The 56751-nt window shown below is 70.7% G+C and carries 48 protein-coding genes, 1 tRNA gene and 1 other RNA gene; 30 read left to right on the top strand and 20 right to left on the bottom strand.

Features of this window, described 5'->3' with window-relative positions; all coding sequences use genetic code 11:
* Window positions 1-19 precede the first annotated feature (19 nt).
* Window positions 20-1477, top strand: coding sequence for an NADP-dependent phosphogluconate dehydrogenase (gene gndA / locus B3G12_RS03190; RefSeq protein ID WP_290499073.1), 1458 nt, complete (start codon window positions 20-22; stop codon window positions 1475-1477).
* Between the two features lie 83 nt (window positions 1478-1560).
* Here gndA and epsC read toward each other — a convergent pair whose 3' ends face one another.
* The 3 genes from epsC to msrA form a co-directional block, all read right to left on the bottom strand.
* A complete protein-coding gene (gene epsC, locus B3G12_RS03185; RefSeq protein ID WP_055085744.1) occupies window positions 1561-2145 on the bottom strand; it encodes a serine O-acetyltransferase EpsC in 585 nt (194 codons plus the stop codon).
* Window positions 2146-2329: 184 nt separating this feature from the next.
* Window positions 2330-3265, bottom strand: a complete 936-nt coding sequence (cysK, locus tag B3G12_RS03180; protein WP_290499070.1) for a cysteine synthase A — start codon at window positions 3263-3265, stop codon at window positions 2330-2332.
* A 105-nt stretch (window positions 3266-3370) separates the two neighbouring features.
* A complete protein-coding gene (gene msrA, locus B3G12_RS03175) occupies window positions 3371-3910 on the bottom strand; it encodes a peptide-methionine (S)-S-oxide reductase MsrA (RefSeq protein WP_290499068.1) in 540 nt (179 codons plus the stop codon).
* Between the two features lie 70 nt (window positions 3911-3980).
* Between msrA and B3G12_RS03170 the strand changes: the two genes are divergently transcribed.
* From B3G12_RS03170 to B3G12_RS03155, 4 genes are all read left to right on the top strand, one after another.
* Complete coding sequence (locus B3G12_RS03170; RefSeq protein WP_290499066.1) at window positions 3981-4874, top strand: Nif3-like dinuclear metal center hexameric protein; 894 nt, start codon at window positions 3981-3983, stop codon at window positions 4872-4874.
* Between the two features lie 81 nt (window positions 4875-4955).
* Window positions 4956-5684 (top strand): zinc ribbon domain-containing protein, encoded by a 729-nt coding sequence (locus tag B3G12_RS03165; RefSeq protein WP_290499064.1) that lies wholly within the window; start codon window positions 4956-4958, stop codon window positions 5682-5684.
* Between the two features lie 61 nt (window positions 5685-5745).
* Window positions 5746-6124, top strand: an RNA gene (rnpB, locus tag B3G12_RS03160) — RNase P RNA component class A.
* A 441-nt stretch (window positions 6125-6565) separates the two neighbouring features.
* Window positions 6566-7342, top strand: coding sequence for a YaaA family protein (locus B3G12_RS03155; protein WP_144942798.1), 777 nt, complete (start codon window positions 6566-6568; stop codon window positions 7340-7342).
* A gap of 52 nt (window positions 7343-7394) precedes the next feature.
* Here B3G12_RS03155 and def read toward each other — a convergent pair whose 3' ends face one another.
* Entirely contained in the window at window positions 7395-7964 is a 570-nt protein-coding gene (def, locus tag B3G12_RS03150; protein WP_290499062.1) for a peptide deformylase, read from the bottom strand.
* Between the two features lie 330 nt (window positions 7965-8294).
* Here def and B3G12_RS03145 point away from each other — a divergent pair, with 330 nt between their 5' ends.
* The 7 genes from B3G12_RS03145 (at window position 8295) to B3G12_RS03115 (ending at window position 15349) form a co-directional block, all read left to right on the top strand.
* On the top strand, window positions 8295-9374 hold the full coding sequence (locus B3G12_RS03145; protein WP_290499061.1) for a glycosyltransferase family 1 protein: 1080 nt from the start codon (window positions 8295-8297) through the stop codon (window positions 9372-9374).
* On the top strand, window positions 9371-10432 hold the full coding sequence (locus B3G12_RS03140; RefSeq protein ID WP_290499059.1) for a glycosyltransferase: 1062 nt from the start codon (window positions 9371-9373) through the stop codon (window positions 10430-10432). Before B3G12_RS03145 ends, B3G12_RS03140 begins: the two co-directional genes overlap by 4 nt.
* The gene (locus tag B3G12_RS03135) at window positions 10429-11538 is read left to right on the top strand and encodes a glycosyltransferase (RefSeq protein ID WP_290499056.1); all 1110 of its coding nucleotides are present in this window, start codon (window positions 10429-10431) and stop codon (window positions 11536-11538) included. The genes B3G12_RS03140 and B3G12_RS03135 overlap by 4 nt, the downstream gene beginning before the upstream one ends.
* The gene (locus B3G12_RS03130; protein WP_290499054.1) at window positions 11535-12380 is read left to right on the top strand and encodes a glycosyltransferase family 2 protein; all 846 of its coding nucleotides are present in this window, start codon (window positions 11535-11537) and stop codon (window positions 12378-12380) included. The genes B3G12_RS03135 and B3G12_RS03130 overlap by 4 nt, the downstream gene beginning before the upstream one ends.
* Window positions 12381-12401: 21 nt before the next feature.
* Window positions 12402-13055 (top strand): response regulator transcription factor, encoded by a 654-nt coding sequence (locus B3G12_RS03125; RefSeq protein WP_144942804.1) that lies wholly within the window; start codon window positions 12402-12404, stop codon window positions 13053-13055.
* 112 nt (window positions 13056-13167) lie between these two features.
* On the top strand, window positions 13168-14076 hold the full coding sequence (locus B3G12_RS03120; RefSeq protein WP_144942805.1) for an SDR family oxidoreductase: 909 nt from the start codon (window positions 13168-13170) through the stop codon (window positions 14074-14076).
* Between the two features lie 88 nt (window positions 14077-14164).
* Window positions 14165-15349: a zinc-dependent alcohol dehydrogenase gene (locus tag B3G12_RS03115; RefSeq protein WP_144942806.1), complete on the top strand. Its 1185-nt coding sequence runs from the start codon at window positions 14165-14167 to the stop codon at window positions 15347-15349.
* A 96-nt stretch (window positions 15350-15445) separates the two neighbouring features.
* On the opposite strand, the gene B3G12_RS03110 is transcribed toward B3G12_RS03115, so the two are convergent.
* Together B3G12_RS03110 and orn are read right to left on the bottom strand one after the other, a co-directional pair.
* A tRNA-His gene (locus B3G12_RS03110) sits at window positions 15446-15521 on the bottom strand.
* Between the two features lie 109 nt (window positions 15522-15630).
* Window positions 15631-16260 carry an oligoribonuclease gene (orn, locus tag B3G12_RS03105; protein WP_290499050.1) on the bottom strand — a complete coding sequence of 210 codons (630 nt, stop codon included), beginning with the start codon at window positions 16258-16260 and terminating at the stop codon, window positions 15631-15633.
* 185 nt (window positions 16261-16445) lie between these two features.
* On the opposite strand from orn, the gene mptB reads away from it, so the two are divergent.
* Window positions 16446-18020, top strand: coding sequence for a polyprenol phosphomannose-dependent alpha 1,6 mannosyltransferase MptB (gene mptB, locus B3G12_RS03100; protein ID WP_244944805.1), 1575 nt, complete (start codon window positions 16446-16448; stop codon window positions 18018-18020).
* Between the two features lie 189 nt (window positions 18021-18209).
* Here the strand turns inward: mptB and glnA are convergent, their stop codons facing one another.
* Window positions 18210-19634, bottom strand: coding sequence for a type I glutamate--ammonia ligase (glnA, locus tag B3G12_RS03095; RefSeq protein WP_144942807.1), 1425 nt, complete (start codon window positions 19632-19634; stop codon window positions 18210-18212).
* A gap of 235 nt (window positions 19635-19869) precedes the next feature.
* Here glnA and B3G12_RS03090 point away from each other — a divergent pair, with 235 nt between their 5' ends.
* The gene (locus B3G12_RS03090) at window positions 19870-20316 is read left to right on the top strand and encodes an RDD family protein (protein ID WP_144942808.1); all 447 of its coding nucleotides are present in this window, start codon (window positions 19870-19872) and stop codon (window positions 20314-20316) included.
* A gap of 164 nt (window positions 20317-20480) precedes the next feature.
* On the opposite strand, the gene B3G12_RS03085 is transcribed toward B3G12_RS03090, so the two are convergent.
* The 3 genes from B3G12_RS03085 to lipB all read right to left on the bottom strand — a co-directional run bounded on the left by B3G12_RS03085 (window position 20481) and on the right by lipB (window position 23203).
* A complete protein-coding gene (locus B3G12_RS03085; RefSeq protein WP_144942809.1) occupies window positions 20481-21230 on the bottom strand; it encodes a DUF4191 domain-containing protein in 750 nt (249 codons plus the stop codon).
* A 120-nt stretch (window positions 21231-21350) separates the two neighbouring features.
* Window positions 21351-22358, bottom strand: coding sequence for a lipoyl synthase (gene lipA / locus B3G12_RS03080; protein WP_144942810.1), 1008 nt, complete (start codon window positions 22356-22358; stop codon window positions 21351-21353).
* A 92-nt stretch (window positions 22359-22450) separates the two neighbouring features.
* The gene (gene lipB, locus B3G12_RS03075) at window positions 22451-23203 is read right to left on the bottom strand and encodes a lipoyl(octanoyl) transferase LipB (protein WP_290499045.1); all 753 of its coding nucleotides are present in this window, start codon (window positions 23201-23203) and stop codon (window positions 22451-22453) included.
* 438 nt (window positions 23204-23641) lie between these two features.
* On the opposite strand from lipB, the gene B3G12_RS03070 reads away from it, so the two are divergent.
* Window positions 23642-25528, top strand: a complete 1887-nt coding sequence (locus tag B3G12_RS03070; RefSeq protein ID WP_290499043.1) for a hypothetical protein — start codon at window positions 23642-23644, stop codon at window positions 25526-25528.
* Window positions 25529-25767: 239 nt separating this feature from the next.
* Here B3G12_RS03070 and B3G12_RS03065 read toward each other — a convergent pair whose 3' ends face one another.
* From B3G12_RS03065 to B3G12_RS03050, 4 genes are all read right to left on the bottom strand, one after another.
* Entirely contained in the window at window positions 25768-26121 is a 354-nt protein-coding gene (locus tag B3G12_RS03065; RefSeq protein ID WP_144942813.1) for a hypothetical protein, read from the bottom strand.
* A gap of 187 nt (window positions 26122-26308) precedes the next feature.
* Window positions 26309-28114 carry a 2-oxoglutarate dehydrogenase, E2 component, dihydrolipoamide succinyltransferase gene (gene sucB / locus B3G12_RS03060; protein WP_290499041.1) on the bottom strand — a complete coding sequence of 602 codons (1806 nt, stop codon included), beginning with the start codon at window positions 28112-28114 and terminating at the stop codon, window positions 26309-26311.
* Between the two features lie 115 nt (window positions 28115-28229).
* Window positions 28230-29597, bottom strand: coding sequence for a dihydrolipoyl dehydrogenase (gene lpdA / locus B3G12_RS03055; protein WP_144942815.1), 1368 nt, complete (start codon window positions 29595-29597; stop codon window positions 28230-28232).
* A 172-nt stretch (window positions 29598-29769) separates the two neighbouring features.
* The gene (locus B3G12_RS03050; protein WP_290499038.1) at window positions 29770-31296 is read right to left on the bottom strand and encodes a leucyl aminopeptidase; all 1527 of its coding nucleotides are present in this window, start codon (window positions 31294-31296) and stop codon (window positions 29770-29772) included.
* A 215-nt stretch (window positions 31297-31511) separates the two neighbouring features.
* Here B3G12_RS03050 and B3G12_RS03045 point away from each other — a divergent pair, with 215 nt between their 5' ends.
* The 5 genes from B3G12_RS03045 to B3G12_RS03025 all read left to right on the top strand — a co-directional run bounded on the left by B3G12_RS03045 (window position 31512) and on the right by B3G12_RS03025 (window position 37862).
* Complete coding sequence (locus tag B3G12_RS03045; RefSeq protein ID WP_144942817.1) at window positions 31512-32441, top strand: proteasome assembly chaperone family protein; 930 nt, start codon at window positions 31512-31514, stop codon at window positions 32439-32441.
* A gap of 59 nt (window positions 32442-32500) precedes the next feature.
* The gene (locus B3G12_RS03040) at window positions 32501-33796 is read left to right on the top strand and encodes an MFS transporter (RefSeq protein ID WP_144942818.1); all 1296 of its coding nucleotides are present in this window, start codon (window positions 32501-32503) and stop codon (window positions 33794-33796) included.
* 126 nt (window positions 33797-33922) lie between these two features.
* A complete protein-coding gene (locus tag B3G12_RS03035) occupies window positions 33923-35314 on the top strand; it encodes a DUF4192 family protein (RefSeq protein WP_290499035.1) in 1392 nt (463 codons plus the stop codon).
* Between the two features lie 182 nt (window positions 35315-35496).
* On the top strand, window positions 35497-37137 hold the full coding sequence (locus tag B3G12_RS03030) for an RNA polymerase sigma factor (protein ID WP_290499034.1): 1641 nt from the start codon (window positions 35497-35499) through the stop codon (window positions 37135-37137).
* Window positions 37138-37169: 32 nt separating this feature from the next.
* Window positions 37170-37862 (top strand): ubiquinone/menaquinone biosynthesis methyltransferase, encoded by a 693-nt coding sequence (locus B3G12_RS03025; RefSeq protein WP_094393791.1) that lies wholly within the window; start codon window positions 37170-37172, stop codon window positions 37860-37862.
* A gap of 107 nt (window positions 37863-37969) precedes the next feature.
* Here the strand turns inward: B3G12_RS03025 and B3G12_RS03020 are convergent, their stop codons facing one another.
* Window positions 37970-38170, bottom strand: a complete 201-nt coding sequence (locus B3G12_RS03020) for a DUF7455 domain-containing protein (RefSeq protein ID WP_094393794.1) — start codon at window positions 38168-38170, stop codon at window positions 37970-37972.
* A gap of 230 nt (window positions 38171-38400) precedes the next feature.
* On the opposite strand from B3G12_RS03020, the gene B3G12_RS03015 reads away from it, so the two are divergent.
* Entirely contained in the window at window positions 38401-40509 is a 2109-nt protein-coding gene (locus B3G12_RS03015) for a DNA gyrase/topoisomerase IV subunit B (RefSeq protein WP_290499028.1), read from the top strand.
* 86 nt (window positions 40510-40595) lie between these two features.
* Here B3G12_RS03015 and B3G12_RS03010 read toward each other — a convergent pair whose 3' ends face one another.
* A complete protein-coding gene (locus B3G12_RS03010; RefSeq protein ID WP_290499027.1) occupies window positions 40596-43169 on the bottom strand; it encodes a DNA gyrase/topoisomerase IV subunit A in 2574 nt (857 codons plus the stop codon).
* A gap of 70 nt (window positions 43170-43239) precedes the next feature.
* On the opposite strand from B3G12_RS03010, the gene B3G12_RS03005 reads away from it, so the two are divergent.
* The 4 genes from B3G12_RS03005 to B3G12_RS02990 all read left to right on the top strand — a co-directional run bounded on the left by B3G12_RS03005 (window position 43240) and on the right by B3G12_RS02990 (window position 49570).
* The gene (locus B3G12_RS03005) at window positions 43240-45930 is read left to right on the top strand and encodes a GNAT family N-acetyltransferase (RefSeq protein WP_145010842.1); all 2691 of its coding nucleotides are present in this window, start codon (window positions 43240-43242) and stop codon (window positions 45928-45930) included.
* Between the two features lie 13 nt (window positions 45931-45943).
* Window positions 45944-47662: a serine/threonine protein kinase gene (locus B3G12_RS03000; protein ID WP_290499023.1), complete on the top strand. Its 1719-nt coding sequence runs from the start codon at window positions 45944-45946 to the stop codon at window positions 47660-47662.
* Between the two features lie 58 nt (window positions 47663-47720).
* On the top strand, window positions 47721-48428 hold the full coding sequence (locus B3G12_RS02995) for a DUF5998 family protein (protein WP_144942825.1): 708 nt from the start codon (window positions 47721-47723) through the stop codon (window positions 48426-48428).
* 71 nt (window positions 48429-48499) lie between these two features.
* Window positions 48500-49570, top strand: a complete 1071-nt coding sequence (locus tag B3G12_RS02990; protein ID WP_290499154.1) for an alkaline phosphatase family protein — start codon at window positions 48500-48502, stop codon at window positions 49568-49570.
* Window positions 49571-49710: 140 nt separating this feature from the next.
* Here the strand turns inward: B3G12_RS02990 and B3G12_RS02985 are convergent, their stop codons facing one another.
* Together B3G12_RS02985 and sepH are read right to left on the bottom strand one after the other, a co-directional pair.
* Window positions 49711-50385, bottom strand: coding sequence for a hypothetical protein (locus B3G12_RS02985; protein ID WP_290499021.1), 675 nt, complete (start codon window positions 50383-50385; stop codon window positions 49711-49713).
* Window positions 50386-50519: 134 nt separating this feature from the next.
* Entirely contained in the window at window positions 50520-51875 is a 1356-nt protein-coding gene (gene sepH / locus B3G12_RS02980; protein ID WP_290499019.1) for a septation protein SepH, read from the bottom strand.
* A gap of 357 nt (window positions 51876-52232) precedes the next feature.
* Between sepH and B3G12_RS02975 the strand changes: the two genes are divergently transcribed.
* The gene (locus B3G12_RS02975) at window positions 52233-52532 is read left to right on the top strand and encodes a DUF4193 domain-containing protein (RefSeq protein WP_144942828.1); all 300 of its coding nucleotides are present in this window, start codon (window positions 52233-52235) and stop codon (window positions 52530-52532) included.
* Window positions 52533-52741: 209 nt separating this feature from the next.
* Here the strand turns inward: B3G12_RS02975 and B3G12_RS02970 are convergent, their stop codons facing one another.
* On the bottom strand, window positions 52742-53290 hold the full coding sequence (locus B3G12_RS02970; RefSeq protein WP_144942829.1) for a DUF3093 domain-containing protein: 549 nt from the start codon (window positions 53288-53290) through the stop codon (window positions 52742-52744).
* A gap of 207 nt (window positions 53291-53497) precedes the next feature.
* Between B3G12_RS02970 and dut the strand changes: the two genes are divergently transcribed.
* The 4 genes from dut (at window position 53498) to B3G12_RS02950 (ending at window position 56064) form a co-directional block, all read left to right on the top strand.
* A complete protein-coding gene (gene dut / locus B3G12_RS02965; RefSeq protein ID WP_244944804.1) occupies window positions 53498-53959 on the top strand; it encodes a dUTP diphosphatase in 462 nt (153 codons plus the stop codon).
* 178 nt (window positions 53960-54137) lie between these two features.
* The gene (locus tag B3G12_RS02960) at window positions 54138-54938 is read left to right on the top strand and encodes a DUF3710 domain-containing protein (protein ID WP_290499016.1); all 801 of its coding nucleotides are present in this window, start codon (window positions 54138-54140) and stop codon (window positions 54936-54938) included.
* Complete coding sequence (locus B3G12_RS02955) at window positions 54938-55309, top strand: OB-fold nucleic acid binding domain-containing protein (protein ID WP_144942832.1); 372 nt, start codon at window positions 54938-54940, stop codon at window positions 55307-55309. The genes B3G12_RS02960 and B3G12_RS02955 overlap by 1 nt, the downstream gene beginning before the upstream one ends.
* Window positions 55306-56064 carry a DUF3159 domain-containing protein gene (locus tag B3G12_RS02950; protein ID WP_290499013.1) on the top strand — a complete coding sequence of 253 codons (759 nt, stop codon included), beginning with the start codon at window positions 55306-55308 and terminating at the stop codon, window positions 56062-56064. The genes B3G12_RS02955 and B3G12_RS02950 overlap by 4 nt, the downstream gene beginning before the upstream one ends.
* Here the strand turns inward: B3G12_RS02950 and B3G12_RS02945 are convergent.
* Window positions 55970-56728, bottom strand: coding sequence for a potassium channel family protein (locus tag B3G12_RS02945; protein WP_083482442.1), 759 nt, complete (start codon window positions 56726-56728; stop codon window positions 55970-55972). The genes B3G12_RS02950 and B3G12_RS02945 overlap by 95 nt on opposite strands.
* Between the last annotated feature and the right edge of the window lie 23 nt (window positions 56729-56751).

Raw genomic sequence — 56751 nt, 5'->3', positions numbered from 1 at the left:
GGTGGATAGGCTAGGACGCATGGCAGCAGACAAGAAAGCAGACATCGGTGTCACCGGCCTGGCCGTGATGGGCGCCAACCTGGCTCGCAACTTCGCACACCACGGCTACACCGTGGCGCTGCACAACCGCTCCGTGGGCAAGACGGACGCGTTGCTCGCCGAGCACGGCTCCGAGGGGGACTTCGTCCGCACGGAGACCATGCAGGAGCTCGTGGACTCGCTGGCGACGCCGCGGCGCGTGATGATCATGGTCAAGGCGGGTGCGCCCGTGGACGCCGTGATCGAGCAGCTCACGCCGCTGCTGGACGAGGGCGACATCATCATCGACGGCGGCAACTCCTACTTCCAGGACACGCGCCGCCGCGAGCGTGAGCTCGCCGAGAAGGGCCTGCACTTCGTGGGCGTGGGCGTCTCCGGCGGCGAGGAGGGCGCGCTCAACGGCCCGTCCATCATGCCGGGCGGCTCCGAGGAGTCCTACAAGACGCTCGGGCCCATGCTCGAGGACATCTCCGCGAAGGCGAAGGACGGCGCTCCGTGCTGCGCGTGGATCAGCACCGACGGTGCAGGTCACTTCGTGAAGATGGTGCACAACGGCATCGAGTACGCGGACATGCAGGTCATCGGCGAGGCGCACGAGCTGCTGCGCTCCGTGGCGGGTCTGGAGCCCGCCGAGCAGGCGGACGTGTTCGACGAGTGGAACAAGACTGAGCTGTCCTCCTACCTGATCGAGATCACCGCGCAGGTGCTGCGCCAGGTGGACCCCAAGACGGGCAAGCCGTTCATCGACATCGTGGCGGACGCCGCGGGGCAGAAGGGCACCGGCCGCTGGACCGTGCAGGAGGCGCTCGAGCTGGGCTCGCCGGTCACGGCGATCGCCGAGTCCGTGTTCGCCCGCGCACTGTCCTCCTCCGAGCCCGCCATGCGCAAGGAGGCCCAGGAGGTGCTGCCGGCGGGCATCGGCGAGACCACCGAGGACGTCGTGCGTGACCCCGGGTTCGTGGAGGACGTCCGCAAGGCGCTCTACGCGTCCAAGCTCGTGGCCTACGCGCAGGGCCTGGACATGCTCACCATGGCCGGGCGCGAGTACGGCTGGACCCTGGACCTGGCCACGATCGCGAGCCTGTGGCGCAACGGCTGCATCATTCGCGCCGAGCTGCTCAACGTGATCATGAAGGCCTACGAGGGCGACAAGGCCCCGCTGAACCTGCTCTTCGCGCCCGAGTTCGTGGAGTCCATCGAGGACGCCCTGCCGGCATGGCGTCGCGTGGTGGCCCGCGCGGTGGAGCGCGGCATCCCCGCCCCGGTGTTCTCCTCGGCGCTCGCGTACTACGACGGTCTGCGCCGCCCGCGCCTGAACGCCGCGCTGACCCAGGGTCTGCGCGACTACTTCGGCGCGCACACCTACAAGCGCATCGACGACCCCGAGTCCAGCTTCCACGTGCTGTGGAGCGGGGACCGTTCCGAGGTCGTCTCCTGATCCCAGGACCGACGTCCTGACAGAAGCAGAGCGGGCCGGTTCCCTTCGGGGAACCGGCCCGCTCTGCCTCGTGGGTGGGGGTCTCAGATCCACATGGCGGGGTCGATGTAGGTGGCCGGGTCCACGAGCGGCTCCTGCTTCTCCGGGGTCCTGCGGCGGACCTTGCCGGGGATGCCCGTGACGATGGAGTCCTCCGGGACGTCCTTGACCACCACGGCGTTGGCGCCCACGGAGGAGTCGTGGCCCACGGTGAGGGGACCCAGGATCTTGGCCCCCGCGCCGATGGTGACGCGGTCCCCGATGGTGGGGTGGCGCTTGACCGGTTCCAGCGAGCGGCCGCCCAGTGTGACGCCGTGGTAGATCATGACGTCCTCGCCGATCTCCGCGGTCTCCCCGATCACCACGCCCATGCCGTGGTCGATGAAGAAGCGGCGGCCGATCGTGGCCCCCGGGTGGATCTCCACCCCGGTGGCGAAGCGCGCGAACTGGGACACGGTGCGGGCCAGCAGCCGGCGCTCGGGGTCCTGCCACAGCCGGTGGGAGAGCCGGTGCGCCCAGATGGCGTGCAGCCCGGAGTAGTTCAGCACGATCTCCACGGCGGAGCGCGCCGCGGGGTCGTGGGTGCGGGCCGTGTCGATGTCCTCGCGGAGTCGGCGCCAGAAGCTCACGTGGAATTCCCCTTCGGTGGTGGACCGGCAGACCGGTCCATTGTCCCAGGTCGGCGGGCTGAGGAGGTCACGTCCGCGCGCTGGGCGCCGGGCCGGGAGGCGGCGGAAGCGACGAACGGGTGCCCGGGGCGCGCCGGTGAGGGCGCAGGCCCCGGGCACCCGCGGCGCCCGTTGGTGGGGGCGATCAGCCCCGGATGTCCTCGTAGAGGATTGTGGAGATGTAGCGCTCACCGAAGTCGCAGACCACGGCCACGATCAGCTTGTCGCGGTTCTCCTCCTTCGCAGCCTCCTGCAGGGCGGCCCACACGATGGCGCCGGAGGAGATGCCTCCGAGGATGCCCTCCTTGGTGCCGAGGTCGCGTGCGACCCTCACGGAGTCCTCCACGGTGGCGTCGTAGACGTCGTCGTAGACCTCGCGGTCCAGAACGTCCGGCACGAAGTTCGCGCCGAGGCCCTGGATCTTGTGGGGCCCGGCCTTGCCCTCGGTGAGCAGCGGGGAGTCGGAGGGCTCCACGGCGATGAGGCGCACGTCCGGCTTCTGCTCGCGCAGGTACTTCCCGACGCCGGAGATGGTGCCACCGGTGCCGACGCCCGCCACAAAGACGTCCACCTGCCCGTCCGTGTCCTCCCAGACCTCCGGACCCGTGGTCTCGTAGTGCACCTGGGGGTTCGCGGGGTTGGCGAACTGGCTCGCGAGCACCGCGTTCTCGGTGGTGTCCACGATCTCCTGGGCCTTGTCCACCGCCCCGCGCATGCCGTCCGCACCCGGGGTCAGCACAATCTCGGCACCGTAGGCACGCAGCATGACTCGGCGCTCAGTGGACATGGTCTCCGGCATGGTCAGGATGACCTTGTAGCCGCGGGCAGCACCCACCATGGCCAGGGCGATCCCGGTGTTGCCGGAGGTGCCCTCCACGATCGTGCCGCCAGGCTTGAGCTGTCCGGAGGCCTCTGCAGCATCCACGATGGCCTTGCCGATGCGGTCCTTCACAGAGTTGGCGGGGTTGTAGAACTCGAGCTTGACCGCCACGTTGCCGGGCAGGCCCTCGTCCAGGTGGTTCAGGCGCACCAGGGGAGTGCCCCCGACCACCTCGGTGACGTCGTTGTAGATCTTGCCCATGGAAATCTCTCCTGTTCGGTTGCCACGCAGTGCCGGGCGCGCTCACGGGCGCGGCCAGGACCTGCACAGAATCTTCTCCAGCGTATCGGTGCGGGTTGGCCTCGTTCAGTCCGTGAGCCACGCGGCGTAATGTTTGCGGACTTTCGCGAGCTTGGGGTTGATGATCACCTGGCAGTAGCCGTTGAAGGGCTGGTTGCCGTAGAAGTCCTGGTGGAAGTACTCGGCCTCGTGCACTGGGCCCATGGGTTCCACGGCCGTCACCACGGGGTCGTCGAAGAACTCCTGCGCGCGGGCGATCGAGGCCTCGAAGAGGCGACGCTGCTCGTCATCGGCGGGGAACATGGCGGAGCGGTACTGGGTGCCCACGTCGTAGCCCTGCCGGTTCAGCGTGGTGGGGTCGTGGCCCGTGAAGAAGAGGTCCAGGATCACGTCCGCGGGGACCACGGAGGGGTCGAAGGTGACCTCCACGGCCTCGGCGTGGCCGGTGGTCCCGGAGCACACGGACTCGTAGTCCGGGTGCTCGGTGTGGCCCCCGGTGTAGACGCTGCGGACCCCGAGCACACCGCGCACCCTGCGGTAGACGGCGTCGAGGCACCAGAAGCAGCCACCGGCCAGCACGAACGTCTGCGGTGTTGATTCAGTCATGCCCTGTACAACGCGGCGGGCGCCGGAAGATTCCCGGGCCGCTGCGTGGCCGTGCTCATAGGATGGGCCCATGAGCACTGATCAGCCGTCCCGAACGCCCTACCCCACGGTCCAGGACGTGGTCCGCGCGGCCGACACCCTGTGGCCGTTTCGGCTCCAGGAGTCGTGGGACGCCTCCGGTCTGGTCACGGGCCGCCCCGGGGCGGTGGTCAAACGGATCCACTTGGCCGTGGATCCGGTGGACGTCGTCGTCCGGGAGGCGGTGGGCGCGGGCGCGGACATGCTGCTCACCCACCATCCGCTGCTGCTGCGCGGGGTCACCTCCGTGTCCGCAGACGGCTTCAAAGGCCGCGCGGTCCACGATCTGGTGGAGAACCGCTGCTCGCTGCTGAGCTGCCACACCAACGCGGACGCCGCGCGCCGCGGGGTGTCGGACGCGCTGAGCGCGGCGTGCGGGGTGAATCCCGACGACGCCGCACCGCTGGTTCCGCACGCCACGGACCCGGCTGTGGGGCTGGGACGGGTGGGCACCCTCGAACGGGCCGTGACCCTGCGCGAGCTCGCCGAGCGACTTGCCGCGCGGATTCCCCAGGGGGTGCAGGGACTGCGCGTGGCCGGGGATCCGGAACGTCGCGTGAGCACGGTCGCGGTGTGCGGGGGCTCGGGCGATTCCCTCTTCGACGAGGTGCGGGAGCACGGGGCGGACGTCTACGTCACCGCCGACCTCCGCCACCACCCGGCTTCCGAGGCGCGGGAGCGGGCGGTGGGACCGGGTGGGCACGGCACGCCCGCCCTGATCGACGCCACCCACTGGGGCAGCGAGGCGCTGTGGCTACCGTGGGCCGCGGAGGATCTGCAGCGACTGCTCGCCGAGCGCGGTTTCCATGTGGAGACCCACGTGAGCACGTTGCGCACCGACCCGTGGGACTTCCGGGTCTCTGCCGATCCCCAGCCCCAGGACTGAACTGCCACCACTCCCATCGTCCGCACCGCCGCAGCTCCGCCCACCCCACACCGCCGTACCGCTGACCTCGAGGAGAACGCCATGGCACCGTCTCGAACCTCCCTTCCCGCGCTCCTTGAGCTGCAGGGCGTCGACTCCCGACTGCTGACCACCGTCAACCGGGCGCGGCAGCTGCAGAATTCCGAGTCGGTGGCCGCGCTGCTGCGGCGCCGGGCGCAGGCGATCGCGGCGTCGCGCGATCTGGACGCGGCGAAGGCCGAGGCCGAGTCCGCCATCGTCGCCGCGGAGACGAAGGTGGAGGAGGTCCAGTCCAGGATTGAGCGGGACGAAAAGCGGCTCAACGCCGGTGGCACGTCCAAGGACCTCCTGGGCATTCAGCACCAGATCGAGTCCCTCACCGCCCAGCTCGCCGTGGTGGAGGAGGAGCAGCTCGTGGCGATGGACCATGCCGAGGAGGTGGCGGCGGACCGTGAGCGCAAGCTGCCCCTGCTGCGGGCCGCGGACGCGGAGGCCCGCGCGGCCGTGGCCGAGCGCGATGCCGAGCTGGCCGCCCTGAAGACGGAGCACGAGCGTCTCACGGGGGAGCGGGCACGCATGGCCGCCGCGTTCCCGGACGCAGGCCTGCTCGCCCGCTACGACGAGCACCGCACCGCACGCGGGGGAGGGCGGATCGCCGTTGCGCGCTATGAGGACGGGACGTGCGGGGCGTGCGGCACCCGGCTGAGCCCAGCGGACGCCGCCGCTCTGGAGGCGACGCCCGAGTCTGCGATCCCGCAGTGCCCCGAGTGCGCGGCGATGCTCCTGCTCTGAGACCCGCCCATCCCGCGCTCGTGCCTGCGCCGCGTGTCCCTCGCGGTAGGATCGGGGTGGACAGGTGGGCCGGGCGACCGCGCGGCGTCGTCGTTCGCGACGGCGTCTCGAGGAAAGTCCGGGCTCCGCAGAGCAGGACGGTGGGTAACACCCACTCGGGGCAACCCGCAGGACAGTGCCACAGAAAACAGACCGCCCGCCGTGTGCGGGTCAGGGTGAAAAGGTGGTGTAAGAGACCACCAGCGCGCCGGGTGACCGGTGTGGCTCGGTAAACCCCGTCCGGAGCAAGGCCATGCAGGGCGCGTTCGAGGGCTGCTCGCCCGAGCGTCCGGGTAGGCTGCTCGAGCCGTGCGGCAACGCACGGCCTAGATGGATGGTCGCCACCGCGGTGCGGGCAACCGGCCGCGGCACAGAACCCGGCTCACAGGCCCACCTGTCCACCACACCCACAGAAATGTGTGCATTGTCATGGACTTCTCTGTGGTGTGCGTCATGATGGTTTTATCGGATCCCCCCACCCCCCCCAGGACCCCCAGGCCTCCCAGCTGGAGACCGGGCGGACCGTGTGGAGCGGCGGCAGCAACCACGCCGACGGCGCCTACGGGCGGACTTCAGATCCTGGTGGGCCGCGAACCCGGCACCCTCAAGAAGGTCGGGGCCATGGTCACCGAGGCCCTCTACGCGGTGGGTGCGCGTCCGCTGTGGGGGGCTCCTGGATCCGTCGCGCGGACCGCTGCGGTGGTGGCCGCGCGTCGGCTCCAGGGACTCGTGGGTGACCTGTCCCGGGAGCCTGCCGCGCGCCGTCGTCGTGGAGCTGTCGGGACGATCCGCACGGTCCCTGGCAACACGAAGGGTGGGGCCACGCCGCCTACACTCGTGGGGTGCTGATTCTGCTGCCGCCCTCCGAGTCGAAGACCGCCCCCGCGAGCGGCGATCCGCTGGATCTCGCATCCCTGGACCTGCCCGCCCTCACCGGCGCGCGGTCCGAAGTGGCGGATGCGCTCGCCGCAGTGAGCGAGCAGCCGGACGCGCTCGCCGTGCTGGGTGCCGGGCCTTCCCTGGCCGACGACGTCGCCCGCAACCGTCGGCTGCGCACCGCGCCGGCCGCGCCTGCCCTGGAGGTCTACACGGGAGTCCTCTACGACGCCCTGGACGCGAGCTCACTCTCCCCGGAGGCGAAGCGCGTGGCTGCCGAGTCGCTCCTCGTGGTCTCCGCGCTGTGGGGAGCGGTGCGTCCGACGAACCGGATTCCCGCCTACCGGTTGTCGATGGGAACAGCGCTGCCCGCCACCGGGAAGCTGAGCACATGGTGGAAGCCCCGGCTGACCCCCGTGCTCGACGAGCTCGCCGCGGACGGCGTGGTGGTGGACTGCCGCTCAGCGGCGTACGGGGCGGCCTGGAAGCCCCCGGCAGCGCGGACGGTCACGGTGCGGGTGGAGCAGTTGAAGCCGGATGGCTCCCGCTCCGTGGTTTCCCACCACGCGAAGCACACGCGCGGCGTCGTCGCGCGGCAGCTGTGCGAGGCGGCGGCGTCGGGGACGGAACCGGCCACCGTGGCAGACGTGCGGGACGCGCTCGCCGAGCAATGGACCGTGGAGCTCACAGAACCGACGGCCCGCAAGGCAGGCGTGCTCACGGTGGTGCTGGACCCGCAGTGATCCGGGGGTGACCCGGACGTGGCCCGGCCCCGGTCGCCCGCCCCAGTGCGCGTCAGTGGCCGAACGGGTCCTCGTCCACGCCCGGCAGCCAAGAGGAGTCCGTGCCCCACTTCTCCCTGGCGATCGCCTTGCGGGCCTTCCTGGACCACTTGGGGTTGAGCCGGTCCACATAGAGCTTGCCGTCCAGGTGGTCGTACTCGTGCTGCATCACGCGGGCGAACCACCCGGTGGCCTCGAACGCCACGGGGTCCCCGTTGCCGTCCTGGCCCGCGATCCGGATCCAGTCCGCGCGCTTGAGCGGCCACGCCTGGCTGGGCACGGACAGGCAGCCTTCGGCCTCCTCGTCCGGGTCCGGGGCTTTCTCGCTGATCTTCCCCGTGGTCAGCACGGGGTTCACGAGCGTGCCCCGTGGTGCCACGCCGTCCTCGTTCTCGAAGATGTAGGTGAAGATCCGTAGGCTCACTCCGATCTGCGGGGCGGCGAGCCCCACGCCGTGGGACGCGTCCATCGTCTCGTGCATGTCCGCGATCAGATCCCGCAGGGCGTCGTCGAACTCCGTGACCCGCGCGGCGGGGCGGTGCAGCACGGGATTGCCGGAGATCACAATGGGACGGATGCTCATGCGGGGGTACCTCGGGTTTTGCGGACGGGGCCCCGGGGTCTGCCCGGGGGTATGAAGTGCGTGGTCCGCGCGGTGACCGCGCGGCCGGAGCACAATATATCGTGTCGTGACCATCAGCATGTTGTGTATCGTCAGCCCGGGGGCCGTGCGCTCCCGTCGGTCCGCAACCCCGCCAGCGGCGAGGCCGCGGGCAGGAGCACCCCCGGAAGGCGACGACGTCGTCCGCGAGCCCTTCGCACGCCGCGACGCCGTCCGCACCGGGTGCGCTCCCGACCCCAGCGTGTTCTGCAGTCCACCGTCGTCCGTCCCGAGCGCAGGAGGTTCCACCGAGTGAGGATCGCGTCCCTGCCCCACGGCCACGCGTACGTCCGGCACCTGAGCGACCCCGCCGGTGAGACGGGCGTCCACCGGCTTCCGGACCCCGCGCCGGCGTACCCCGTTCCGGGCGCCCCGTGGTGGCCGCTGGTGATGCTCGACGACGCCTGGATCCGCGAGCACGCGGACGAGTTCGACCTCTACCACCTGCACTTCGGTTTCGACCAGGTCGCCCCCGAGGACCTGCAGCTCATCGTGGACACCCTGCACGAGCACGGCAAGGCGTTCGTCTACACGGTCCACGACCTGCGCAACCCCCACCAGGTGGACCCTGCCACGCAGGACGCGGCCCTGGACGTCCTGGTCCCGGCCGCCGACGAGCTCATCACCCTGACCGACGGCGCCGCCCTGGAGATCGCGCGGCGATGGGGTCGCGTCGCGGAGGTGATCCCGCACCCCCACCTGCTCCCGCTGGAGCGGTGGCACGAGCACCCGCCGGTGGGGGGCGTGCCCGTGGTGGGGCTGCACGTGAAGAGCATGCGCCCCAACATGAATCCGCTCCCGGTCGCCCGGCTGCTCGTGGCCGCGGCGGCGCGCGGTGAGATCCGGCTAGTGCTCGACGCCCACACGGACGTGGTGACGCCCGGTGCGCGCCACTGGGACGGCGACGTCGTCGACCTTCTGTCCCGCGCGGAGGAGATCCCCAACGTGCGGGTGCACGTGCACGAGATCTACGACGACGCGGAGCTGGAGGACTACCTGCGCGGCCTCGACCTCTCCGTGCTCACCTACCGCTTCGGCACGCACTCCGGCTGGCTCGAGCTGTGCCACGACCTCGGGACCCGCGTGCTGGCGCCCACGGTGGGCTTCTACCACGACCAGCACCCGGGGGTGCTGGCGTTCGAGTGGGACGACGCCGGCGAACCGCGGGAGGACCAGATCCTGGCCGCGCTCGCGAGTCTGCCCGGGTCCGGTCGGTGGCAGGCGAGCGCCGAGCAGCGTGCAGAGCAGCGACGTCGTACCGCCGCCGCCCACGAGCGGGTGTACCGACGCGCGCTGGTGGCGGTCGCCGGCGAGGACGGGTGGTCCGGATGAAGGTCGCGCTGCTCGCGCACGACCGGTTCCCCGTTGCGCCGCCGTTCTCGGGCGGACTGGAGTCCTTCACGTGGCACCTGGCACGGGGGCTGAAGCGCCGCGGGATCGAGGTGGTCGTCTTCGCCGCGCCCGGCTCGGACCCCTCGCTGGGGATCGAGGAGCTGGACGTGGAGCCGCTCGTGCTCAGCGACGAGGCCCGCAACGATGTCGCCATGCCGCCCGAGGCGCAGGTGAGGGAGACGTTCTCCTACCTGCAGGTGATGCGGGCGTTCGCGTCCCGGCCGGACATCGACGTGGTGCACAACAACTCGCTGCACTTCCTGCCGATCGTGATGTCCGGTGCCATCCAGCAGCCGTTGCTGACCACGCTGCACACCCCGGCCACGCCGTGGCTGGAGCCCGCGCTGCGGCTCACGCCCACCGCGCACACCGTGGCCGTCAGCGACTCCGTGGCGCAGCTGTGGAGCACCATCACCTCCGCGCGTGTGATCCGCAACGGGGTGGACCCGCACGAGTGGCGCCCCGGCCCCGGCGGGGACACCCTCGCGTGGTCCGGGCGCATCGTCCCGGAGAAGGCACCTCACATCGCGGCGCTGATCGCCAGCCGGGCCGGGAGACGGTTGCGGATCGCCGGTCCGATCGCGGACCGGCAGTACTTCGAGACCCGGCTCAAGCCGCTGCTCAACGAGAGGATCACCTACGTGGGCCACCTGGACACCGGGCAGCTGCGGGATCTCGCGGGCCACAGCGCGGCGAGCCTCGTGACCCCTGCATGGGAGGAGCCGTACGGTCTCGTGGCCGCCGAAGCCATGGCGTGCGGCACTCCTGTGCTCGCTGTGGCACGCGGCGGGCTGAGCGAGATCGTCCGCTTCCCCGGGGGCCTCACGTCCCAGCCCGGGGCGAGCGAGGCGGAGACCGTGGCCGCGGCCGCGGCCATGCTGCCGCTGGTCGTGGCCATGGACCGTGCACGGGTGCGCCGCTACGCGCTCGAGCACTGCTCGCTGGACGTCACGGTGGACGCGTACGTCGATCTCTACCGGGAGCTGGTGGGCGCGTGATCGGCTACTACGTCCACCACCACGGTCTCGGTCACCGCAACCGCGCCACGCAGATCGCACGCGAACTCACCGTGCCCGTCGTCGGGTTCAGCACGCTCGAGCGCCCCGAGGGGTGGCCGGGTGAGTGGGTGCGGCTGCCGGAGGACACCACCGAGCACCCGGTGGACCCCACCGCCCACGGCGTGCTGCACTGGGCCCCGCTGGGCCACCCCGGTCACCGCGAGCGCCTGGGCCTGATCGCCGAACGGCTGCGCTCGGACGTGGACCTCATGGTCACGGACACCTCAGCCGAAGTGACCCTGCTGGCCCGGCTCATGGGTGTGCCCACGGTGGTCCTCGCGATGCGCGGGGACCGCACCGACCGCACGCACCGCGCCGCCTACGACGCTGCCACGGCCCTGATCGCGCCGTGGTCCCGCGAGACGGCGGAGCCCTACTGGCCCGAGGAGTGGACCCGCAAGACCACCTTCACCGGGGCCATCTCCCGTTTCGACGGGCTGGTTGCCCCCGCGCTGCATGACACCGGCCCCACCGGGGTCACGCGCGAGCTGCCTGCCCCCGCCCCTGCTGGCGTTGCCCCCGAGCTGCAGGAAAACAGCTCGAGCGGCGTCGTTCCCGCAGGCGGCGACGACGGCCCAGGCGCCGTCGCGCCCGGACGCCGCGTGCTGATCGTGTGGGGGCGCGGTGGCACCGAGGTGGGGGACGCGCAGATCGACGCGGCGCGCGCCGCCACCCCGGGGTGGGGCTGGACCGTGCGCACGCCGGACACACCCTCACCGGACCTGTGGCGAGAGCTGCACGAGGCCACCGTGGTGGTGACCCACGGCGGGAACAACGCCGTGGCCGAGCTCGCTGCGGCGCAGGCCCACGCGGTGGTCGTTGCACAGCCGCGCCCGCACAACGAGCAGGAGGCCACCGCGGCGGCGCTGGACCGGGCCGGGATCTGCGTGGGGCTTTCGCGCTGGCCCGAGGCGCACGAGTGGCCCGGTCTGTTCGCACGGGCCCTCACCCTCGGCGTCGAGCGGTGGGAACGGTGGCGCCACGGTGATGGAGCGCACCGCGCGGCCCGCGCCATGGAGGCGCTGCTGGGCGGCGGTGTCCGGTGAGCGCAGTGCTCGTCACCATAGCGAGCGGGCGGCACACCCACCTGCGGCGTCAGCGCGCGTGGCTCGCGGCGCAGAGCGAGACACCCCTGGCCCACGTGGTCGTGAGCATGGGGGACCCCGGGATCCGGGAGGTGCTGGCCCTTCGTCCGGACCTGCCGAGCGAGTTAGTGGAGCTGCCCCCCGCGGCGGAGCTGCCCCTGGCCGCGGCGCGCAACGCCGGGGTGCGACGGGCCGCGCAGCTTGGCGCGGACACCGTGGTGCTGCTCGACGTGGACTGCCTGCCCCACGAGCACGTCGTGCGCGACTACACGAGGGCCCTCCGGGAGCTGGACGGCGCCCCGGCCGTGGTGAGCGGACGCGTGCAGTACCTGCCCGAGGGTATGTCGGAGGCCGAGCACACCCCGCAGGCCGTGGCGCGGCTGGGCCGAGACCACCCGGCGCGGGTGCTGCCGGAGCCCGGGGCACTCGAGGCGGCCGACCCCCGCATGCTGTGGTCCCTGTCCCTGGCGTGCACGGTCAGCACGTGGGACCTCGCCGGCGGCTTCGACGAGCGTTACGTGGGCTACGGCGGAGAGGACACGGACTTCGGTCAGCGGCTGGCGGTCGCCGGGGGAACGCTGTGGTGGCTCGGGGGAGCCACGGCGTACCACCAGTACCACCCCACGCAGTCCCCGCCCGTGCAGCACGTCTCCGCCATCGTCCGCAATGCGGCCCTGTTCCAGGACACCTGGGGCTTCGAGCCCATGGAGGGCTGGTTGCGGGAGTTCGCCTCCCGCGGACTCATCGTGCGGGAGGGCGGACGCTGGCGCGAGACCGCCCGGGATTCGGGCGGTAGTGCGTGAACTTACCATTATGCTCGTGTGGTGAGTTCCGAACGTCCTGACATCTCCCTGGCCCTGATCAACGACTACCCGGTGGTGGTCGAGGGCGTGGCGCACATGCTGCGCCGCCACCCCCGGCTCGACGTGGTGGAGCTGGACTCCGGTCTGCTGCCGGAGCAGGACGTGGACGTGGTGCTCTACGACGCCTTCGCAGCCACCGGGCGCGGCACACGGGACGTGATGCGGCTGCTGGGGGAGGCCCGCTTCCGCAGGGTGGTCATGTACACCTGGAACGTCAGCGCGCAGCGTGTGGACGAAGCCTTGGCCATGGGCATGGACGGGTTCCTGTCCAAGGAGCTCAGCGCGCAGGACCTCGGCGACGCCCTGGTGCGCGTGCACGAGGGCGAGCGCGTGGTGGAGCCTGAGCCCGTGCGCGAGGACGTCACCCCGCCGGACTGGCCCGGCCGCAGGACCGGTCTCTCAGCGCGCGAGGCCGAGGTGATTGCGCTCATCACCCAGGGCTTCACCAATGACGAGATCGCCCGCAACTGCTACCTCAGCATCAACTCCGTGAAGTCCTACATCCGCTCCGCCTACCGCAAGATGGGCGTGGAGCGCCGCAGCCAGGCCGTGCTGTGGGGCGTGCAACACGGGATGGACCCCTCGAGCCAGCAGCAGCGCATCCTCTTCGCGTGAGCCACTCCCTCCCCGCTGGGTGGCCTGTCCTGCGCGGTGCCGACGGTGGGTTCGCACGCCCTGCCTCTGCAGGTGGGTGACGAGCCTCGCCGCCCCGGGGCACAATGGGCGCATGAGCGAAGACGAGTACGCAGCACAGAAGAAGGCCCAGCAGCTCGCCGGCGAGGACGGCGGCTTCCCCGAGCAGGAGCAGACCCCTCCGGGGCTGACCACGGACATGGACCCGCTGCCGGACCACGGCGAGCAGACCTGGGTGGGACGCGGGCGACTGGACGGTCTCAAGGCCCTCGTGACCGGCGGTGACTCCGGGATCGGCCGCGCCGTGGCCATCGCGTTCGCCCGCGAGGGCGCGGACGTGGCCATCAACTACCTCCCAGAAGAGGAGTCGGACGCACAGGACACCCGGCAGTGGATTGAGGAGGCCGGACGCAAGGCCGTCCTGCTCCCGGCAGACCTGCGCGAGGAGTCCCACGCGCGCGGCGTCGTGGACCAGGCGGCGGAGAAGCTGGGCGGCCTCGACGTCCTCGTGAACAACGCCGGGTTCCAGTGGGCTCGGCGTGACGGTGGCTTGCAGGGGCTGAAGACGGAGGAGATGGACCGGGTCTTCAAGACCAACCTCTACGCGCTGTTCTGGGTCTCCCAGCAGGCGCTGTCCTACCTGAAGGAGGGCTCCTCGATCATCAACGTGAGCTCCATCCAGGCCTACGACCCCTCCGAGAACCTGATCGACTACGCCTCCACCAAGGCCGCGATCAACAATTTCACGGTCAACCTGGCCAGTGAGCTGGGGGAGAAGGGCATCCGCGTCAACGCGGTGGCGCCCGGGCCCATCTGGACCCCCCTGCAGCCCGCCACCAAGGCCGGGGAGGGCATGCCCTCGTTCGGCGGGGACACCCCGCTGGGCCGCGCGGGCCAGCCCTCCGAGCTCGCCGGGGCGTTCGTGTTCCTCGCGAGCCCCGCGGAGGCCTCCTACGTCTCGGGCACGGTGATCGGCGTGACCGGCGGTAAGCCCGTCTTCTGAGACCCGCGCACCAGTACCACCCCTGCGGAGCCGCAACCGCCCCCGCAGGGGTGGTGTCATTTCACGGCGTTGGTGGTTGACTGGCCACATGCGAGCACTGACATGGCAAGGACTCGGCGACGTCCGGGTTGAGAACGTTCCCGACCCCGTACTGCAGGACCCCACCGACGCGATCGTGCGGGTAACCTCCACGGCCATCTGCGGCTCGGACCTGCACCTCTATGGGGTGCTGGCCCCGTACCTGCAGAAGGACTACGTGCTGGGCCACGAGTTCATGGGCGTCGTGGAGGAGGTCGGTTCCGGGGTCTCCAGCCTGCGTCCCGGGGACCGCGTGGTGGTGCCGTTCGTGATCGCGTGCGGCCACTGCTGGATGTGCGACCGCGGGCTGTTCGCAGCGTGCGAGACCACGCAGATCCGTGAGATGGGCACCGGCGCCGCCCTGTTCGGCTTCTCCTCCCTCTACGGCTCGGTGCCCGGCGGGCAGGCCGAGATGGTCCGCGTGCCGCACGCGGACTTCGGCCCTGTAAAGCTGCCCCAGGACTTCGAGGACGAGCGCTTCCTCTACCTCAGCGACATCCTGCCCACGGCGTGGCAGGGCGTGAAGTACGCGAACGTGGGGGAGGAGGACACCCTCGCGGTGCTGGGCCTCGGTCCCGTGGGCCAGCTGGCGGTGCGTTCCGCCGCACTGCAGGGCGTGAAACGCATCATCGCCGTGGACCTCGTGGACGAGCGCCTGGCTCTGGCGAAGAGCTGGGGCGCGGAGATCGTGGATCTGCGCGAGGTGGACGACGTCTCGGACACCCTCAGGGACATGACCGACGGGCGCGGTCCGGACGGTGTTCTCGACGCCGTGGGCATGGAGGCTCACGGCAACCCGATCGCCGAGAAGGTCGTCGCCGGTGCGGCACGACTGCCCAAGGCCCTGGGGCGCAAGGCCATCGAGACCGCGGGCATCGACCGCCTGGACGCCTTGCACACGGCCATCCACAGCGTGCGCCGTGCGGGCACCGTGTCGGTTTCCGGCGTGTACGGAGGCATGGCGGATCCCATGCCCATGATGGAGATGTTCGACAAGGGCATCACTATGCGCATGGGCCAGTGCCACGTGCGCCGCTGGACGGGCGAGCTTCTGGAGATCGCGAGCCGGTCCGAGGACGTCCTCGGGCTGGAGTCCCTGGCCACACACCATGTGTCCCTGGACGAGGCGCCGGACGCCTACAAGATGTTCCAGGAGAAGAAGGACGGCTGCATCAAGGTGGTGCTCAAGCCGTAGCGCCACCGCCCTGTGCCGCGGCGCCCGTCGAGGCGGGCCCGGGCCCGGGCATGCAGAACGCGGCACCCCGTACGGGGTGCCGCGTTCTGTTCTTCGTGGGGTGAGCGACGGGGGTTGAACCCGCGACCTCCTGGACCACAACCAGGCGCTCTGCCGACTGAGCTACGCCCACCATGCGTGCCACCGCGCAACGTTTCCGTCCCGCCGGGCAACGACGACCACTATAGCGCACCCGAGGCCCTCTGCGCGCATCCGGCGCCCGCCGCCCGCGGGGGCGGCCGCTAGCCGCGCTCGGCCGTGCGCGTGGGGGAGGCCTTGATGAGCGCGGCGACCCGCCGGGCGTCGTCGGACGTGGGGCCCGGCTCACCGGGGAACAGGATGTGGCGGTAGTAGCGAAGCTCGTCGATGGAGTCCTCGATGTCCCCGAGCGCGCGGTGGTTGCCAGTCTTCTCCGGGGCCTGGAAGTACGCCCGCGGGTACCAGCGCCGAGCGAGCTCCTTGATCGTGGAGACGTCGATGATCCGGTAGTGCAGGTGGTCCACGAGCTCGGGCATGTCACGGGAGAGGAACGTCTTGTCGGTGCCCACAGAGTTGCCGCCCAAGGGCGCCTTGCCGGGCTCGGGCACCCACTCGCGGATGTAGTCGAGGACCTTTGCCTGCGCGGTGGCCATGTCTGTGCCGCTGTCGAGCTCGGGCAGCAGCCCGGACGTCGCGTGCATGTTCCGTACGAAGTCGTTCATCTGCTCCAGGGAGGTCTGCGGCGGCTTGATCACCACATCCACGCCCTCGCCCAGCACGTTGAGCTCGTCGTCGGTCACGAGCGCGGCCACCTCGATCAACGCGTCATCGGACAGGGACAGCCCCGTCATCTCGCAGTCGATCCACACTATTCTCCGGTTTCCAGTCGTCACCCCTCCAATCTATCGCGTCGTTCCCGCCCGGTTCCCACCCGCGCACCCGACTGCGCGCGGTCGGCGGCGTCCGCACGCGCGGTAGGATCGGGCCCGACGCCGCCCCCGCGACTCTCGCGCGGCCGGCACCGCCCGCGGGCGGCCACGACCGCTACCGACGCAACGACCACCGGGAGGCCCTCGCAGTGCGCACCACGTCCAGGAAGGCCGGGCAGCCGGTGGCACCCGCCCCCGGCCACCAAGACCCCAGCTGCCTGGCCCCCGAGGACACCAGCGCGTCCTCACTCACGCGCACCGTGCTGATGGGGACCCTCGGATCGCTCATGCTCGCGTTCGGCTCGCTGGGGGTCGGGTGGCTGGCGAGCGTCTCGGGGCTTCGCCGCAACCCCCTGATCATCTGGATGCGGTTCGAAACCATGGGCGTCGTCGTTTCGGTGCTCGCGCTGGCGCTCGGGGCCATGCTCCTGGTGCGGCAGTGGCTGCGTCTCGGCCAGAAGCTCGACCCCTGGGGTCCCGCCAGCGCCCGATGGGTGCTCATCGCGATCGGCGCGTGGACCCTGCCCATGCTCGTGAGCATCCCCCTGTTCAGCAGGGACGTGTACTCGTACATCGGCCAGGGGCGCGTGATGCTCAACGGGCTGAATCCCTACGAGTCCGGGGTCTCCTCGATCGACAACTTCTTTCAGCTCGGCGCCGACCAGTTCTGGGCGCAGTCGCCGCCCCCGTACGGGCCCGTGTTCCTGTGGCTCGAGCAGCTCGTGGTTACGGTCACTCGCACGGACCCGGACGCGTCCGTGCTGCTGTTCCGCGGCATGTGCGTGCTGGCGGTCATCGCGTGCATGTGGGTGATCCCTCGCCTGGCGCGGCTGCACGGCGTGAACCCGCGCCGCGCGATGTGGCTCTCGGTGGCCAACCCGCTGTTCCTCACCAACTTCGTGGTCTCCGCGCACAACGACGCCATCATGCTGGCTCTCGCCCTGCTCGGAACCTACGCCGCCGCGGTGCAGCGCAACTGGAAGGGCGGGCTTCTCGGCACCACGCTCGTGACGCTGTCCGTGGCTATCAAGCCCATCACCCTGGTCTTCCTACCGTTCGTGGGCCTGCTGTGGGCCGGGCGCAACGCATCCTGGCCCCGCCGGTTCGTGGTCTGGGCGCTCACTCTGGCGTACTCCCTAGCCCTGCTGGGGCTCATGGGGCTGCTCAACGGATTCGGTTTCGGCTGGGTCTCCGCGGTGTCCACCCCCGGCACCGTGTACATCTGGTACGCACCCATCGGCCTTCTCGGGCTCTTCGCGCAACTCGTGGGAAGCTCGTGGGGTCTCAACGGCTCCGCCTGGATGGATGCCGTGCACGCCGCAGGCACGGCACTGGCCGCCCTGGTGGTTGTGGTGCTGATGTTCGTGGGCCGCGACACCAGGATCTTCCGGCGCCTCGCGTGGGCGCTCGCGGCCTTCGTGCTGCTGTCCCCGATCATCCAGGCCTGGTACGTGGTGTGGCTCATACCGCTGTTCGCGATCACCGGCATCCGCGACGACTGGCAGGTGGACGTCCTGTTTTTTATCACGGCGTTCTTCACCGTCTATGCCGTGGCGGACCAGCTGGACGTCTTCCCTTATCTGGATCTCAACCTCCTGGCCGCCCGCGTGATTGCAGCACTCGTGGCTTGCACCTACGGCGTGTACCTGTGGGTGCTCGACCCTGCGACCCGGCGCATCGCCCGCGCCCAGGCACACAGCCGCGGCCGCACCGCGGTGCTGTAGAGCACGACGTCGTCGTCCCTGCTTCCGGACGCCGCCGTGCCTGCCCGCGGCGGCGCCACCCCGGGGACCGTGACGGGCAGCTGGTACCCGGGCGGTGCTCTGGGACCGGTTGACGGTTCCCAAGAGGTGGAGACGGAGCGAGGGCCCCGCTCGTCACGAGCGGGGCCCTCGACCGATCCGGGTGTGGGATCACACGCCGTAGTACAGCTGGAACTCCAGGGGATGGGGGACCAGGGAGAGCGGCTTGAGCTCGTTCTCGCGCTTGTACTCGATCCAGGACTCGATGAGGTCCTCGGTGAAGACGTCACCGGCGAGCAGGAACTCGTGGTCCTCCTCGAGCGCCTTCAGGGCCTCCTCGAGGGTGCCCGGGGCCTTCTTGATGTCCTTGGCCTCCTCTGGCGGAAGCTCGTAGAGGTCCTTGTCGATGGGATCCGCGGGCTCGATGCGGTTGCGGATGCCGTCCAGGCCAGCCATCAGCTGCGCGGCGAACGCCAGGTACGGGTTGCACGAGGGGTCCGGGGCGCGGAACTCCAGACGCTTGGCCTTGGGGTTCGTGCCCGTGATCGGGATGCGGATGCCCGCGGACCGGTTGCCCTGCGAGTACACCATGTTCACGGGGGCCTCGTAGCCCTTGACCAGACGACGGTAGGAGTTCACGGTCGGGTTGGTGAACGCCAGGACTGCGGAGGAGTGCTCCAGCAGGCCGCCGATGTACCAGCGCGCCACGTCCGAGAGGCCCGCGTAGCCCTTCTCGTCGTAGAACAGCGGCTCGCCACCCTTCCACAGGGACTGGTGGCAGTGCATGCCTGAGCCGTTGTCGTTGAACACGGGCTTGGGCATGAACGTGGCGGTCTTGCCGAACGCGTCCGCGGTGTTCTTGATGACGTACTTGAACTTCAGCAGGTCGTCCGCGGCTGCGGTGAGGGTGGAGAACTTGTAGTTGATCTCCGCCTGGCCGGAAGCGCCCACCTCGTGGTGGGAGCGCTCCACCTCCAGGCCGATGTCGTCCAGCGCCACGCACATGGCGTCACGCAGGTCCGCCTGCTTGTCCACGGGGGAGACGGGGAAGTAGCCCCCTTTGACCGCGGTCTTGTTGGCGAGGTTGCCGCCCTCCTCCTCGCGACCGCTGTTCCACGGTGCTTCCTCGGAGTCGATCTTGTAGAACGTGGACTGCGGCTCCACCTGGAAGCGGGCGTCGTCGAAGATGAAGAACTCGGCCTCGGAGGCGAAGTTCGCGGTGTCCGCGATGCCGGTGGAGGCGAGGTACGCCTCGGCGCGCTCGGCCACGCCGCGGGGATCGCGGTGGTAGGGCTCACCGGTGCGGGGGTTCACGATGGAGCAGGTGACCACCAAGGTCTTCTCCACGCGGAACGGGTCCACGAACGCGGACTGCGGGTCCGGGATGAGCTGCATGTCGGACTCGGCGATGCCCTGGAAGCCACGGATGGAGGAGCCGTCGAACAGCTGTCCGTCAGTGAAGAAATCCTCGTCCACCGCCTTGGCCGGCAGGTTGAAGTGCTGCTGCACACCGGGCATGTCCGTGAAGCGGAGATCGACGAAGACGACGTTCTCGTCCTGGATGTACGACAGCACTTCTTCGGCTGATTGGAACATGGACCTGTTCTCCTTCTGTAAGGGCGTCCGATCGGCGCCGCGGCGGGTGGAGCCACCGCGAGCGTCCGGTTCTGGTGTCCAGCGTAGGAACCGGGCGTTGCCCGACGGTGTCACGGGTGTTTCGTGCGTGTAACACGCGCCACCCGCGCGGTGGGGCCCCGCCGACCGGTCAGTACCCTCCCCACTCTACCGGCGGGTGACGCTGCCGGAGGATCGGGCGGCTAGGGTTGAGGGCATGGTTTCACGGCAGGACATGGGCTCGTGGCTCGACGGCGCACCCCGCGAGGGCTCGCGGTACCCGGGTGAGCGGTGGGGGCGCCCGGAACGTGGTGCCGGCTCGATCGCACGGTTCCCCGCACGGCTGGTGGCACTAACGATCGACTGGCTGCTGGCGCTCGTGCTCGCGGGCCTGTTCCTGTCCCGCTGGAACGGCTCGGGACTGATGAACCTGGCCGTGTTCTTCGTGCTCAGCGTGCTCATGGTCGGCCTCTTCGGGCGAACCATCGGGCACTGGGTCACGGGGTTGCAGGTGCAAACGATGGACGGGCGCCCGGCAGGGTTCGGCAAGGCGCTCGTGCGCACCCTGCTGCTGTGCCTGGTGATCCCCCCGCTCGTCTCGGACGAGGACCAGCGCGGATTGCACGACCGCGCGGTCGACACCGTGCTGGTGCGCGTGCGCTGACAGCTCAGGAGGGGCGAGGCCCCACCGCCGGCGGCCGCTGCCCTGACGCCGGATTCCAACATGAGGCTCCCACGTCGGGCGTTGACATCGGGTGCGGGCACGCAAAACGGGCCGGGTCTTGTGACCCGGCCCGTTCGCCCTCGTTCTTCGCGGTCTCAGTCCGCTCAGCGGCCCCGCATGGACTTGCGGTCCGGGCGTGCCCGCATGGGGTCCACGCCCTTGGGGATGGGCAGGCGGTTCTGCAGGGTGCTCATGCGGCGGTGGACCACCTGCACCTCCTGCTTGGTGAGCTTGTTGTCGAGCCCGCGCATCGTCTTGGCGAGCCTGTTCAGAGGAACCTGGCCCTCTCCGTTGCCGGACTTGATCACGTGGATGGGCACGTTCTGGATCACGGGCCCGATCCGGCGGCGCTCCTTCTTCACGAGCTTGTCCACGCGGTTCACCGGGCCCTCCGTGATGAAGACGACCCCGGGGCGTCCCACGGCGCGGAACAGCAGGTCCTTGGACTTCGGGTCCATGGCCGCGGGCTCCTCCTCCACAATCCACCCGCGCTTGAGGGTGGACAGCGCGGCACCGGCGGCGCCGGGCTGACCCTCAATCCGGGAGAACGCCGCCCGCTCAGCACGCCGGGAGAGCAGGATCACCGCGGCCAGCACAGCGAAGGGGATGCCGATCAGCAGCCACGTGATCCAGTTGCCGAGCGCCACACCGATCAGCAGGAAGACCAGCAGCACGCCCAGGCCCAGCAGGATCATCCACCACAGGATGTTCGGCTCCTGCTCGCGGGTCATCTGGAAGACCTGCTTCATCTGCGCGAAGACGCCGGGCCCCTTGGCAGCCTTGCGTTGGCGCTTCTCCTCGCGCTTGCGGTCGCGTTCGGCGGCCTTGGCCTTGGTGGACGTGGCTGGTGACACGGTGGTTCCTCGCAGTTGCTGGTAGGGGATCGCGGTCATTCTATCCGCTGGGGGACGGGCGCGGAGATGACGACGCCGCCCGGGTCGCGGGCGGCGTCGTCATGCGAGAGCGGTGCCGACTCAGCCCAGCCGGGCGAGCAGGCTCGAGGCCTCCTGCGTGGCGGAGCCGGAATCGTCGATGTGCGAGAGGTGCTCCGGGATCTCGCGGCCCATTTTCTTCATCGCGCGGGCCCACAGCTTGCCGGCGCGGTAGCTGGAACGGACCATCGGCCCGGCCATGACGCCCAGGAAGCCGATCTCCTCGGCGGCCTTGGAGAGCTCCACGAAGGTTTCCGGCTTCACCCAGCGGTCGATCGGGTGGAACGTGGGGCCGGGGCGCAGGTACTGGGTGAGGGTGATGATGTCGCAGCCGGCGTCGTGCAGGTCGCACAGCGCCTCGTAGACCTCGTCGTCCGTCTCGCCCATGCCGAGGATCAGGTTAGACTTCACGATCATCCCGTTGTCCTTGCCCTGGGTCAGGACGTCCAGGGAGCGCTCGTACGCGAAGGCCGGGCGGATCTGCTTGAAGATCCGCGGGACGGTCTCCAGGTTGTGCGCGAACACCTCGGGCTGGGCGTCGACGACCTGCTGCAGGGCGTCGGGCTGGCCCTTGAAGTCGGGAATGAGGATCTCCACGCCGGTGCTGGGGTTCATGGCGTGGATCGCACGGATGGTCTCTGCATTCAGCCAGGCACCGCCGTCCGAGAGGTCGTCACGGGCCACTGAAGTCACGGTGGCGTAGCGCAGACCCAGGTCCCGCACGGACTCCGCGACCTTCCGGGGCTCCTGCACGTCCACCATGCCGGGCTTGCCCGTTGCGATGTCGCAGAAGTCGCAGCGCCGCGTGCAGGTGTCCCCGCCGATGAGGAACGTGGCCTCCCGGTCCTCCCAGCACTCGTAGATGTTGGGGCACCCGGCCTCCTCGCACACCGTGTGGAGTCCGCGGCCGCGTGCCATGGACTTCAGCTCCGTGAACTGGGGGCCCATCTTCGCGGTGTTCTTCAGCCAGGACGGCTTCTTCTCGATGGGGACCTCTGCATTGCGTGCCTCCACGCGCAGCAGCTTGCGGCCTTCGGGGGCGATGGTCATGGGTTCTCCTCGCTGGTGACGCTGGCGTGGCCCGTGCCCACCCGGTGCGGTGGTGGGGGCCGTTGTCGAGAGTGGTTGACGACTGGGGCGTGTCAGGACGCGGGGATGGCGTCCGGGGCGGCAGTGGTCTCCCTTGCGGCGGTGGGGACGTACTCGTGCCGCAGCATGGGTGCTGGTGCGGGGGTGGGTGGTTCGAAGGGTACGCACAAATCTGCCTCGCGGGCCGCGAGCTCCTGCTCCATACGCGCGACAACGTCCACGGGGTCGATCCGATTCCCGGTCTCCGCACCGAGAGAGGTGACGCCCGCATCCGTGATGCCGCACGGGATGATCTTGCCGAACGGACGGAGGTCGTTGGAGCAGTTCAGGGCAAAACCGTGCATGGTGGCGCGCTTGGAGACTTGGACGCCGATGGCGGAGATCTTGCGGTCCGGTCCGCGCTCGTCCGCGAGCACCCACGCGCCGGAACGGCCGGCGACGGTGGTGGCGGGCACCCCGAAGTCCCGCACGACGGCCACGATCACCTCTTCGAGGACCCGCACGAAACGCACGACGTCCAGGGGGATCGGCAGACGCACGATGGGGTAGCCCACGAGCATGCCTGGGCCGTGGTAGGTGAGTTTGCCGCCGCGGCCGATGGGCACCACCTCGGTGCCGTCCCACGGATACTCGTGCTTCTCGGTCCTGCGCCCGGCCGTGTAGACGGGATCGTGCTCGACCATCAGCACGGTGTTGCCGCGCGTTCCGGCCACGACCTCCCGGTGGACCTCACGCTGCAAGTCCAGGCACTCGCGGTAGTTCACCAGGTTCGGTGCCAAGCCGACGCGTTCGAAGTGCAGAGCCATTCGGACAGCTTATCCCTTCTCCCCAGCCTGTGGATAACGTGCGCGGAGACGGTTTCCGACGGGCACAGTGGGGTCATGAGCGAACATCGTGCCCACGGCCGGACCCGTCACGCCGGGCAGGGTCCGGGCCACGTCGAGGACACGGCAGGCGGGTCCACCGGGCGTCACCGAACCACGGAGGAACGGGTGCGGGCGGCCCGAAGGACACCTTCGGCCGCGGAGCCACTGGATCACGGGGGAGTCGTGCCACCCGCTCTCGAGCCGGTCTCTCCTGATGCTGCAGCACCCGCTGCTGCATCGCTCGTTTCTGGCCCGTCTGCGGACCTGCCGCCAGGTCCGGTCGACGGCGGGCGCACCGTTGACCGGCATGCACCCGGGGGCACCAGCGGAGCCGCCACCGCGGTTGGCGACGTGGTCGGCCGAGGTCCATCGCTTGCGGTGGAGCGCCGTGCGGCCCAGGGGGAGGGGCTGGAACTCGTCGAGCGGCTCGCGGAGGGCGGCGGCACCCGCACCTGGCTCGCCCGGGAGCAGTCCACCCGCGAGGGGTTCACCGTGACGTTCGCCGTGTCCGAGGACCCTGAACGACGCCGCCCGGTCGAGGCTGACTTCGCGGCGCTCGTCGACGCCTGGGCGCAGGAGACCCATCCCGCCCTGGTGGGCGTCCGGGCGGTGATCGCGGACGGGACGATCCACAGGAACGCCGCAGCTCCGGCTGGTGGCTCGCCCCGCGGGGACGGAGTGGACCGGGGCGCCCTCGTGGCTGAGCACGTGAAGGCTCGACCCCTCGCCGAGATCATGGGCGAGCAGGGCCGAGTGGCACCGGAGACTCTGCTGCCGGTTCTCGCGGATGCCGCCCGGGGGCTGTCACGGCTGCACGAGCGCGGGTGGGTGCACGGCGCGCTGAGTGCGCGGCACGTGCTCGTGACTCCCGACGGCAGGGCGCTGCTGGACGGCTACGGCGTTCGTGCCGGTGCCCGCCCCGGGCCTCCGGCATGGGGGCAGGCTCAGGACACGGACGCCCGCCAGGAGCTTGCGGACCGGGCCGTGGGCTTGGGCCGGGCCCACCACCACATGGACGAGGCGGGCCCGGTGGCAGCGGGTTCCGCCACCGAGGTGAGCGCGGCTCAGGACGTCCACGACCTTGCCGTCACAGGGTGGCTCGCACTCACCGGACGCTACCCGGGCCCGGATGCGCACCGGGTGCCACTGAGCCTCATGTGTCCCAACGCGCCGCGTCACCTGGTGCTGATGCTCGAGGGCGCACTGTGCGACGACCCCGCGCAGCGGCCCTCCGCCCACGAGCTCGCCACCGGATTCGACACACCTGTCCGGAAGCCGTCGCCCGCGCGTCGCCCGCCCGAGCGCATGACACCCGAGGTGATCAGGGCCGACGGGACGGTGCTGCGGCCGCGCCGTCGCCCGTTCGCCGCTGCCGCGCTCCGACTCGGCGGACGCAGCGAACGGTCCCAGGGCAGAGGGGGAGAACGCGCGCGGACGGTGGGGCAGGCCACCGCCGGGACTGCCGCCACGGACGGAGAGAGCCACGGTCCACGTCGCGTCCTTGCGATCACGGCGGCCGTCCTCGCTGCCGCAGCGATCGTCTGGGTGCTCGCGAACTGGCCCGACGGCGACGTCGTGGCCGGAACCGGAGCCACGGCGTCGCCCGCGGCTCCCGAGGACGCACGCAGCCCCGATGAGGCGCGCGGCTTCGAGGTGAGCGCCAACCCGTCCGGAACCAGCGGAGCCGGGGGAAACACCGATGAATCCGCGTCGCGGGATGCTGGGGGGACCGGCGGCGGGTCACCTCGCCAGGTGGCACCCTCGGCGTCCGGGGGATCGTCCGCGGGTACGGGAACGGCTCCGGGAGAGAGCATGCAGGACAAGGACCGGGAGGCTCGCGGGGCCGTGGGAGACCTCGTGGCCCGGAGGGCGGCCGCGCTCGCGGCCGGTGACGAGGCCGCCGCGGAGGCGGTGTACGTCCCGCGGTCCGGTCTCGCGGCCCGTGACAAGGACCTGATACGTCGAGCGGCTGCGCGGGGCGGGGCGGATGCCGGCACGACAGAGCTCTCAGAACTCCGGATGGAGGTCGTCTCACTTGCCGAGCAGAAGCCGGACACGGCGGCGCGCCTCTCACCCGCCGACGCTGCCCGCACGAGGACCTACAACGCCGAGGTGGTCACCCGGGGCTGGCGTGGCACACTGCCCACGGGATCCGCCTTGACAGGGGACGGGGACCTGGCCAGGCAACGGCTGCGCATCACCATCACGGCGACAGCGCAGGGCTGGCGTCTCGCGGACGTCACCCCGCTCACCGCGCCGGGGTGACCGGCCACGACCGGGGGCGAGCCGAAGCCGCTGCCACGGACGGCGGCGTGCGGAGGCCGACGACACGGGGACGAGGGGCGGGTGCGTCGACCAGTGGGGGAACGGCGGCGGCACGAGCTGAAGGGACGTCGATCAGTGGTGGGCGGCCTACGGCACCGTCCGCGGGAACTTGGACGAAAGGGCAAGAAACGCCGAACGCCCGGGTGAGGGCACCCGGGCGTTCGTCAGCTGTCAGCGGCTCACCAGAAGACGGCCACCGCCGCGTTGATGAGGGCCATGCCGCCCACCGCGTGGGCGAGTCCGGTGGACACCGGCTCGCCCCGCTGGGTCTTGCGCATGCCGATGAACGCGGCGACTAGCACCACCAGGAGGATGACGAACTTCACGCCGATCTTGGCGAAGTTGAGGCTGTCGTGGCCGCCGCTCATCTCACGGATACCCACCATGACGAGGCCCGTGACGAGCATCAGCACAGCGGCCCAGAACTGGCTGACCGTGACGGTGGGAGTCTTCATGGTGTAGATCCAGGTGCCGACTATGACGGCCACACCCACGATGTGAAGGAAGAGCATGAGGCTGAGAAGAAAGGTCATGCTTCGAGGGTAACCGAGTGTCGCCTGAACCATTGACACCTGCCGGGGCGTGGGGGTAGGCAAACACACTCGAGAACGACAGCGGGCCCGGACCACCGGGTGCACACGGCACGCGACAGCCCGGGCCCGCGGGCACCGGGATGGCGGTGAGGTCGAGGACCCCGTCCTCACCGCCGAGCGGTCAGGCTCAGAGACCCACCTCGGACTCGAACTGACCGGCCTCGAGGCGCTTCTTGAGGGTACTCAAGAAGCGGCCGGCGTCCGCGCCGTCCACGAGCCGGTGGTCGTAGGTCAGGGACAGGTAGCACATGTGACGGATGGCGATGGTGTCGTTGCCGTCCGCGTCCGCGATGACCATGGGCCGCTTCACGATCGAGCCCGTGCCCAGGATGCCGACCTGGGGCTGGTTGATGATCGGCGTGTCGAACAGCGCGCCGAAGGACCCGATGTTCGTGATCGTGAACGTCCCACCGGTCAGGGCATCCGGCGAGATGCTGCCGTCCTTGGCGGCACCACCGAGCTCGGCGATCTGCTTGGCGAGACCGCCGAGGTTCAGATCGCCGGCGTTCTTGACCACCGGCACGAGGAGTCCGCGCGGGGTGTCCACGGCGATGGCGATGTCCTCGGAGGAGTTGTAGACGATCTCCTTGGAGTCTTCCTTGAACATCGCGTTCAGCACGGGGTGCGCCTGCAGGGCTTCGGCCACGGCCTTCGCGAAGAAGGGCATGAAGGTGAGCTTGGCGCCCTCGCGCTTCTGGAACTGGTCCTTGACCTTCTGCCGCAGCTGCGCGACACGGGTCATGTCCACCTCGGTGACCTGCGTGAGCTGCGCCGAGACCTCGAGGGACTCGCGCATCCGCTTGGCAATGGTCATGCGGATGCGCGGGGCCTTCTCGGTGGTGCCGCGCTTGGGGTCGGCCGCCGGGGCAGCGGCCGGAGCAGCCTTGCCGGAGCTCTGCGTGGACACAGCCGGGGACATGTCCGCTCCGGTATCCGTGGTGGCGGGCGCCACGGACTTCTCGGCCTTCTCCGCGGCGGACAGGACGTCCTGCTTGCGGATGCGGCCCCCCACGCCGGTGCCGGAGATCGTGGAGAGATCCACGTTCTTCTCGCGGGCCAGCTTGCGCACGAGCGGCGTCACGTACCCGGGCACATCCTTGCCCGCGGACGGGGCGGACTCGGCCGGCTTCGACGGCGTCTTCTCCGACTCGGACTCAGCCGTGGGCGCCTGAGAAGTCTTCGCCTCGGCGGCCTGTTCGGTGTTCTCTCCGGAGTCGGCGGCGGTTGCGGCGTCCTCGATTGCTTCGGCCTTGGTCTCTCCGGACTGGTCGGAGGAGCCGTTGTCCGAAGAGCCGTTGTCGGAGTCGGAGGACCCGGCGGTGGACTCGTCGCCGACGATCGCCAGCACCTGGCCGACCTCGGCGTCCTCGTCCTCCTGGACCTTGATCTCCAGCAGGGTGCCGGCCACGGGGGAGGGGACCTCGGTGTCGACCTTGTCGGTGGAGACCTCAAGCAGGGGCTCATCGACCTCGATGGTTTCGCCGACCTGCTTGAGCCAGCGGGTCACGGTGCCCTCGGTCACGGACTCGCCGAGTGCGGGAAGGGTGACCTCCACCGAGTTGGCCGAGGCCTGCTTCGTGTCAGCCTTGGGCGCCTGCTCGGGCTCGCTCTTCTGCTCGGCGGGTTCCCCGGAAGCCTTCGCCGGGGCGTCGTCCTGCGTGGCGGCGTCGTCGGAACCGGAGTCGCCGGAACCGGAGCCGTCGCCGATGACGACCAACGCACCACCGACCTCGACGTCCTCGTCCTCCTCGACCAGGATCTTCTCGATCACACCGGCCACGGGGGAGGGGACCTCGGTGTCGACCTTGTCCGTTGAGACCTCCAGCAGGGGCTCGTCCACGGCCACTTCGTCGCCCACCTGCTTCAGCCAGCGGGTCACGGTACCTTCGGTGACAGACTCGCCCAGTGCGGGCAGGTTCACGGTTTCAGACATTGTTTCGTCCGTCCCTCTCTCAAGATTCGAAAAGTGTGCGGGGGGCCTGGGTGCGGGCCCCCGCGGAGTTGGGAACCGGGCGCCAGCCCGAGGGTGGGCACCCGGTTCCAGTGGATCAGCCGTGCAACGGGATACCGGCCAGTGCCATGGCCGCCTCACCGATGGCCTCATTCTGTGTGGGGTGGGCGTGGACGAACGCCGCCACGTCCTCCGGGTAGGCCTCCCAGTTCACCATGAGCTGGCCCTCGCCGATCTGCTCGCTGATGCGGGTGCCGATCGCGTGGAAGCCGACGATGGGGCCGTCCTTCTCGCGCACCAGCTTGATGAAGCCGCCGGTGCCGAGAATCGAGCTCTTACCGTTGCCTGCCAGGTTGTACTCGAAGGTCTCCACGTTGTCCTTGCCGAACTTCTCCTCGGCCTTGGGCTGCGAGTAGCCCACGGACGCGATCTCCGGCTCCGTGAAGGTGACCTTGGGGACGTTGATGTCCGGGACGACCACGGGGTTCAGCCCGGCGATCTCCTCGGCCACGAAGCGGCCCTGCTGGTAGCCGCGGTGTGCCAGCTGCACGCCGGGGACGATGTCGCCGATCGCATAGATGCTGCCCACGCCCGTGTGCAGCCGCTCGTTCGGGGTCACGAAACCGCGGTCCATGGGGATGCCCTGCTCCTCGAAGCCCATGTCCGCGGTGTTGGGGCCGCGGCCCACGGCCACGAGCACGACGTCGGCCTCGAACTCCTTGCCATCCGCGAGGGTGACCTTGGCACCGTCGTCGTTCTGCTCGACCTTCTCGAAGAACGTGCCGAGGTTGTACTTGATGCCGCGCTTCTTGAACTCGCGCTCGAGCGTCTTGATGATGGCGGGGTCCTCGTTGGCGACGAGGTGGGGCAGGCCCTCGATCACGGTGACGTCCACGCCGAAGGAACGCCACATGGAGGCGAACTCGCAGCCGATGACGCCGCCGCCCAGAACGATCGCGGACTTGGGCACGAAGTCGATCTCCAGGGCCTCCGTGGAGGTCATCACGCGGCCCCCGATCTCGATGCCGAGGGTCTTGGAGACCGAGCCGGTGGCCAGGATGATGTGCTTGCCGGTGTAGGTGGTGCCGTCCACGTCGATCGTGTTGGGCCCGGTGAGCTTGCCGTTGCCAGCGATGACGTCCACCTTGCGCATCTTCATGAGCCCGGTCAGACCCTTGTACTTGCCCTGCACGATCTTGTTCTTGTAGTCGCGCACCGCACCCATGTCGATGGACTCGAGGGTGGCCTTGATGCCGTACTTCTCGGACTCCCGGGCGCCCTCGGCCAGCTCAGCCGAGTGCAGGTACGCCTTCGTGGGGATGCAGCCCCAATGCAGGCACGTGCCGCCGAGCTTCTCCTTCTCGACCAGAGCCACGCTGTAGCCCAACTGGACTGCGCGCAGTGCTGCGGAGTATCCGGCGGATCCTCCGCCCAGGACCAGGATGTCGTATTGGTTGTCGGCCACGTTGGCTCCTCGGGGTTCGAGTGCTTGGTTAGGGTGCCCGCCCGAGGCCCGATCCGGGGTCTGTGAAGGGCGGTCACGGTTGGGGTCCAGCCTAACGCCACGCCCGGGGGCCCACCATGTATTGCGTGCCGGTGGGCCCCCGCTGCGTGGCGTGTCCGCGATGGGCAGAAGCCTACTCGGCGTGCTCCCGCGCAATCGCCAACAGGGTTCGGACGCCGAAACCTGTCCCCTCCTTGGGTGTGTAGCCCCACGGCTGGGACTCGTTGAACGACGGCCCGGCGATGTCGATGTGGGCCCAGGGGATCCTGCGCCCGCGGTGCTCCGGGACGAACTCCCGCAAAAACAGCCCGGCTACGAGCATCCCGCCGTGCTTGTCACCGATGTTCTTCAGGTCCGCGACGAATGAGTCGAGCGAGGGCCGCAGGTGCTCGGGCAGCGGCATGGGCCACGCCGGCTCGCCCGCACGGGTGGCGGCCCGCACGGCGAGGTCGCGGGCGGCGTCGTCGCCCATCACGCCGGCGGTGCGGACACCGAGGGCTGCCATCTGCGCGCCGGTCAGGGTGGCGATGTCCACGATGGCGTCCGGGTGCTCCTGCCCGGCGGCCCACAGGCCGTCGGCGAGGACGAGACGGCCCTCGGCGTCCGTGTTCAGCACCTCGACGGTGTGCCCGCTGTGCATGGTGAGAACATCGCCGGGGCGGGTCGCGGAGCCCGAGGGCAGGTTCTCGGCGAGGCACAGCCAGCCGGTCACGGCCACGGGAAGCTCCAGTGCGGCCGCGGCGAGGACTGTGCTCAGCACGGCGGCCGCGCCGGCCATGTCCGACTTCATCGTCATCATGGAGGCCGGGGGCTTCAGGGAGAGGCCGCCGGAGTCGAACGTGATGCCCTTGCCCACGAGCGCCACGTGCTTCTTGGCGCGGGACGGGGCCCAGTGCACCTTCACCAGGCGCGGTCCGTTGACCGAGCCGGCACCCACGCCGAGCAGGCCGCCGTAGTTGCCGCGGGTGAGCTCCTTCTCCGCGAGGACCTCCACCGAGACCTTCGTGCCCTTCGCAGCGGTGCGGGCCACGTCCGCCACGAACTCGGGGGTCGCGGTGTCCGGGGAGAGGTCCACGAGCGTGCGGGCCAGGCGCACGGCTCGCGCCACGTGCGCCGCGCGCTGGAGGGCGGGCCCGGCATCCTTGCCGAGGTTCTTGGCAACCGCCACGGCGGCGGAGGCCAGCGGTGCGTCGTCGTCGGAGAGGGTCCGGGACTTCTGAGCGGTGTAGTGGAACGCGCCGAGCGCGACGCCCTCGGCGACGGCCTGGGCGTCCTCGGCGCCGGTCACGGGCAGCGCGACGGTCGCGGACGCTGCCCGCCCCTGGAGGGCACGGGTGGCGGCACCGGCGGCGCGGCGCAGGTTCTCGCGGCGCTCGTCCGCCTCACCGCGGCCGAGTCCCACGAAGAGGACGTCGCCCGCGCGGACGTCGTCGGGTGCGGGCACCACGACGACGCTCTCGAGGCTGCCGCGCGCACCGGCGCGCTCGGCGAGCTCGTTCAGACGACGGCGCAGGCCCCCCTTGACGTCGCCCGGAACCGCGACGGCGCCGTCATGGGAGACGCCGAGGACCAGTGCGTCCGCGGGGGCGTCCCCGAGGGGCTTGGTGGTGACGGTGAGCTGCACCTCGTGGGTGGCGAGGATCTCCTGCGGTGTGGTCACTGTGGCGTCCTTTCACGGATGTCCTGGAAACGGGGCCGGGCCGCACGGGTGGTGCGACGGCCCCGGGCGCGGTGCGCCCACGTGTGACCGATCCTAACGACCCGCGGTGACGCGCACCGGGGAATAGGCGGTGCCCGGGATCGCGTTGTACCACCACGAGCCGGTTTCGGCCCCGTTTCCGGGGCGCACGGCGCACGAGCCCACAAGGAGGAGATGTGCTGGATCCCACGGCCCTGTACCTGGGCAATCCCGCGTTGCTGAGCGATGAGAGGCTGCGCGGCCTGCCCCTGATCGTCGCGCTGTCCGGGTACGTGGAGGCGGGTCACCTTGCCGGACAGATCGAGGCCGTCGTCCTCGACTCCATGCCCAGCGAGACCGTCGTCCGCTTCGACCTGGATCAGCTCTACGACTACCGCTCCCGGCGGCCCCGCGTGACGTTTGCCGAGGACCACTTCGAGGACTGGGAAGCTCCGGAACTGAACCTCCACGTGGTCACGGACGGGCTGGACCGCCACTTCCTGCTGCTCACCGGCCCCGAGCCGGACACCCAGTGGGAGCGCTTTGCGGCCGCCGTGGTGGGACTCGCGCAACGGTTGCGCGTGAGCCTGGTGGCGCTGGTGAGTGGGATCCCCATGCCGGTTCCCCACACGCGGCCCGTGCTGGTCTCAGCGCACGGGCCCCGCGCGGATCTGCTGCCCCGCACGGACGGCAGCAAGCCCACCTTCGAGATCAGCGCGTCCGCGTCCCACCTGCTCGAGCTGCGGCTGCAGGAGGGCGGGATCGACCACGTGGGACTGTCCGTTCATGTCCCCCAGTACCTCGCGGAGTCCTACCTCCCGCAGGCGGCGGTCGCGGCCCTGGAGTACCTCAGCGCCGTCACCGGTCGCACGCTGCCCACGGATGAGCTGCGCGAGGCCTCCCGGGACGTGGTCCGCCAGATCGACGAGCAGGCGGGCTCCTCCCCTGAGGTCCAGGCCGTGATCGAGAACATGGAACGGCGATACGATGACGTGGTGGACGCGTCCGCCCGCCGCTCAATCCTCGCCGGGCCCGACGACGCCGACCTCCCCGATGCCGACGACCTCGGTGCCGCCGCAGAGGCGTTCCTGGCCGGTCGCAGCGACCCGGAGGACCACCAGCAGTAGAGGACCCGTGGCCCACGTGCGCGGGTCGCCGTGAACCAGCCCGTGGAGGCCCTCCCCTCATGTCCGACGCAGCAACACCCCCACCGTCCACGTACAAGGATTCGATCACCGCGTGGTTGATCCTGGCGATGGGGGTGTTCGCTTACTTCTCCGCCGTGGCGCAGCGCACAAGCTTCGGCGTGGCCACCGTGGAGGCGGCGGACCGCTTCCAGACCGCGGCCTCCGGGCTGTCGATGTTCTCCATGATGCAGGTGCTGGTCTACGCCGTGCTGCAGGTTCCCGTGGGGGTGCTCGTGGACCGCTACGGCCCGCGCATCCTGATCACCGTGGGAGCGGTGTCCATGGCCGCGGGCCAGCTGCAGCTCGCGGCGGCGCAGTCCGTGACCGGCGGCGTGGTGGGGCGCATCCTGGTGGGTGCCGGCGACGCCGCCACGTTCGTGTGCGTGATGCGGCTGCTTCCCGTGTGGTTCTCCGCGCTGAAGGTGCCGATGCTCACCCAGGTGGTGGGGATGACCGGCAACCTGGGGCAGCTCTTCTCAGTGATCCCGTTCGCCGTGCTGCTGCATGCCACCGGATGGGTGCCGTCCCTCGTGACGATGGCGGGCATGTGCGTGCTCGCGGCGGTGCTCTCCGGTCTCGTGCTGCGCAACAACCCGCCGGGGGTGCGGGTCCTCAACGACAGCATCTCCTTCGCCTCTGTCCGCGCCTCCATGAGCCAGTCCCTGCGCGAGCCGGGCACCCAGCTGGGGTTCTGGGTGCACTTCACCGTGCAGTTCGTGGGCAACACGTTCGCCCTGATGTGGGCCTACCCCTACCTGCAGAACGCCCAGGGTCTCGATCCCACGCAGGCGTCGTTCGTGATGACGGTCTACGTGGTCTTCAACGTGGTCGTGGCACCGTTCGTGGGCAAGCTGAGTGCACGGTTCGCCCGACGCCGCTCCCGCCTGGTGCTCTCGTTCTGCGTGATGGCATGGTCAGGATGGGCGATCCTGCTGCTGTGGCCGGGCCACGCGCCCCTGGCCGTGGTGTACGTGTGCGTGTGCATGATTGCGCTGTCCCTGCCGGCCTCGATGATCGCGTTCGACATCGTGCGCGCCTTCAACCCGCCGCAGCGCGGCGGCACGGCCACCGGTCTCGCGAACGTGGGCGGCTTCGCGGCGTCCCTGCTCGCCATCTACGTGACGGGCCTCGTGCTGGACCTGCTTCACGGAGCCGGGCTCTCACCCAGCCTGTACGACGGCGAGGCGTTCCGTCCGGCGATCGCGGCCCAGGGCCTCGTGGCACTTGTGGGCACCGTGGCCATTCTGCGCTGCACCCACAAGGTGCGCCGGGCACACGGGGCCGACGCGGTCTGACGCGACCCCGGGGCCGCACGGTGGGCGGCCTGCACAGGCGACGGGGCTGCGCGGCGGCGTCGTGGCTCGTCCCGAGGTGACGGTGGCTAACGCGTTTCCTGGGCGCGGTGTGTCGAGTCTGGTCCCATGACCCTGACCCACGAAGACCACGGACCCGTGGTCCGCATCCGCCACCCCGAGGATCTCCTCGCCCTGATTCCGCACCAGCTGGGGTACAGACCGCGTGACGCGTGCGTCCTCGTCGTTCCCGGTGGAGACAGTGGCGTGCTCCTGCTGACGATGGCACGTCCCCCGGCGGACGTCCCTCCGGAGGGGGTGAGCCGCGAGGTGTCCAAGGCCCTGGAGCACCTGCCCGGTGCCGCTGACGTGATCGTCGTCGTCTACCGGGAGGCCATACCCGAGAGCACCGCGTCCGAGCTGGTCGCGCTCACTCAGCAGTGGGAGGAGATCGCCGGGGCAGTGGGGGTGGAGCTGCTCACCGTGCTCCTGGTGACGCCCCGGTTCTGGTGGAACCCGGTCCAGCCGCACGTGGCCCGCCCCATCACGCTGGTCGAGGACAGCCCGGTCAACGCGCAGCTCGTCGCGCTGGGCAGTGCCCTGGAACCGCCGGCACCGGGGGAGGATCCACGATGGCAGAAAGCGTTGCGGGAGAAGGCGGGGGAACTCGCCGGGCCCGGACGCGTCGCGACTGCGCACGCGGCGACCAGCGGCCAGGAGGCCCGGTGCGCGACAACCGGGGGCGATCCCTGCCCGGGAGTGGATGCGGCACCTCGTGGTGCTCGGTTCGGTGACAGACCACGATCCAGTGGCACGCCAGGTTCCGGTGCCGCGTCGTCGCCCTCGCCCACGTCGCTCGCCGCGTGGGACCGCACGCTGCGGCGCGTGCAACGGCGTCGGCAGGACTGGGTGGCTGCGGTGCTCGAGACACCCGCCGCAGACCTGCGGGACATGCTGGACGGCCTGCGGGACGAGGCCGCGCGCACGTGCCTCTTCTATGCGTGGCTGTGCGGGGACCGTGTACGTGCGGAGGCCGCGTGGCTCGCTCTGCGCCCCGCCATCGCCAGGGTGCGAGGCGGAGCTGGCGGGTCCGAGCCGGATGCAGAGGCGGTCGACGAGGCGCTGCGGTGCGTGGTCGCCGTGGCCGGGGAGTGGGAGGGCCCACCGCACTGGGAGTCGATCGAGGTGGCACACCGCATCCTCCAGGTGCTGGACGGAATCGCCCACGCGCGGGTGGGCGGGGGCGGTTGCGCGCCGGCGGGCGGGGTGCTCACGGCGGAGACCGCGGACACGGTGGTGGCCGCCCTGGCCCAGCTGGAGTTCTTCCGGGGACGGGCGCACACCGCCGCGCGCCTGCTTGTCCGCTGCACCGCGGACGCGGAGTCTGCCGTGCAGCGGCCCGGCGGGGCGGTTGCGGAGGTGCGCGGGCGGCTCCAGCGCCTGGGTACGCCATGGTGGTGCACGGACCCCCGGACGGGCTGGCCGGGGAGGAGCTGGTGGGTGCGGCAGACGGCGGGCTGAGTCCCGCGGTGAAAAAAGATTCCCACCCTGGGAACAATCCCAGGGTGGGCGGCGTTACGGCCTGTAGGACCCTCAGAGTCCCGGCGAGAACCGCGTGTCGCGGTGCCGGACTTGACAGGGTCATAGGTGTGTTGGCCGCTGGTGCGGCGAGCACCCTGTCTCTGTCCAACGAAAGGCTTTCCGTGTCACCAGCTGCCAGCAAGACCGCATCCGGATCACAGGCTCCCGAGGCGGGGACCGACTCGGCTGAGACCACCGCCCAGACCACCACTGCCAAGAGGGCCCCGGCCAAGAAGTCGACCGCGGCCAAGAAGACGGCGGCCCGCAAGTCCACTGCCGCCAAGCGCACCACTGCGGTGGCGAGCAGCGCGGGCAAGACCGCCGCGACCAAGACCACTGCGGCGTCGTCCGCGGCCACTGACGAGTCCGCGGCAGCCGGGTCCACGATGTCGGAGACCGCCGCCGATGCCAAGCCCGCGGCGAAGAAGACCGCCGCGCGCAAGACGGCGGCTCCGAAGAAGACGACCACGCGCAAGACCACGGCCACCAAGACCACGGCCACCAAGACGGTCGCCACCAAGAGCACCGACGCGTCGAAGACCGCCGCCTCCCCGGCGTCCGGCACGGTGAAGCCCGCCACCCGCAAGGCGGCCGCCAAGCCCGCGGCGAAGCCCGCCGGTACGGGCCGGGGCCGCAAGAAGGCCGATCCCGTGGACGAGGTCCTCGCCGAGGACGAGCTCGTCACCGAGGAGCCCCAGGACGAGGACGAGGAGTCGCAGGAGTCGCAGCAGGCTTCCGCTGAGGAATCCGCGCAGCTCATGAAGGGCCGTCAGGACCGCAGCGCCCGTGGGTTCGTGCTGACCAACAACGACGACGACGACGCCCCGGCCCAGCAGGTCGTGGTCGCCGGTGCCACCGCGGACCCCGTCAAGGACTATCTCAAGCAGATCGGCAAGGTGGCCCTGCTCAACGCGGAGCAGGAGGTGGACCTCGCGCTGCGCATCGAGGCCGGCCTCTACGCCGAGCACAAGTTCGCCGAGGAGCAGGACTCCATGGACGCGGACACCCGCCGGGCGTACAGGTGGGTCATCCACGACGGCCGCCGCGCGAAGAACCACCTGCTCGAGGCGAACCTGCGCCTCGTGGTCTCCCTGGCGAAGCGCTACACCGGTCGCGGCATGCTTTTCCTGGACCTGATCCAGGAGGGCAACCTAGGCCTGATCCGTGCGGTCGAGAAGTTCGATTACACCAAGGGCTTCAAGTTCTCCACGTACGCGACGTGGTGGATACGTCAGGCCATCACCCGCGCCATGGCGGACCAGGCCCGCACCATCCGCATCCCCGTGCACATGGTAGAGGTCATCAACAAGCTGGCCCGCGTTCAGCGCCAGATGCTCCAGGACCTGGGACGCGAGCCCACCCCGGAGGAGCTGGCCAACGAGCTGGACATGACGCCGGAGAAGGTCGTGGAGGTACAGAAATACGGCCGTGAGCCCATCTCGCTGCACACCCCACTGGGTGAGGACGGCGACTCCGAGTTCGGCGACCTCATCGAGGACTCCGAGGCCGTGGTGCCCGCGGACGCGGTGTCCTTCACCCTTCTGCAGGAGCAGCTGCACTCCGTGCTGGACACCCTCTCCGAGCGGGAGGCCGGTGTAGTGGCCATGCGTTTCGGGCTCACGGACGGCCAGCCCAAGACCCTGGACGAGATCGGCAAGGTCTACGGGGTGACCCGCGAACGGATCCGCCAGATAGAGTCCAAGACCATGTCCAAGCTGCGCCACCCGTCCCGCTCCCAGGTGCTGCGGGACTACCTGGACTGATGACAGGGACGACCGCGGGAGCGGAGCACACGATGACCGCACGGGACACGCAGGTGCAGGGGATCTTCAACCGGATCACCACCTCCTACGACCGGGTCAACTCGCTCATGACGCTTGGTCGCCACGCGGCCTGGTGCCGTGAGGTCGCCCAGCGTGCCGGCGTGGGTCCCGGGGGGCGGGTCCTGGACATCGCCACCGGCACCGGCGAGATCGCCCTGGCGCTGCGACGTCGGGAACCGCGAGCGGAGGTCGCGGGCGTGGACTTTTCGGAGAAGATGCTCGAGACGGCCCGCACCAAACCCGGTGCCGACGCCATCACGTGGGAGTTCGCGGACGCCCACAGCCTGCGCTTCGACGACGAGTCCTTCGACGCGGTGACGCACGGCTATCTGCTGCGCAACGTGAGCGACGTACCGCGCGTGCTGGCTGAGCAGGTGCGGGTGCTGCGCCCGGGCGGCCGCGTCGTCGTGCTGGAGACGGCGCCGCCCCGGGGCGCGCTGCGGTTGGCGATCTCGGCGGGCATGAGTGTGGTGCTGCCTCTGCTCGGTCAGGTGGTGGCGGGAGACCGCCGCGCCTACGACTACCTCAAGGACTCTACGCTCGGGTTCATCCAGCCCGCCCGCGTTGCGGAGCTGATGCGCGAGGCCGGTTTCGTGGACGTGGGCTACGAGAGCAAGTACCTGGGCACCAACGTGATCCTCTGGGGCCGCAAGCCCGGGTCCTGAGTCCGCGGACGACACTGCTCGACGCAGCAGAAGGGGCACACATCCATGGATGCGTGCCCCTTCTCGTCGTCCCCAAGGCCCGGTGTCACCCGGGCCGCGTGGTCTTCTCAGGCTCCGATGCGCTGGGTCTCGTCCTGCCACGATGACGCCAGGGGACGCAGCTTGTCCTCGTTGACGCGGGCGTGGTGGGCGCAGAACAGCAGCTCGCCGCCCGTGGACTCGAGGACCACGCGCACGTATGCCTGGGCACCGCAGGCGTCGCAACGGTGGGTTGCGTTGAGTTCACGCGTTTCGACAGTCGCGTTCATGGGATCCTCCTCACAAGTACGGGATGCGGCCTCGCACGCCGGTGCGGCCGCGGTGCGGTCCCGGGAACACCCGGGGCCGCACGTTCCAGTACAACCCACGGGCCCGGGGATTGCTTCCCGGGATCCCGCGGTTTCGCCCACCGCGCACAAACGTCGGGGCCGCCGTCTAGAGTGAGACAGTCCCACCCCGCCCGCGTGCGGCACCCCCAGACTCCGGGAGAAGCTCCACCGTGACACCGTCTCGCTCCGAATACAACGCCCGTCACCTCTCCGTGCTGGAGGGACTGGAAGCGGTGCGCAAGCGCCCGGGCATGTACATCGGCTCCACGGACTCGCGGGGTCTCATGCACTGCCTGTGGGAAGTCATCGACAACTCCGTGGACGAGGCGTTGGCGGGCTACGGTCAGGACATCGCGGTGATCCTGCACAAGGACGGCTGCGTGGAGGTCCACGACGACGGCCGCGGCATCCCGATCGACACCGAGCCGCGCACAGGGCTGACCGGTGTGGAGGTGGTGTTCACCAAGCTGCACGCGGGCGGCAAGTTCGGCGGCGGGTCCTACTCGGCCTCCGGCGGTCTGCACGGCGTGGGCGCCTCGGTGGTCAACGCGCTCTCCTCGCGCCTGGACGTCCAGGTGGACCGCGGCGGGAAGACCTACCAGATGTCCTTCAAACGTGGTGAGCCGGGCACGTTCGCGGACAAGGGTGCGCCGTCGCCGAACGCTCCGTTCGAGCCCTTCACCACGGACTCGCACCTGCAGGTGGTGGGCAGGGCCAAGCGCGGGGTCACCGGAACGCGAATCCGCTACTGGGCGGACGACCAGATCTTCACCCCGGACGCCAAGTTCTCCACCGAGGATCTCGTGCGCCGTGCACGGCAGACGGCGTTCCTGATTCCCGGGCTGCGCATCACCGTCACGGACGAGCGCCGACTGCCGGGCACCCCCGGCGCGGACGGCCCCGTGGAGGAGGTCTTCCAGTACGACGGCGGCATTTCCGAGTTTGCGGAGTTCCTCGCCCCGGACGCACCCGTCACGGACGTGTGGCGGTTGCACGGGCAGGGCACGTTCAGCGAACGGGTCCCGGTGCTCGACGGCTCCGGGCACGCGCAGCTGCAGGATGTGGAGCGCACGTGCGAGGTGGATGTGGCCCTGCGCTGGGGCGTCGGATACGACACCGCGGTCCGCTCGTTCGTGAACATCATCGCCACACCCAAGGGGGGCACGCACCTGAGCGGTTTCGAGACCGCGCTGCTGAAGACGCTGCGCAAGCAGGTGGACGCGAACTCGCGCAAACTCAAGGCGGGCAACGACAAGCTCGAGAAGGACGACGTCCTGGCCGGGCTCACCGCGGTGCTGACGGTGCGCCTGGCAGAGCCGCAGTTCGAAGGCCAGACCAAGGAGGTCCTCGGCACTCCGGCGGTGCGCCAGATCGTGGCGAAGGTGATCGAGTCGGAATTGACGAAGCAGCTGACCTCCAAGAAGCGCGACGACAAGGCCCAGGCGAACCAGCTGCTGGAGAAGGTTGTCGCGGAGATGAAGTCCCGGATCTCCGCGCGCGTGCACAAGGAGACTCAGCGACGCAAGAACGCACTGGAGACCTCGTCCATGCCCACCAAGCTCGTGGAGTGCCGCTCCGCGGACGTGGACCGCTCAGAGCTGTTCATCGTGGAGGGGGACTCCGCGCTGGGCACCGCGCGCCTCGCCCGCAACTCGAACTACCAGGCGCTGCTGCCCATCCGCGGCAAGATCCTCAACGTGCAGAAGGCCTCCATCACGGACATGCTCGCCAACGCGGAGTGCGCCGCGTTGATCCAGGTGATCGGCGCAGGCTCCGGGCGCAGCTTCGACCTCGACGCCGCCCGCTACGGCAAGGTCATCATGATGACGGACGCTGACGTGGACGGCGCCCACATCCGCACCCTGCTGCTGACCCTGTTCTACCGCTACATGCGACCGCTGGTGGAGGCGGGGCGGGTCTACGCCGCGGTTCCGCCGCTGCACCGCGTGCAGATCGTGAACCCCGGGTCCAAGGCCAACGAGATGGTCTACACGTACTCGGAGCGAGAGCTGGACACGCTGCTGGGCAGCCTCGAGGAGCAGGGGCGCCGCTACAAGGAGCCCATCCAGCGCTACAAGGGCTTGGGTGAGATGGACGCGGACCAGCTCGCGGAGACCACCATGGACATCCGGCACCGTGTGCTGCGCCGGGTGCGCGTGGCGGACGCCGAGGCCGCGGAGCACGCCTTCTCGCTGCTCATGGGCTCGCAGGTGGCCCCGCGCAAGGACTTCATCGTCGCGGGTGCCTCACACCTGAACCAGGAGCAGATCGACGCCTGATCCGGTGCGCCTTTCTGGGCGGTGGATGACGACGCGGGGCGCGGGGAGCGGCCACGGCTCCCGCGAGCGGGCCGGTCCTGCCGAGCCTAGAAAACGTCCGGAGCGTTGTCGGCGGCGTCTGCGGAGCCCGCCGAGCTCGCGGTACCCGCGTCCGACTCCTCACCCACCGCAAGCCCCGTGAGAGCGGGCCCGATCGCGGCCACGGCTCGGTCGATCCCCACCCCCGAGCCGTCCCGGCGGCCGTACTCGGTGGGCAGCGAACGCGCGACACCGGCGGGGGAGACCGCCTTGGCGGGGCCGTGGCCGACCCACGCCAGTGTCAGGCCGTCCTCGCCCGTGAGCAGCCGCTGGGCCCGCACGCCCGCGGTGGCCCGTCCCTTTCTCGGGAACTCGGCGAGCGGGGTGACCTTCAGGGACGCCTCGCCCATCTCGGGCAGCTGGCCGTCGCTGCGGGCCTGGGTGACCACCACGGTGGACTCGCGCGGCAGCACCGCGCCGAAGAAGACCACGCGCTCACCGGCGGCGAGCTTCATGCCGGCGACGCCGCCCGCGGTCCTGCCCTGGGGCCGCACCGCGGAGGCGGGGAAGCGCAGCAGCTTGGCGTCCGAGGAGACGAAGACGAGCTCCGCGCTGTCCGGGGCTGCGCCAATGCCCACCACGCGGTCGTGGTCCTTGAGCTTGATCGCGGGCCACTGGTCCAGGTTCAGAGGGTAGTCCGGGTTCACGCGCTTGACCACGCCCTCGGCGGTGCCGATCGCGACAACCTCGTTGAGGGGCACGAGCCCCACGAGCTCCTCCTTCTTCTCCAGGCCCAGGAAGTCCGCGGCGGGGACACCGTCCGCGAGCCGGGGAACGCCGTCGAAGTCCGGGAGCACCGGGATGTCCACGCACGAGACGCGCAGCATGCGGCCCGTGGAGGTGACCGCCGCGATCTCCCCGCGCGCCGTGGCCGGCACCACGCTGGTCAGGGCGTCGTGCTTGAAGCGCCGCGCGGCGTCCACGAGCGGGGCACGCGCGGCGCTGCGGGCGATGCGCCCGGTGGTGGAGAGGAAGACCCAGCACGGGTCGTCGCTGATCTCCAGCGCCACGGACACGGCCAGGGCCTTCTTCCCACCGGCCTGGGCCGCCGTGACCGCGGGCAGGTCCTCGGCCTCGAGCAGCACCGTGCGGCGGTCGTCGCCGAAATCTTCTGCCGTCTCCGCCAGTTCGTCCGCGACGACGCCGCGCAGCGTGGCCTCGGAGCCCAGGATCGCCTCGAGCTCGGCGATCTCCTTCTGCAGCTGGTCCTGTTCGGCCTCGAGCTCGATGCGGGAGAACTTGGTGAGCTGGCGCAGCCGCAGTTCGAGGATGTGCTCGGCCTGCGCACGGGAGAGGTCGAAGACGGCGATCAGCCGGTCCCGCGCCTGCGCCGTCTCCTCGGAGGAGCGGATGATCTGGATGACCTCGTCGATGTCCACGATGGCCACCAGTAGGCCCTCCACCAGGTGCAGCCGGTCCTGCCGCTTCGCCAGCCGGAACGCGGTCCTCCGGCGCACCACCGTGATCCGGTGCTCCGTGTAGACCCGCAGCAGCTCCAGCAGCCCCATGGTGCGGGGCTGACCCTCCACGAGGGCCACGTTGTTGATCCCGAAGGACTCCTCGAGCGGCGTGTGCTTGTACAGCTGCGCCAGCACGGCCTGGGGGTTGAAGCCGTTCTTGACCTCGATGACCAGGCGCAGCCCGTTGGCGCGGTCCGTGAGGTCCACGACGTCCGAGATGCCCGTGAGCTTCTTGGCCTGGACGGCGTCCTTGATCTTCTCGGTGATCTTCTCCGGGCCCACCATGTACGGCAGCTCGGTGACCACGATGCCCTGCTTGCGGGGGGAGACCTGCTCCACGGAGACCGTGGCGCGCGTGCGGAACGAGCCGCGCCCGGTGCGGTAGGCGTCCCGGATCCCCTCCAGGCCCACGATCCGGCCCCCGGAGGGCAGGTCCGGGCCGGGGATGAACTTCATGAGCTCTTCCAGCGTGGCCTCGGGGTTGAGCACCAGGTGGCGCGCACCGGCGGCCACCTCGCGCATGTTGTGCGGTGCCATGTTGGTGGCCATGCCCACCGCGATGCCCGTGGCACCGTTGACCAGCAGGTTGGGGTACGCGGCGGGCAGCACGCCTGGCTGCTGGAACTGGTTGTCGTAGTTGGGCACGAAGTCCACGACGTCCTCGTCGAGGTCCCCGGTGAGCGTGCGAGCCGCCGGGGCCATGCGGGCCTCGGTGTAGCGCGGGGCCGCCGGACCGTCGTCGAGCGAACCGAAGTTGCCGTGGCCGTCCACCAGAGGCACGCGCATGGCGAAGGACTGCGCCATGCGGACCATCGCGTCGTAGATCGCCGCGTCCCCGTGGGGGTGCAGCTTGCCCATGACCTCGCCGACCACGCGCGCGCTCTTGACGTGGCCGCGATCTGGGCGCAGGCCCATCTGATCCATCATGAACAGGATGCGCCGCTGCACCGGCTTGAGCCCGTCCCGGGCGTCCGGCAGGGCACGCGAGTAGATCACCGAGTAGGAGTACTCCAGGAAGCTGGTCTCCATCTCCCGGGTGACGTCCACGTCCACGATGTGCTCGACGAAGTCCTCGGGCAGGTCGTCCTGGGGGGAGCGGGCGGCTGAGCGGCGGCGTGCCATCGAGAGGGAACTCCTTGAAATCGGTGCGTGCACCTGTGACCGGGGCAGACGGTTGGTTACTCTGAAGTCTATGGGTTCCACCGACGAAGCTCCGCAGCCGAAGGCCTACCCCGAGTACTGGGAGGCGGACGTGATCCTGCGCGACGGCGCCACGGCCCACCTGCGCCCCATCAGCCCCCAGGACAAGGAACTGCTGCAGGAGCTGCACTCCTCCCAGTCCCAGGACTCCATCTATTTGCGCTTCTTCTCCTACAAGCCGCAGCTCTCCCAGCGGGAACTGGAGCGCTTCACCACGGTGGACCACACGGACCGCGTGTGCTTCGTGCTGATCCTCGGCGGGAAGATGATTGGCGTGGGCCGCTACGACCGCGTCAGCCCCCGCGTGGCCGAGGTCGCGTTCATGATCTCGGACCACCACCAGGGCCGCGGGATCGGCTCCATCCTCCTCGAGCACCTGGCCGCGGCGGCCCGCGAGAACGGCATCGACCGCTTCACTGCGGAGGTGCTGCCCGAGAACCGCAAGATGCTCCACGTCTTCGTGGAGGCCGGCTACGACGTCTCCCGGCAGTTCGAGGACGGTGTGGTGATGGTCGAATTCGACATCGACCCCACGGAGAAGTCCCTTGCCGTGATGGCCGCCCGTGAGCACCGGGCCGAGGCGCGCTCGCTGCAGCAGCTACTGACCCCCACCACGGTGGCGGTCGTGGGGGCCTCGGCGCACGCGGACCACGCAGGGCACCACGCGGTTGAGGCGATCCTCACCGGCGGCTACACCGGCACCCTCTACGGCGTGGGCCACACGCCGTACGAGCGCGAGGGGCTCGTGTTCGTCTCCTCCCTGCAGGAGATCGACGCCGCGGTGGACCTCGCGGTGATCGCTGTCCCGCGCGAGGCCGTCGAAGAGGCGGTGGCCGACTGCGGCAGGGTCGGCGTGCGGGCCGTCGTCGTGATGACGGGTGGGTATGCGGAGGACGGCGCGAGCGGCGCCGCGGACCAGCGCAGGCTCGTGCGGATCGCCCGCGCGGCCGGGATGCGCGTGGTGGGCCCCGCGAGCCTGGGGCTGATGAACACGGACCCGGACGTGTCCCTCAACGCCTCGGTGCTCCCCGAGATGCCGCGGCGGGGCGGGCTGGGCCTGTTCTCCCAGTCCGGGGCCGTTGGCTCCATGCTCTACGGCGCGGCACTGCGCCACGGTGTGGGCCTGTCGAGCTACCTCTCCGCCGGAAACCGTGCGGACGTCTCCGGCAACGACCTCATGCAGTACTGGGAGGACGACCCCGGGACCACCGTGTGCGGGCTCTACCTGCAGTCGGTGGGAAACCCGCGCAAGTTCTCCCGGATCGCGCGGCGGCTGTCCCTGAGCAAGCCTGTGATCGTGGCCAAGTCCGAGGTCACCGGGCTGCGGCTGCCCCCGGGCCACACCGGGCGTGTCACCCAGGCACCGCCGGGTGCGCTGGACTCCATGTTTCGCCAGGCCGGGGTGATCCGCGCGGCCACCGCCGAGGAGCTCATGGACATCGCGGCCATCACCGAGAGCCAGCCGCTGCCCGCATCTGCCCGGATCGCGGTGGTCTCCAACGCTCTGGCCCTCGCCCAGCTCACCGAGGACACGGCGCTGCGACTGGGCCTGGAACCCGTGGCGGTCGACGGCGCGGTCGACACCTCCGGCGGTGCCGGGGACGCACACGAGGCCGTGCTGACCGCCGTCCGCGCCCAGCTCACCTCAGGGGACGTGGACAGCGTGGTGCTCGTGCTGATGCCCGTGCGCGGACTGGACCAGCGCGCGGTCGCGGCAGCGGTCGCGCAGGAGGCGAGCGCCGCCGACCGCACCACGGTGGCGGTCTTCACCGGCCAGCACGGCCCGGACGCCGTGACCACCGCGGTGCTCGCGGACGGCCACCCGGCGTTGCCGTGCTTCGACTCGCCCGGAACCGCTATGCACGCGCTCGCGCGGGTGATCGGCTACACCGCGTGGCGTTCGCAGGACCAGGGCGTGGTGGTGGACCCGGAGGACTTCGACTTCGACGCCGTGGAGAAGTTCCTGGAGCGCGAGCGCCGCAAGATCACCGGGGACGCCCTCTACGAGCTCGGCGTCGCGGAACGCAACGAGCTGCTGGGCCACGCGGGAATCCGTGTGCTCGAGTCCGTGCGCTTCCACGACCTCGAGGAGGGCGTGGCCGCTGCCGGCAGGCTCGGCTACCCCGTCGCGCTGAAGACCACGGACCCGTTCCTGCGCCACCGCCTGGACCTGGGCGGGGTGGTGCTGAACATCGCGGACGAGGGGCAGCTGCGTACTGCCGTGGAGACCATGAAGCGCACGCTCGCGGGGTGGGACGTGACCGACTTCGAGGTGCAGTCCATGGCCCCGACCGGACAGACGGTGGTGCTGCGCGCGGCAGAGGATCCGCTGATCGGGCCCGTGCTCTCCTTCGGGATGGCCGGGGACGCGGTGAACCTCCTGGACGACTGGGCCCACCGGGTGCCCCCGCTCACCGACCGGGACATCACCCGCATGGTGCGAGCCCCCAAGGCTGCCCGCAAGCTCTTCGGCTACCAGGGCGTGCCCCCGGTGGACACGACCGGCCTGGAGCAGCTCGTCAACCGTGTCGCCTTCCTCAAGGACCGCTTCCCGGAGATCGCCTTCCTGGAACTGAACCCCGTGGTGCTCTCCGGCTCGGTGCTCACGGTGCTCTCGGCCACGGTCAAGATCGGGGACCCCGGACAGCGCACGGACAGCGCCCGCCGCGCGATGCTGGGCTAGGGGCCCCGGCAGGGTGCGGGACACGATCGCTGGACGCTTCGAACTGCTCACGCCCGTTGCGGAGGGCGGCAGCGGTGCCGTGTGGCGCGCCCAGGACCTGCGGCTCGGCCGGATCTGCGCTGCCAAGGTGCTGCGCCAGCGCGACTCCGCGGACCTGCTGCGCTTCGTGCGCGAACAGTCCGTGAACCTTGAGCACCCGCACGTGGTGGCCCCCTACGGGTGGGCCGCGGAGGACGAGCACGTGGCCATCGCCATGGAACTGGTTTCAGGCGGCACCCTGGAGGCCGCGCTGCAGGATAACGGCCCGGTCTCGGACGCGCTCGCCGAGGAGCTCCTCTATCAGCTGCTCGAGGCCCTGCAGTTCGTGCACACCCGCGGCTGGGTGCACCGGGACGTGAAGCCCGCCAACGTGCTGCTCGAGCCCACGGGCTCTGCCCCGCCGGTCGCGCGGCTCGCGGACTTCGGCATTGCGGTGCGCACGGACGACGCCCGGCTCACGCACACCGGCACCGTGGTGGGCACCCCGGGCTACCTCCCGCACGAGGCGTACGCCCCCGGCAACCCCTCTCCGACCATGGACCTCTACGCCGCGGGCGTGACCGCCGTGCGCATGGTGCTGCCGGAGGTTGACCTCAGCGGGGACCCTCTGGGCCCGGACGATGTTGCCCGGCTGGGGCTGTTCGAGAACTCGCCCGTGCTGCGCCGGGGCGTGGCTGGGCTGCTCAGCCGGGAGCCCGAGGAGCGCACCCGGGCGGCGCAGGAGCTGGTCACCGCTCTGTTGGAGACCGCCCCGGAGCGCGAGAACAAGCAGAGCGAGACGGCGGACGGCGAGCCCTTCGAGGTGTTCGACGTCCTGGAACCCACCACGGAGCGGGAGCTGTCCCCGGTGGCCGACGCCGCCCGACTGCCTCCCGGGGCGGGCACGCCGGACGCACCGCTCGCGTGGCACGCGGTGCACCGCAAGGCGCTGCCGGCCCAGGGGGAACCAGCTCAGGGACAACACCTTCGGAGACAGCCGGTTGACGGGCAGCGTGCGCAGGGCCTTGCCGCTGCGGGGCAGCCGGTGGCGGCGCAGTGGTCCGGGGACCCGCTGCGGCCCTTCGCCCCGGTGGAGCCCACGGAGCAGCTGGCCCCGGCGGAGGACTCCCTCGGGGAGGTCACGGACGCCACCGTTGCCATACCCACCGACGCCCACGGCACCGCTGACAGCCAGGGCTTCGCCGACGACCATGGCTTCAGTGACGGTCAGGAATTCCGTGACGGTCAGGCGCCGGGCGGTTCGGGGCAAGCGGCGGTCGACCCCTTGGTGGTCGAGCCCGTGGTGGCCACCGTGCAGGCGGGGCCGTACGAGACCGAACCCTATGACGTCGGGGCTTCGCAGGGCTCTGTGGCAGCGGCCACGGACCCGGCGACGACGGACTCCGCGGACACGGGCCTGGGGCAGGCGGCCCCGCCGCGTCGTCGTGGCCTGCGCTGGCCCTGGTGGCTGCTGATGCTGGCCCTGGTTGTGCTCGCGCTGGCGGTGGGCTACGTGTGGCTCGGGCCGCTGCTCGCCCAGTGGGGCGGTGGCACGGACCCTTCGAGTCCGAGCACCTCACCCGCACCGACCACGAGCCCCGCACAACCGGGCAACGAGGCGCCCACCGTGCCCACCGCGGAACCCACCACTGACGCCACGCCCGTGTGCACGGAGCTGGAGGACGGCACGGTCTCGTGCGTTGTGACCCCGTGAGCGGTGCGCGGCTGGTCACGGATGTGCCCCGTCCGCCCGGGTAGAGGACAATGGCGCCATGACATTCTCAGCACCCGACGGTTCACGGCTGGTCCAGGACATCGAGAAGGCGGGCTTCTACCCCCAGCTCGTCACGGACGTGGTCAAGGACTCCCTGGACGGCAGGCGTCCCGTGTCCCACCTCGTGCAGCTGGAGACCCACTTCACGAACACCGAGCTGCACCGCCACATCACGGCGCTCGTGCTCGCGGAGGACGTTCTGCACATCACGCACGTGGACGACCAGCAGTTCGACGACGTCGGCGCGGAGACCGTGGCACGAGTGTCCACGGAGACCGTGCCGATTTCCCAGATCCGCTCCGTGACGCTGAGCTACGCGTACCACCAGCCCCAGAACTACACACCCGGCACCCCCATCATGGAGCTGAACCTCGCAGTCAGCTGGACAGGCACCCAGCAGCTCGAGCTCTACCCGGCCATGTGCGAGGACCCGGAGTGCCAGGCGGACCACGGCTACACGGGTACTGCGGCGAGCGAGGACGTGGTGATGCGCATCAGCTCCGAGGCGGACGGCCAGGACGCCGTGGAGGGCGCTCGAGAGTTCGCGCGGACCCTGCGTCGGGCCAACGTGGCCCCGCTGACGGACTCAGGGGCGCAGCTCGCCCAGGCCCCGCAGTACCAGGGCACCGCCCGCACGGAGACCCCGGCACCGCGCACCCGTTTCGGCCACCGGCACAACGGGCGCGACACGGGGCGCTCCTCGTGAGCGAGGACGCCGCGCCAACCCCGTTCCTGCCCGCACCCCCGAGGTACGGCTCCCGCGGCGTGGGAGAGGTGATGACCTCCGCCGCCGCGGCCCTGGGGATCCCCGGGTTCCGCAACGCGCTGAGCCTACCTGCCGCGCAGCGCTACGTGGTGGTGCTGGTGGACGGGCTCGGCTCGCGGCTGCTCTCGCAGGTCAGCGGGTACGCACCCACTCTGCGCTCGGCCCAGTCGCTGGGGGAGCTCGACGCCGCGTTCCCGTCCACGACGTCCGTCTCGCTCGCGTGCCTGGGCACCGGGCGCGCTCCGGGCCGGCACGGGATGCTGGGCTACGACGTCCTGGACCCCGCTACGGACCGCGTGGTCAACATGCTCGGCAACTGGCCTGCCTCCCTGGATCCCCTGCAGTGGCAGCCCGGGGAGACAGTACTGGAACGGGCCTCACGCCACGTGGACGCCGTGACTGTGAGTTCCCCCCGGTTCGAGTCCTCGGCGCTGACCCGCGCGGTGCTGCGCGGTGGCAGATTCGTGGGCGCGCAGGGCGTCCACGCACGCTCGGCGCGGACTCTGGAACAGCTGAAGGAGGGCCGCCGCGGGCTGGTCTACTTCTACTGGGACGACCTCGACAAGACCGGGCACAAGCAGGGCTGGCGCTCGGACTCCTGGCTGCGCGCGCTCGAGGACCTGGACTCCGCGCTCAAACGGCTCGTGTCCCGGCTGCCCGCCAACACCCGGGTGGTCCTGACGGCCGACCACGGCATGGTGGACGTCCCCCAGGAAAACCGCCTCGACGTCTCCGCCGTCCCGGAGCTGATGGCCGGGGTGCGGCACACCGCGGGGGAGCCCCGCGCGGTGCAGCTGCACCTGAAGCGCGGCACCTCGGCCGAGGAGGTAGTGGACCACTGGCGCTCACACTTCGGAGACGCGGTGTGGCTCGCCACCCGTGACGAGCTGGCCGCGTACGGCTACTTCGGCCCGAGCCCGGACGAGCGGATGCTCGCCCGGGCGGGTGACGTGTGGGTGCTGGGCCGGGAGGACGTCGCGCTGTACGACGTCGCGCGGCAGGGCACCCGGCCGCTGGCCATGGTGGGCCAGCACGGTTCGCTCACCGAGCATGAACGGATGGTCCCGGCACTGCTGTGGTGAGGTGACGGCAAACGACGGCATTGCGGCGGCCGAGCACACGTGACGCCATCTCTTGATGTTTCCAGGACGTCTTGACGCCGTGGCTCGTGTGGCAGCCCGGGCAGTCCTGGCCCCTGGACCGTTCCGGTGCCCCTTCCGCCTCAGCGGCCGGCGCCCCCGGTTCCCTGGGTCGCCTTGGAGCCGGCGCCCGTGCCGCCGGTGGTGCCGCCCTGCTTTCCGGTCGAGCCCCCACCGGATTTCCCCGTGCCGCTTCCGTTGCCTGCGCCGGAACCACTGCCGTTGCCCGAACCGCCGCCGTTCGAGCCGCCGCCCGTGGAATCCCCGCCCTTGGAACCCGTGCTGCCGTCAGCGGGCGGGGTGGCGGGCTGCTTCGTGGGCGCCGGGGCCTGCGACTTCTCCGGGGTGGGGGCCGGTGCGGCCGTGGTGGGTGCGGGCTGCGGGGCAACAGGCTGCGGGGCGGGGACCTCGGGCTGGACCGGCGCCACGGGCTGGGGCGCGGGCACGTAGTAGTACTGCTCCGCGGGTTCCGTGGGCTCGGGCTCCACGCTTGGCGTGGGGGACGGCGTTGCCGACGGCGTGGGGCTGGGGGTCGCGCTCGGCGAGGCGGACGTGAAGGTGGCGGGGGCGTCGTCGTCGGAACCGCCGGAGAGACCCGTGAACGCGACCGCCCCGACCCCGGCCAGCACGAGCAGGGCCGCGCCGCCGAGAGCGACGGGCGCGAGGTACCTGCGGGCTCCCATCGAGGACGAGGCTGCCGCGCCGTCACCGGCCTGGGCGTCGTCGCCGAAGAGATCGTCCTGGATGGAGTTGCTCATGCACAAAGTCCCTAAAGATCGCCCGAGAAGTCACGTGACCGGGACGATTCTCCCCTCAGCCCGATCCGCTCCAGTGACTTTACCGTGTGCCGCGCGATTCGCGCATCAGTGCACGTGGGAGCGGTGGACGCGGATCACGTGCGGTTGCCGAAGACGATGTCGTCCCAGCTCGGAACGGAGGAGCGCTTGGCCCGGGGCGTGCGTCCACGGGGTCCCGGCGCGGCGTTCGCGGCGGTGTGATCTTCCTCCGGGGTCTCGCTACGGTCGCCGTTGAGGGGCTCGTCGGGGGCGGAGTGCTCGTGGGTGGTCGCCTCGGTGGGGGTGCTGTCGTCCGTGCGCGGTGTCTCGTGTGCGGTGGGTCCCGCAGCGGGTTCGTCCGCGTGCGCGTCAGGAGCCACGTCGTCGTTCTGGTCGGGGGTCTCCGCGTTCCCGGGGGCGAGGTGCTGCGGAGCGGCCTCGTCCGGGGCCAGCGGTGCGGTCGGATCCCCGGCGGGGATGGCGGGGTCGTGTCCGTAGGGGGTGGAGTCGTCCACGATCTCGATGCCCTCTCCCTGCAGCGCCTGCTCCTCCGCCACTCGAGAGGCCGCGGGCTGGATGGGCTGGTCGAAGACGGGGGAGTCCTCCGGCGCGTCGATCGGGCGGGGGCGCTGCTCCACGCGGCCCATGCCGCGGCCGAGGATCTCGGCGAGGCGGTCGTCGCCGTCCTCGTCCGATCCGAGCCGACGGCCGCGGCGGGACTGCAGGACGTCCAGGAGGTCGTCCGCCTGGCTCGCCTCGTGCTGCAGGTGGCGCAGCTGCGCGGAGGGCGTGGGGGCCACGGGGGTGGCGACCGCCGGGGAGACGGGGGCGGTCACGCCGAGCGGACCCGTCTCGCGGGGCTCCTCGCCGAGCGCGCGCGCCCAGTCGTTCTCGGCGCGCACGGTCTGGTTCGCGGGGTTGTAGCTCCACAGCGCGGGGCCCTCGGTGTCGAGTCCCGAGGCCCGGGGGTCGGACACGGAGAAGCTCAGCTGCACGTTCCACAGCTGGTCCTCGCGCAGCCAGGCGTCCCAGTCGAGGCTGCGCCGGTCCACGCCGAGCTGGGAGGCCCGCTCGTCCACGGTCTCCTCAAGCGTCTTGGGCTCGCCCTCGAACACGGAGCGGTAGCCGTCGTGGGAGGGCGCGGTGCCGGAGACCTTCACGCGGCACGCGGCCGTGACCATGTGGGAGCGTTCGGCGAGGATCGGCCACTCGTAGCGCTTGACCCGCTCGGCCTCCCACCCGGACTCCGCCACGACGTCGTCCACGCTCGCCCCGGCGCGGAAGCGCGCCTGGATGTCCCGGGGGCCGAAGGACGAGCCGCCGCGGCCGCGAGCGGGGGGCTTGCGGCGGGCGTGCTGGATGGTCTGCCGCAACTGCTGGTCGATCTTTACCCGGTACCGGGTCGAGTCGTGGGTCTCCACGATGAGGTGCTCACCGTCGTCGTGCACTCCTACCAGACGCAACTGCTCCATGCTGTCCTTCCCTCACGGGTGTCTGCGCCCCCGTGTTCCTGCGGTGCGCGCGGCGCGTTCGTGCGCCAGTCTAGTGGCACCGCGTCTGCCGGACGCCGAGGATCCGCGGCAGGGCGCGGCGGTGGTGCGGCACCGACGTCGCCAGGGGCCCGTCCGGGCCGGTTGCCGGCCGTCTGGGACCGGGTTGGAAGACCCCCTCCAGGGACAAATCTCGCGCTGGGAGAAAATGCCCGCCACGGTACTGGCTTTTTGCGGCACCATGGTGAACAATCTACGCGACACGGCCCCGGGGGGAGATCGTCCGGGGAACCGTTTCACACAGCGATCTCGCGAAGACCGGTTGGAGCGGATAGACACATGGCCACAGACTACGACGCACCGCGCAAGCAGGACGAGGACCTCAAGGAAGACTCCATCGAGGAGCTGCAGTCCCGGCGGTCGGACCACCAGTCCGGAAGCGTTGACGAAGACGAAGCCACGGCGGCCGAGAGCTTCGAGCTGCCCGGCGCGGACCTCTCCAACGAGGAGCTCTCCGTGGTGGTCCTTCCCGCCCAGGACGACGAGTTCACCTGCGGCTCCTGCTTCCTTGTCCGTCACCGTTCGCAGCTCGCGGAGGAGCGCAACGGTGTGAAGTTCTGCCACGAGTGCGTGGGCTGATCCCGCGCACCCCACCCCGGTTGCGCACCGGGGCCGCCGGACCCGTTCGGAGCTGACGGGCGGCGAGTACGACGACGGGCGGTCACCTTCTCGGTGGACCGTCCGTCGTCGTACCGGGATGGAGAGCCCGGGACGCGGGGTACCTGCTCCAACGTGTACAAGCGCTGGGTGCCGAACGCCCACCGGGGCGCACGGCCCGGCGGAGGCCGCTAGTCCGAGAGCACCTCGCGCGCAATGTTTTCGACGTCTCTGGGACTGGCGTTGATGGCGCGGGCCAGCTCCTCCGGGTGGCGCGTGGCCGTGAGCCAGTACGGAGTGGGGTCCACCGGGTCCACGATGCTGATCCGGCACAGGTCGGGGATGGACACTCGGAAGTTCATGAACGCGCGACCGTCCAGCGCGGGGCCGCGGGCCAGGCGGGCGTCGTCACCGCGCAGGGCCTCGGCCTCGCCCACGTAGCGGCGCTCGATGTGGGCGCGTCCCACGCGCAGGTCTTCGTCCGTGAGCACGATCCTGGGCGTGCCCAGGTGCACCACCACCGCGATGACGGCCACCAGCACGGCGCCCACGATCACACCCACCGCAATGCTGATGGGAGCCACGGCCACGAACCCCGCCGCGCCGACGAACAGCACGATGAGCCACACCCACCAGGAGACGGAAAGCCGCTCCTCGTAACGGACCCCGCCACCGCCCTGGAGGGGTGGCACTGTCGCGGTGGGCTCCGGTTCGGTGGACTCGGGGTGCTGGGAACTCATGGCACCACCTTGGCACACTCCCGCTGGGGATTGCCTACCGCGCCGCGGGCGGCTCCCCAGTCGGTTCCCCGGGGAGCCCGGCGCCGTGGCGAGGCCGCCGGGACGGCGGTCATCCGCGGGCTGGCCTGTTCGCGGATGGGCGCTGCCCGCGCAGAGGTGCTGCCGCGCACGCCGGAGGCCGGGGGGTGCGCGTTAGAGTGGAGGACTGTGACTGACGTGAGGGAACCCGCCACCGTGAGCGTGGCGCTGCAGCTGCTGGACACCGACCTCCCCGCTCCCGCGTACGCGCGCCCGGGCGACGCGGGTGCGGACCTGCGCGCGCGGCACGACGTGACGCTGGCCCCGGGAGAGCGCGCCCTGGTGGACACCGGGGTCGCCGTGGCGATCCCCGAGGGCTACGTGGGGCTCGTGCACCCCCGGTCCGGGCTCGCAGCCAAGCATGGGATCACCGTGCTCAACGCCCCCGGCACCGTGGACAGCGGTTACCGGGGCGAGCTGAAGGTGTGCCTGCTGAACACGGACCGCAGCACCGCCTACACCGTGCGCCGGGGTGAACGCATCGCGCAGCTGCTGCTCCAGGAGGTGACGACGGCCCGTTTCGAGACGGTCGCGCACCTGCCGTCGAGCGAGCGCGGCGAGCGCGGGTTCGGTTCTTCGGGAACGCACTGAGCCCGAGCGACCACGGTGCGGCCGCGTGGAGCTCGTTGCGCGGGGCGGCTGCCCGTCCCACCATGGTTGACGGGCCCCACGGTTGACGGGCACGCCGGGCTGACGGGCGTACCGGGACGCACCCCCCCCTATTTCCTCTGCTCCACGACACCACCTACACATTTTCGGGAGATCATCGATGTTCGGACGCAAGAAGCGCACTGGCAGCCGGGACGGCGTCGTCCCGTCCGGCGAGTCGAACGCCGCGGCGGAGACGGCAGGCACCGCCTCCGCCGAGCAGGCGCAGGAGAACCCCCGTGCACTCGGCCCCCGGGACGAGAGCGAGCTGCCGGGCGAGCGGAGTGAGTACCTTGACCTGGGGGCGCTGCTCGTCAAGCCGATCTCCGGGGTGGACGTGCGCCTCGAGGTGGACCAGCGCACCCAGGAACCGCGCGCGGTGAACCTCGACTTCCGGGACGGCTCCGTGCAGCTGCAGCCCTTCAGCGCGCCCAAGTCCAGCGGTCTGTGGGAGGAGGTGCGCGCCGAGCTGATCGCCGGACTGCGCCGGGACAACGGGGACCCCAGCGTCACCCGCGGCTCTTTCGGGCTGCAGGTGGACGCCAAGTTCCCCGCCACCACTGCGGACGGGCGCCAGGGCTACCGTCTCGCGCGCTTCGTGGGGATCGACGGCCCCCGCTGGTTCTTGCGCGCCGTCTTCACGGGCGGCGCGGCCCTGCCCGGACCCACAGCGGAGGTGCTCGACGACGCCGTGCGGGCACTTGTCGTCGTCCGCGGCCAGGACCCCCGCCCGCCGCGCGACCTCCTGACCCTCTCCGTCCCCGAAGACGCTACCGTCCGCCGGATGGCTGACTCTGCGGGGCAGCCCCCGGCTCCCGTGGCGGACGCGGACGGGGTGGCACCGCGGGGTGGCGACGGCGCGCCGTCGGGCCCGGCCGTGCAGCCCCCGCGCCGGGGCCCGGAGATCACGGAGATCGGCTAGTGGCACCCGTCAACAACCCGCTTACCGGGGCTATCGACGTGCTCGGGGAGCCCGAGGCGGTCTCAGAGGACCTCGACCCGGCCTTCCGCGAGCGCCACCGCCGCCGCGCGGTCGTGGAGGGCCGGGTGGTGGAGGTCACCATCGCGCCCGTGACGCGGCAGCCGCAGTTCCGCGCCGTGCTCAAGGTGCCGCGCCCCGACTCCGCTGTGCCGTGCGCGCTCGAGCTGCTGTGGAACGGCCAGCACACCGTGCCGGGGGTGAGCGCGGGGACCAGGCTGCGCTGCCTCGGGGTGATCTGCTTCCCCGACGGGATCCCCACGATGCACAATCCGCGCTACGAGATCATCACCCCCAAGAAGGTCACGCGATGAGCTCGCCCGCAGGCCCCGGTGCGGAGGACGCCCCCCGGCAGACCCCGCTCGGCGCAGGCGACCCGGAGGCACCGGAGCGCGAGGACGTGAGCCGCCCCGCACGGGACCGCGCCGTCGAGGACTTCGCCCGCCGCTCCGGGCTGCGCCGCGACGAGGCCGGGCAGCTCGACGTGCTCTCCGCGGTGGGCGGCTGGCGCGGCCTGCTCGAGTCCCTGCTGCCAGGTCTCGTCTACCTGGTGTGCGTGGTCGTCACCGGGCAGCTGGGCCCTGCGCTGACCGCGTCCCTGGCGGCCGCCGCGCTGTTCACCCTCGTGCGCCTCGTCCAGCGCCAGCCCGTAACCCAGGCCCTCGGCGGGCTCGTGGGCGTGGGGATCTGCGCACTCTTCGCCCGCGTGGGAGGGGACGCTCTGGACTACTACGTGTGGGGGTTCGTGACCAACGCCGCGTGGCTGCTCGGACTGGCGGTCTCGGCGCTCGCCGGCTGGCCTCTGCTCGGGGTGCTCTTCGGCTACATCCGAGGGGAGGGCACGCACTGGCGTCGGGACCCCGTGCGCCGCCGCGCCTACCAGCGGGTCAACGGCGTGCTGCTCGCGATGTTCGCCGCGCGGCTGCTGGTGCAGCTGCCGCTGTACTTCGCCGGGGACGTGGCCGGGCTCGGCATCACCCGGCTGGTGATGGGGGCCCCGCTGTACGCCGCTGTGCTGTGGCTGGGATGGCTGTGGAGCCGCCCTCGCCCCGCGCCGCCTGCAGGTTGACGTCCCGGGCCGTGGTGAACATGGCCCGCAGCTGCTCCTCACCCTCCGTGGTGGTGATGAAGAACAGCTCGTCCCCGCCCTCGAGGACGTCATCCCCGGACGGGGCGATGGGCACGCCGTCGCGCAGGATCGCCACGAGAGCCACCTCCGGCGGCCACGGCACCTGCGTGACCGTGCTCGCCACCACCGGGTGCTCCCGGGGGACCGTGTATGCGGACAGTGTGGCGTCACCGGTCTGGAAGCTCAGCAACCGCACGACGTCGCCCACCTCCACGGCCTCCTCCACCAGCGCCGTCATCAGCCGCGGTGTGGACACGGCCACGTCCACGCCCCAGGCGTCGTCGAAGAGCCACTCGTTCTTGGGGTTGTTCACCCGTCCCACGGTGCGCGGCACGCCGAACTCGCTGCGGGCGAGCAGGGAGACCACCAGGTTTGCCTTGTCGTCACCGGTCGCGGCGACGACGACGTCCGCCTCCTCGGCCCTCGCGCGCTGCAGCACGTCGAGGTCGCACGCGTCCCCGACGACCCACTGGGCGCCGCGCAGGTTCGAGCGGCCGATGACCTCGGAGGTGGCGTCCACCACCACGACGTCGTGACCGTGCGAGAGCAGCTCCCGGGCAATCGAGGACCCCACGGACCCACCGCCCACGATGACCACATGCATCAGCGCCGCCCCCGTGACTGCTC

This window comes from Kocuria sp. UBA5001 (genome assembly GCF_002398425.1).
GTDB lineage: Bacteria > Actinomycetota > Actinomycetes > Actinomycetales > Micrococcaceae > Kocuria > Kocuria salsicia.
Note: the sequence above shows the minus strand (reverse complement) of the source record. Positions and strands in the feature narration are given on the sequence as shown.

Excerpts from the sequence above, each read along its gene's own strand:
- gndA (WP_290499073.1), top strand. The coding sequence starts at position 20 with ATGGCAGCAGACAAGAAAGCAGACATCGGTGTCACCGGCCTGGCCGTG.
- cysK (WP_290499070.1), bottom strand. The coding sequence starts at position 3,265 with ATGGGCAAGATCTACAACGACGTCACCGAGGTGGTCGGGGGCACTCCC.
- msrA (WP_290499068.1), bottom strand. The coding sequence starts at position 3,910 with ATGACTGAATCAACACCGCAGACGTTCGTGCTGGCCGGTGGCTGCTTC.
- B3G12_RS03170 (WP_290499066.1), top strand. The coding sequence starts at position 3,981 with ATGAGCACTGATCAGCCGTCCCGAACGCCCTACCCCACGGTCCAGGAC.
- B3G12_RS03165 (WP_290499064.1), top strand. The coding sequence starts at position 4,956 with ATGGCACCGTCTCGAACCTCCCTTCCCGCGCTCCTTGAGCTGCAGGGC.
- def (WP_290499062.1), bottom strand. The coding sequence starts at position 7,964 with ATGAGCATCCGTCCCATTGTGATCTCCGGCAATCCCGTGCTGCACCGC.
- B3G12_RS03140 (WP_290499059.1), top strand. The coding sequence starts at position 9,371 with ATGAAGGTCGCGCTGCTCGCGCACGACCGGTTCCCCGTTGCGCCGCCG.
- B3G12_RS03120 (WP_144942805.1), top strand. The coding sequence starts at position 13,168 with ATGAGCGAAGACGAGTACGCAGCACAGAAGAAGGCCCAGCAGCTCGCC.
- B3G12_RS03115 (WP_144942806.1), top strand. The coding sequence starts at position 14,165 with ATGCGAGCACTGACATGGCAAGGACTCGGCGACGTCCGGGTTGAGAAC.
- glnA (WP_144942807.1), bottom strand. The coding sequence starts at position 19,634 with ATGTTCCAATCAGCCGAAGAAGTGCTGTCGTACATCCAGGACGAGAAC.
- B3G12_RS03090 (WP_144942808.1), top strand. The coding sequence starts at position 19,870 with ATGGTTTCACGGCAGGACATGGGCTCGTGGCTCGACGGCGCACCCCGC.
- lipA (WP_144942810.1), bottom strand. The coding sequence starts at position 22,358 with ATGACCATCGCCCCCGAAGGCCGCAAGCTGCTGCGCGTGGAGGCACGC.
- lipB (WP_290499045.1), bottom strand. The coding sequence starts at position 23,203 with ATGGCTCTGCACTTCGAACGCGTCGGCTTGGCACCGAACCTGGTGAAC.
- B3G12_RS03065 (WP_144942813.1), bottom strand. The coding sequence starts at position 26,121 with ATGACCTTTCTTCTCAGCCTCATGCTCTTCCTTCACATCGTGGGTGTG.
- sucB (WP_290499041.1), bottom strand. The coding sequence starts at position 28,114 with ATGTCTGAAACCGTGAACCTGCCCGCACTGGGCGAGTCTGTCACCGAA.
- B3G12_RS03040 (WP_144942818.1), top strand. The coding sequence starts at position 32,501 with ATGTCCGACGCAGCAACACCCCCACCGTCCACGTACAAGGATTCGATC.
- B3G12_RS03035 (WP_290499035.1), top strand. The coding sequence starts at position 33,923 with ATGACCCTGACCCACGAAGACCACGGACCCGTGGTCCGCATCCGCCAC.
- B3G12_RS03025 (WP_094393791.1), top strand. The coding sequence starts at position 37,170 with ATGACCGCACGGGACACGCAGGTGCAGGGGATCTTCAACCGGATCACC.
- B3G12_RS03020 (WP_094393794.1), bottom strand. The coding sequence starts at position 38,170 with ATGAACGCGACTGTCGAAACGCGTGAACTCAACGCAACCCACCGTTGC.
- B3G12_RS03010 (WP_290499027.1), bottom strand. The coding sequence starts at position 43,169 with ATGGCACGCCGCCGCTCAGCCGCCCGCTCCCCCCAGGACGACCTGCCC.
- B3G12_RS03005 (WP_145010842.1), top strand. The coding sequence starts at position 43,240 with ATGGGTTCCACCGACGAAGCTCCGCAGCCGAAGGCCTACCCCGAGTAC.
- B3G12_RS02995 (WP_144942825.1), top strand. The coding sequence starts at position 47,721 with ATGACATTCTCAGCACCCGACGGTTCACGGCTGGTCCAGGACATCGAG.
- B3G12_RS02990 (WP_290499154.1), top strand. The coding sequence starts at position 48,500 with ATGACCTCCGCCGCCGCGGCCCTGGGGATCCCCGGGTTCCGCAACGCG.
- B3G12_RS02985 (WP_290499021.1), bottom strand. The coding sequence starts at position 50,385 with ATGAGCAACTCCATCCAGGACGATCTCTTCGGCGACGACGCCCAGGCC.
- sepH (WP_290499019.1), bottom strand. The coding sequence starts at position 51,875 with ATGGAGCAGTTGCGTCTGGTAGGAGTGCACGACGACGGTGAGCACCTC.
- B3G12_RS02975 (WP_144942828.1), top strand. The coding sequence starts at position 52,233 with ATGGCCACAGACTACGACGCACCGCGCAAGCAGGACGAGGACCTCAAG.
- B3G12_RS02970 (WP_144942829.1), bottom strand. The coding sequence starts at position 53,290 with ATGAGTTCCCAGCACCCCGAGTCCACCGAACCGGAGCCCACCGCGACA.
- B3G12_RS02960 (WP_290499016.1), top strand. The coding sequence starts at position 54,138 with ATGTTCGGACGCAAGAAGCGCACTGGCAGCCGGGACGGCGTCGTCCCG.
- B3G12_RS02950 (WP_290499013.1), top strand. The coding sequence starts at position 55,306 with ATGAGCTCGCCCGCAGGCCCCGGTGCGGAGGACGCCCCCCGGCAGACC.
- B3G12_RS02945 (WP_083482442.1), bottom strand. The coding sequence starts at position 56,728 with ATGCATGTGGTCATCGTGGGCGGTGGGTCCGTGGGGTCCTCGATTGCC.